Source organism: Solirhodobacter olei, assembly GCF_004010155.1.
GTDB lineage: Bacteria > Pseudomonadota > Alphaproteobacteria > Rhodobacterales > Rhodobacteraceae > Solirhodobacter > Solirhodobacter olei.
In genome coordinates this window covers 55,860-97,673 of sequence record NZ_RRYH01000028.1, presented here as the reverse complement: position 1 = coordinate 97,673, position 41,814 = coordinate 55,860, and the positions used below count along the sequence as shown (strand labels likewise).

Here is a 41,814-nt window from a genome sequence, read left to right as displayed (position 1 = left end):
TTTACGCCGCCACATGGCCGGTTTTGTCGCCGCCGTTGACACGAGGCGAGAGCCAACGCCGAGACGGCGTGAGAGGGGAACGTCCGACGCATTACATGCCACCGCCGATCTTGAGGACTTTGTTGGGGAACATCTGAATGAAGGGCGGCGCTCCGCTATCGTCGAACCCCGCGACGAGGATCTTCAGCGCGCCTGAGAAGTCTGCCTGCACCGCCACCGGCACGGCGAGCTTCCAATCTGCATTGGTGGCGATGATGACGCGGTAACCCGCCTTCTTCGCCCACTCGCGGACAACGGTGGTGAGATACTGACCGCCGCGCGCGCGCCATACCGGCAGGGACGGCGCGGCAGGCTTCGCATTGGGCGTCTGCATGGTCGGGGCCTTGGCACCGCCAGCGTCGGGCACGATATGAAGGGCAGCGCGGGTCGCGGCGCCAATGGTCCCGCCTGCTACCTTACCTGAGCAGGGGATCCTGAGTTGGCTGCCGACGATCAGAATATGCGAGCCGTGGAGCTGGGGGTTGGCGGCGACGATTCGCGGCCAGGCTGTTCCATCGCCCATGTACCGACGAGCCAATCCATAGGCATCGTCCCCCGGGCGCACCGTGACGGAGCGCAGAGTGCATTTAGACCTGTTCGGACTCGCGGCGGGCGGCGCCTCGTGGAGTACGGCTGTCTGGATGGCCGGTGCCTTGGAGTGGGCCGCAACCAACTCAGCGAAGCGCTTCTTTTGCCCGACCGACCGCAGATTGGTCACCATCTCCGCCTTGATGATCGCAGCAGCATCCGGGCAGCTGATTAGCTTTGCAGCGAAGGCATGTTTTGCCATGGCTACGCCGATTAGAACTGTGGCGATGCCGATCGGGCGGCGTATTGCGCCAAACATGAAGGCCTCTCCCTGGTGGACGAGGCCGTCATGACAGTGAGTTATCCGATTGGCAATACTATTGTGCTATGCACACCATACATTACTATATTGCGCGAATACTGGTCGTCGATTGCGAGGCCCATGACCTTGACTGCTTCGGTGACGGATGCCGGGTTAGAAGCAGCTGTTTCACCCACTCGCGAGTCACCCCATACAATCAGCGGATCTCATCAACTTTGTAGCTTTCTAGGGATGTGCGGCCCTACCGGCTCGGCCTCAGCATCTGGTGGATCGGGTGGACGATGAATCCTTCCGGCCCTGAATGTCCGACTCCGCAGATGTGATCGTAGGGCGCAAGGCCGCTGCAGGTCTTGGACCTCAGCGCGGAGTCTTGGGCGATCTCAAGCCCGGAGAGAGTGGCATTGGCCAGCGCAAAGATCTGGAACAAGGCATTGGCCAGATACCCCGGCGTACAAGTTCAGGCTTGCCGTGCAGGACGAGTAGGCTCAGAAGGTTGTCCGCCGTCAGCTGTTAGGCCGGCCTCAGACATCGGCAGAAGAAGCTCGTAGGCATCAACGCCAAGTGCGATTGCGAGCTTTGCCAACGTGTCTAACCCTACTGAGACGCGCGCGTTCTCGATGGCACTTACTCGGCTGTTAGTCGTTTCCATGCGTTCCGCGACGGCAGATTGGGAAAGACCAATGGACTCGCGATGGCGCTTGGCGTGGTATGCGACTCTGCGGCGGTACTTTTCGACAACGTCCATGTCTGTCCTAGAGCGGGGGATGGGGCATCCGCGTAACGGCGAGCGCCGGGGATTGGTTCCGATGGCACAGTATTGCAACGCCAACTACTGCCGGCGCAACCGATTAACGGGCTGCGTCTGGCACACCGACGACCACTGCAAGACCGGCAAATGTTGACTCATCCTAAGGCGATAGCGCTGTTGGACTTCGGCCTGCCGGCACCCCTTCCCTTGGCTCGTCGGGCGAAGGCTTCGATCTCAACCCTGCCGAAGGCTGAACGGCGGTTCCCAACAGAGTTGTGGATCTGTATTTCAGCGATCTGCGCGCGCCAGATGCGGCGCAGAAACCGGCCCGCCTCTCGCGGGCGCATCTGCTCAAAACTCAAGCGATGCGGGGACGAGCCTTGCCCGCCCCCACCAAACATTCAGGCTCCGCCGGCGGCAGCCATACGTTGGTTGGTGTAGGCTGTAAGCATCGAGGCCATGTCCTGCTCGGTCACAGGAAGGCGCAGGCCGTTGGCGCCAGTTTCGACCGAATGGGCAAGGATCGTGACACAGAGCCTTGTGCGCGAAACCGACTTCAGTGGCACGAAGGTAATCTTGCGAGGCTTCAGTTGAGGCGTCAGCCAGGTTGCGTGGATGACGCCGATCGGCAACCCCTCCTTGGAAAAGAGGACGCGGCCGACGAAGGCGTCGCTGTTGCCAAAGATGCCGCAGATCTGGTTACGTGCGGCGAGATATTGGCCGCGCGTGGGTTCGGTCACCCCTTGGAGCGCGTTCCCGCCTGGCGAATTGATGCCGCCTGTCGTGCCACCGCCAGCTTGGCCACCGCCCGTCTGGCCGCCGCCCGCCTGGCCGCCGCCCACCTGGCCGCCGGTCGAACCGCCGACGTTTTCACTGCTTCCGCCGACGGAGACGCCCGCGCTAATCCCGCCGGACCCGAGCGAAGCCCCGACGCTCACACCGCCCGTGCCGCCGACGCTGGCCCCTACACTTGCGCCACTGCCTCCGCCAAGGCTGGCGCTGGCGCTCACGCCACCGCTTCCGCCAACGCTGGCTCCGACGCTCGCGCCACTGCCTCCGCCGACGCTGGCCCCGGCGCTTACGCCACTGCTGCCGCCGACACTGGCCCCGACGCTCGCACCCGAACCGCCGCCGATGCTCGCGCCAGCGTTAACGCCGCCGCTTCCCCCGACAGAGGCGCCGACCCCCAGACCACCTGAGCCGTTACCACCAATCGACGCCGAAATACCCCCCACCGACAAGCTAAGGGCAGTGGCCGCCGTCGTTGCTACCAGAAGGAATGCCCCGGAGAGGAGGACCCGACCCGACAGCTTGCGGAGGCGGGCAAACGGGTGCGTGTCATATTCGATTCCGGCAAATTCGGGCACTTCCCTGTAGCTATTCAAATCAGATCTCATCTTAATTTCTCCACAACATCTTGCAGGTTCGAGAACAACCTTCCGGGTTGTTATGATTGACACAATCACACCCGTAGGGCGATATTGTTTTTGAATTGCGGCGTTTATGTGGCAGCTTGCGGAGAATCCAGGATCCATGGCTGTATTGAAATAGCGTGTCTGGGAGTCGCGAGGTCAAAGAACCTTAGTCAGGAATCCCGTACCGGAGACTTTTTTCATTCTTTCAGGCTGATGGGGCAAGGCCGTCCATCTTTTTGGCACCTCATACTTTCGTATGAATCGCACCTGAGCCCAATTCAAAGCGCTATTCGCTCCGGGAATAGTCAACCTAGTCGAGGCGGGCACGCGCTGTTCATCGGGCAAGACCCGGAGCGTCAAGCCACTAGCCTCGATGAGCGTCACCTCGGCGAGGCAACCGTCAATCGTCGGTAATTTGGCTGTGTCGAGGTGGGTTGGGGGCGTGCAAATAAGGCGTTGGAGACTTTCAATGATGAACTTCGGGAAAAAACAGGTTTCGGTGGTGTCGGTCGCGGCCGTTGCGCTGGCGGTCGGCGGGTCGTGGCAGGGTGCACCCCTTCCGGCCCGTGCCGCGACACTGAACCTTGGCGGGCTTGCCAGCGTGTCGGTCGGTACCAGTGGCGGCGGGCTGAGCGTTGGCGCGAGCACGCTGGGCACAACCGCGTCGGTCGGTGTCGGCACCGGCGGCAATGTCGCGAGCGTTAGCATCGGGCCGTCGGGCACCAGTGGTGGTGGCAACAACGGTGGTGGCAACAACGGCGGTGGCAACAACGGCGGTGGCAACAACGGTGGCGGCAACAACGGCGGTGGCAACAACGGCGGTGGCAACAACGGTGGCGGCAACAACGGTGGGGGCAGTAACGGCGGCGGCAGCAACGGCTCTGGCGGTGGCAACGGCGCTGGCGGTGGCAACGGTTCGAACGGATCCAATGGCTCGAACGGCGGCAATGGGTCCAATGGTTCGAACGGCTTCACGAGTTCGGTGAGCGATACCAGTGGCCATGGAGATGGCAACGGTTATCTCGTGCCTGGCGCGGACGGGATGCTCGCCTCCGCCAACTCCATGATTGCGCCGCAGCAATTCTATCCGGTTCCCACTGGCGGCGCGCACGGCACGCTAGCCTGCAACGACGGCCGCGGCACTGGGCCGGCTTTCATCAACTACACCGTACTTGATGCAGAGGCACACCCGCTCGGCGTGGTGCAGGAGGCGCAGGTCTCCCAGACCGGTGCACTCAAGATGATCCGCTTCCTTGCCCTGCCGCGGGACACGCCGCACTACAATTTCTGTGTGGCGATGAAAAACGACGGCGCCTTCCGCGTGGTCGGCGGCGCGGTACAGGTGCCGCTCAACGGCGCTCGGGTCCGCGCGATCATCCAACAGGCGCAGAACCGGTAAGGCGGCCCCACTCTCCCGGGCGGGTCGGATTTTGCCGGCCCGTCCGGCCCGCCTATCGACCTTGCGCCAGAGCGCGGCCCGGCCTTGCATCCTTCCCCACCTGCCCGGCCGCGCTCTCCCCAAACTTCGGCAAACCTCAGGAGAACATTATGACTTTCAAAACCCAGCTTATGTGCGCCGCGGCGCTGACTCTGTTGGCAGGAGGCTCGAGCGCTGCAACGCTGAACCTCGGCATTGCGTCTGTTTCGCTTGGCAAGAGCTCCGGCGGAGGCGTGTCCGTCGGCGCCCAGGTCGGCAAGTCCGGCAGCGTGGCCAACGTCGGCGCGACAGTCGGTGATACCAGCGGCGCGGGCTTGGCCCATGCCTCGGTCTCAGCACTCGGCGGCACCGTGAGCGGAAATGTCGGCGCGGTCACGGGAAATGGGCCGGTGGATGTCGGGCATCTCGTCGGCGGCAATGTCACAGTGGGCAAGCCCGGCAACCTCACGAACAGCCTGAGCGGCATCACGGATGTCGCCGGCAATCTCGGCAACGGCGGCGGACTTTCCGGCGTTACCGGCGGCCTGTCGGGGATCACCGGCGGGCTCTCGGGCGTGACCGGGGGTGGTGGCAACCCCCTCAGCGGTCTGACCGGCGGCCTGGGCCCCATCGGCTCGCCAATCGATATTTCCTCCGCGGTGACCAAGATCACTGCCCCGGTTACTTCCGCAGCCGGCGGCGGTGTCCTTTCCGGATTGAGTGGCGGCCTCTAATAACACCAAAAAGCCGCCGGGGTTCCGGCCCGGTGCAGGACCCCCAACGCCATTCCACGCCTCGGGCCGGAACTTACCGCCTGGGCCGGCCCTCCCCCAAGGGCCGGCCCATTTTCATCTGTTTAGCTGTCGGGGACAGGGTATGGCTGCTCAGGCCGGATCCTGCGAGAGCGCTGCCAGCAGATCCTCGATCACGCCTGTGACAAGCAGCTGCCGACTTGTCAGCCCGGACTTCCGGAAGATCGACGAGACATGCGACTTGATGGTGGATTCCGATGAGCGCCGGATCTCGGCGATCTCCCCATTGCTGAACCCCTTTACGACGAGCAGCGCCACGCTGCGCTCGCTGGGCGTCAGGCCCCAGGCCTGGAACTGGCGCTCCACATGGCTCTGGAATTCACCAGCAACGGCAGAGATCTGATCCTCGATCCGGCGCGAGCGGCGTACCGTCAACGCCAGCATGATGATGCTGCAGAGAACGCCGCACAGCAGGCCCAAGCTCGCCAGGATCTGCAGGATCTCGTAGGCTTCCCAGGGGATGAACGGCACCCGGATCAGGAAGACGTCAGCGACAAGACTGAAGACGAAGAAAAGCCCGCTGGCTGCCTGGATCACCAGGACCAGAACCAGAAGTACGACATAGGGCCACCGCAGTCCAAGTACCCGCATCCGTGAGCGCCCCCCGAAGCGCTAATACTACTTACCCGCGTCGGTCGCCGAATTCGACGGCGCGGCAGATGGCAGAGGAATGAAGGTCTGCGAGTCAGGCTTGGACTTCGGCAATGGCTGCAGGCGGCGCACAATCGCGTCGCGCAGAATATCGCCAGTGGCCGGGCTTACGACGATCTCGCGTAGCACATATTCGTTCTTAGCCCGAATGCGCACTCGATTGAGCCAGGTCGTATTCACGCTGACGATCGTATAGCCCTGCTTCTTCAACGCTCCGATGACCGGCTGCGCAAGGGTGATCGCCTCATTGCCCGGCGCAGCACACGCTGCGGGGGAATATGCCCCCACGACGCAGGCCGACAGAAGAAGAGCCCGGAGCACCTTCATTACAAATCTGCGTTGCATATCCTCCGCCTCAAGCGTTGCTCAACAATCCTCAGGGATCGTAGGCGGAGTCTCTTGGAATACCGTTAGGAAATATGCAACATTCGCTTGTTATTTTTCTTGGCCGCCATGAATACCGCAACCATGCTCTCCGGCGTGCTCGGCGTCCGCAGCGAGGCATCCGAGATCGCGAAGCGTTCCTGGCTCAGGTCATCCTCCACGAAATACCGCGAGCCTGCGACCACAACGGCGAACGGGTTGCGGCGACGGAAGTTCATCAGAAGGTCGATGGTCTGGCCCATGATGCGGCGGTTGTCGACTTGCACCGTCACGAATTGCTTGCGTGTGGCATCGATGGGGATCTGCGACAGGCCACGCGGCACGTTGACATCGAAGGACAGGTTGGCTGCAATGGCTTGGATGACGCCTGCGCAGCCGAGGATCTGACCGTCGACATCCCCGAGGATGTGCAGGTCGCAGCCGATGATCTCCTCCGGGATAGCCGGCAGGTCCGACCAGAGCCGCGACTTCTCCGGCCGAGGCGCATTTGCCGGATCCCGGCGGGAACGGAAGACCGGAGTATCCTTGTGCTTCCAGGAATGGGTGGGGATGGCGTAGTCAGTGGCACCATCTACACCGCTGTATTCCATGCGGTCCATAAGGTTCATTATTTCTCTCCTGCCCACCCCAAACGCACATACCTCAGGCCGGAATGACCTCAGAAGTTACGTCTAACCGGGGTTGTGCCGGATTGCGGATGACCGCGCCATCCGACGGGAGGGCTAAAAGAGAAGGATCATACTAAGGTGCGAAGGGGTTCTTCCGCTTACTCTTGGCAGCTTGGTGGGTGTGAGTTGGTACGTTTGGACCAAACCCGTCGTCCTAGCCACACTTTCCGGGCGGTCGGTTGCGCGGAGTCATTGCTATTTGCACACTCAGAATGACACCCCTGCATTGTGGTCCACAACTCATGTGCGAAATTGCATGCCGGTCACCGCAGTGTCCTGATCGGTCGCCAGAACCCGCAGCCCCTGGAGGATACGACGGCTCGCCTCCTGACCAGAGCTTGTCTTGTAAGCCAATAGAACATCGACATAATCGCCACGCGTCAGCAGCCCAGCCACGGCGCTCTGTGGCGTCACGGCGATGGAGATGCCGCGCATGCCGCGCGCCAGAAGCGCCGCATCGACGCTTGGCGCGGCCTGAAGATCATGCGGATCAAAGATCGCCCCCTGCGCCAACGGATACCTTACCACGCGGCCGGTGATGCCACCGAAATGTACAGCGTCGGACGGTATGGCGTCCGGAGGCACCCCCGCTTTCGGGCGCCGGGCCGAGGCGATATCCGCCGCCCTGACCACGTCTCCGGGCTTGAGGCCCCGGGCCGCCACCAGCACGGACACGGTTTGCGCGGGCGACACCGCAACACTCTCGGCCGCCGACGCCGGAACCGGTGCGGGGCCGCTACGAACATAGACCCAGGCCACTCCGGCCGCTCCGATCCCCGAGAGCGCCAGAACGCCGATCGTGCGGATCGTCACTGCACTGCACAGTTGCCAGTGCTGTCGAGTGCGGTGCAAACGTTAGCGAACTTGGTTTGCACGACCACCCCGAGGTTGCCGACGATCACCACCAGAACCGCGGCAATCAGGGCAGCAAACAGACCATATTCGATGGCAGTCGCGCCGTCCTCGTTGCGGGAAAAGACCGAAAGAGATTTTGCAATGTAGTGGATAGACTTACGGACCATGCTCTTACCTCACGTAGACCCCTACACGGGTCTCATTTCAGAAATTGCCGCCCATTCTAGGCGCCATTTCTAGCTAGGGTTGACTTTGATGCAGTGACAACTCCGTCTCGCAAAACATAGATCCAAAATGCAACCTTTGGGATATAACTGTCGCATGCATGCAACAGCGCGAGCGAGAAAATTTAGGAAGTTGTAAAATATAAGTTTTTGCGGAAGCCATTTCACGGGAAAAGAGGCATTATTCAGGGGATTTGACGGCGAAATGGGTCGAATCAACTAAAGGAAGAGTAAGGGGAAGCGCGGATCGGCTCCGCCCACGCCGCCCTTGCACCATCAAACCCCACTCTGCTTGCCCGCGCCCCACCCCAGCCATCCCTCCACGACAATTGGCCCGCTAGAGACAGAGACTGCACCCTGGTCAGCGTCGATCCAGTCTTTCGCGAAACCCAATGCCCTCGAATTCGCGCTCTTGACGGCGAGTGCACGAGGCGCTGACCAAACTTCGCCGCGTCGTGTCGCCAGAAGCCTTCACCTCGATCGACATCCGCGCCCGAGGGACCCCGAACTGCCAGTGCAAGCGGCATCCTCCTTTGGGACGATATGGACCAGATGGCGATGGCATGACGGCGAAGTGCCGTGTCTCTCTTTCGCTCGAGCTAAGGCATTGACGGCAAGGATGCATGGCTGGGGGTGTCGGGCGGTACAAGCAACCCAATCCAATGCCTACGCGCGTTGGCATCATTCATGAAGATCGGTTGGCGGGCATGTGGCTGACTCCAGAGGTCATTTCGTTTTCGGGCTCGCTCCTTGCCTGCTGGTTGCTGGTGCGCACCGGGCAGTTGCATGGCCATCTGACACACGACCTCACCGATGGCGCGCAGAAGATCCATGAAGGGGCAGTGCCTCGCATTGGCGGAATTGGGCTTGCTAGCGGCCTGATCCTCGGCGGTGCCACGCTTGGTCACGGCGCCGCGCTTTGGTGGATATTCGCGCTTGGCGCTCTACCGGCCTTCGCTGCAGGCCTGTGGGAGGACTTGACCAAGACTGTCCCGGTTCGTGTGCGCCTAACCGCCACCATCGCCGCGGGCGTCCTCTTCGCCGAGGTGACGGGCTATTCTCTGCATCACCTCGATCTTTGGCCGATCGACAGCATTATAGGCCTACCCGTGGTCGCAATCGGCTTCACCGGTCTTGCGATCGGCGGCGTCGCGAATGCGATGAACATTATCGACGGTTGCAATGGTCTGGCGGGCGGAACTGGATTGATCCTACTCGCGGCAATGGGCTGTATTTCTGCGGTTGAGCATGACTATGCGCTCGTGTCCCTGATCCTTCTGACGATGGCAGGGGTCATGGGCTTCTTGCTGATCAATTTTCCCCACGGTCGCATCTTCCTTGGCGATGCGGGGGCGTACGCGCTGGGATTTCTGGTTGCGGCTTTTGCCATCGCACTGCCTGCCCGGCACGCGGATGTCTCCCCCGCAATCGGACTGCTGGTCGTCATCTATCCTGTGAGCGAAACGCTCTATTCCGTTGTGCGCCGGCTATCGAAGGCTCGGACGGCAGTCAGCCAGCCCGACCGACTGCATCTCCACAGCCTAACCTTTGAGGCGCTTAAGGGTCGCATCGATAACCCTGTGTTTCGGAATTCGCTGTCGAGCGTCTTCATCTGGGCTCTTCCGCTCCTCTCAGCCCTCATGTCGTTCGCGCTTGCCTGGTCAAGCGTGACGGTTGTGCTGCTTGCGGCAGCTGCCAATGTTCTTCTCTACCGCCTTGCATATGCACAGGTTCTCCGACTGACACATCATCCTAGAGCACCGCGGGGAAAGGCGTTCAACGCCGCTCTGATGCCGGCACCGATGCCGAGTCTGGAGATCGTGGCCGCCGAAGATTCCTACTCGGGTCGGCGTACCAACGCCAAGCGCGACCGGCACCCGTCACGTCCCAACGTCCGGTATGTCCCTCTGGCGCTAAGCAAAGCTTCCCTATGGCTGGGCCAATTGCGATGACGATACGCCTGTTCCGCTGTGGCCAGTGTGGTCATATGATGCGCTACGGCAAGCTCCGATGCGGGTATTGCCGTCATGTGTCCCCCATGCTGAACTGGGCCGGTGTCGCTCTGGGGGTTGTTATGGCCGTCGCCTTGGTAATCTGGCACTGATCGGCTCCTGTTGGCACTTCCGAAGGACGCACGAGGTCACCTCGTTCACAGCCCGATGGTTCGAGCCGAATGTGCGAGGTCACATCAGCCTCGCCCGAAGGAAACGTGGTTAGGCTCACACAAAGTCGGCCGGCCCCGGGATCGGCGCCGGCATCGTGATGCTTCAACCCAGGCACCGCTCGGGCGATATGGGCGATACCCTGGTAAACGCCTCGCGCCAGCGCCAGGCGCGCGACCCCATACTTTGGTTTGATTTCCGAGCTGTCGTGCCGTGGTCTGATAGCTTGACGCCACGAGACCTGAAATCTGTCTACCTGGTTGAACCGCCGGCGAAAATGCTGGTGGCGGAAGGGAGCCTTGGCGGTCGCCCGGGCTCTAGGGAGTATTGATGATGAATGCACGTGTCCACGCGAAGCCATATGCCGACAAAGCCACTCCCGTTCGGCAGTCGCGCCGCGCGACAAACCGCCAGACGTACCCCCAGCGATTTGCAATCCCCGCTTCCATACACGACCATCCGATGGTCAAGCGCTTCGCCACCGAGGTTCCGGCAGCTTTCCATAACTGCGATGTTCATGTTCTCGGCGATTCAGAGGGGGACTTTCTCACCTGCTCGGACGTGTTCATGGCGCACGCTGGCGACGTATTTTTCGATGAGTGCTTCGAGCGGGGGCTCGGGGCGATAAGACCGGATCGACGGGTTCAGGTGGTCATTCTCCACATGGGTGACTGCGTCACTCAGCACTGGGTCATTGATCTGTTGAAGGACTTCCGTAGGCGGAACCCCTCCGCAGTCGTGATTGTCGGATCCCGCGACGTCGCGAATGATGATCTGACATGTGAATGGGTCGAACTCTGCGACGTATTCATGCGGGTTCCGAAGTCGCCAATCGACATGATCGCCGCATACCGGGCCGCAAGCCTCCACTGAACCTCGAAGACCTTGTCGACCGGCCGTGACTGAAATGAACACGAATCCGATACGTGGCACGCGCGACCCGTTACGAGGGCCGCGCCCAAATCGCCTATTCAACCGAGGATCGCTCAACGATCCACGTAATCTCTTGCCGAAGCCGCATCACGTTGTGGGTGGCCGAACATCCTTTGCCAAGGGCAAGTTGGAAAACCGTCTGCACGGCATGATCGGGCGCTTCATGGCGACCTTCAATCGTGGGCTGAGCAAAGTTGGGTCGATGCCCACAAGCGGTGCATCAGCCCAGGTCTTCGGCTTGAGGACGTCGACGTACCAAAGCCGCCGCAGATGCAACAATAAGAAAGACCTTTCGATGCCCCATCCCACCGACATCCACATTGGCAAGCGCATCCGCCAACGACGTTGGGAGATCGGCATGACGCAACAGCAATTGGCCGAAAAGGTTGGGGTCCGGTTCCAGCAAATCCAGAAATACGAGACGGGTACGAACCGCGTTAGCGCCTCCCGCCTCTGGGACATGGCCAATGCAATGGAGGTCCCGGTGGACCTCTTCTTTGCGGGTCAGGAGGAGGCCGAGGCGGCTAATGCCTTGGTCCAGGGCGATGTTCTGACGGACAGGGAGGCCCTCGAGTTGTTGCGCTCCTACTATTCCATCCCAGAGCAGCAACGCCGACGGCTCTTCGAGCTGGCCCGTGTTTTATCTGACACCTCCGCCCAATAGAACTGTCCGATGGACGGGCCTCGATCAAATGTGTCGGCGAGACGCAGCCACCGCCAAACCCAATCGGCGCGACGTATAGGACCTACAATGCGGGCCCCTCGGATCCTCCATGTCGATGACGACACCGATATCCTCGAGGTCGCGAACCTCGCGCTCGAACTGGTCGGCGGCCTCACCGTCGCACAGAGCGCCAGCGGAGCGGAAGCCCTGAGGCAAGCCCCAGGCTTCCTCCCTGACGTGTTCTTGCTTGATTACATGATGCCAGGGATGACGGGTGCAGAGTTGCTGGCGGAACTTAGGAAGATCCCTCTGTTCAAGGCAACGCCGGCTATCTTTCTCACTGCCGTGGACGACGGCGAGGTTATCCAGCGGCTGCGCGAGGCCGGAGCAGTGGAGATAATACCAAAACCATTTGATGCGATGACTCTTGCCAGCCAAGTTACCGCAATCTGGAAGGACGTGGCCCAGCTCGCGTCTTAGGACGCCAGTCAGCAGGCGTCGCCCGATGCCCCGACCCTGCTTTTTCCCATCAATGTAAGAGTATTTGATCTCTGTACGCCCCTCGTAGGCGTCATGCTTTGACGGGCCGACGCCGATCAGGTCGACAATCGTGCTGGCCCGGAGCGGTTCTTTGGAGAGTCTTCGCTGGGGCAGCCCATCTGCAGTCGTCATTGTTGGATCCCATGACATGGGAAACAACGATTTGACATCTGAGTGAGTTGAACTCCGTACCATGTTCATGCGCGTGCCGACATCGCCCACATGGTCACCGCTCACCGGTTCACAAGCTCCCTTTAACCCTCTTGGACCGACTACGGCATTAGTTATTAGCGATTCTCAGCAAAGATGATCGCGGCACCGGATGCACGCGTCGCGGCAGCCCGGATCTTCGAGGCCGCAAGGGGATAAGCCGACCTCCGCGACCACCGATCATTTGCGACAACGACGACGGCCGCGGGCGCGGCAGCGATGGTCTCGGCCCACGGCAGCGCGAGGTAGCTCTCATAGCAGATCAGGAAGCCGAGGCGCAGCGTCCTGCCCGGCGCCAGCGCGACCGGCTTCACCCCGCTGTTCCAGAAGTCAGGCACGGCTCCGGAGCGCTTCCAAGGCATCCAATCGACGCCAAGGATCGGCACGCGCTGGCGGTATACGACCTTGGGGGCGGAGCGGTCGGGCCGGACGAGCAGGATCTCCTGGCCGGTCTTTGTGCTGTCCCCGATCAGAAAGCTGACCCCGACCAGGTCAGCGACACCGCGGAAGTATTCAGCCGCTCGCGTCCGGTCGTTCTCGATGGTGCTCTCCGGGAGCGCGACGGCAAGGAGATCTCTCCCTTGCACTTGGCCGACCTTTCTGGCGATGCCCCCCCAATCCGTCGCCGGCAGTACCGAGCGGGAGGTGAATGCAGTGGCGAGGCCGAGGATAGGCACCCTCTTCGCCGACGTCGACACCCCGAAGACCAGCGCCACCCAGCAGAGGGTGTAGAGACAAATCCCTACGACAGCTGTTCTCCGGATCGACAGCAGCGCGATGATCCCCGCCCCGAGGGTCACGGCCGCCGCGCCATGGACCGGCGACACCTCCCAGACTGCGAAAATCGGATGACCCCAAAAGACGGGGCTCGCCGTCAGCACCACCATGGCAAGAACCGGCGGCAGAAGGGCCATGACGAGCGCCTGAAGCATCGTCACGAGCGCGAGGCAGACAACCACCGACTCCAGGCCGAAGCCATATCCAGTCAAGAGACCGACGAGCTGCAGGCCCATGGTGGCGCAAAAGCAGAGTCCAATCCCGAGCCTGTGTTTCCGACGGGGCGTATAGGCAAGCGCGATCGGCAGGAGGAGAAGGCCGGTCAGGGGTAGGCCCGGGAGGAACGCACTTGCGCCTGCACCAGCGGACACTGCCCCCGCGCAGAGGACCGGGTTCAGGGGGATCCATCCCCCTGCCCTTGCATGCGGAGCGTTAGCGGAAGCGCTCAACAAGAGCGACCCATTCCTTCCGTCGAAACCAGAACGCCTTCGTGATGACCATGGGTCGAAGCCCTCTAAAGAAGATGAGCCAGCCATCCAGCGGTAGGGCGCGTAGATCGTCCGGGGGTATCAAGGCCACCTTATGGGGCGAGACCGAGTCCGATTTGCTGGTGCCTTGGCTCGAAATCCCGAAGCCGCGCGCGGAGGTGGAGCGGCTGTTGCTGGCGACCTCGGCGGTGTAGTTGCCGATCAGTCTCGACAGCTCTTCCAGGTTCCTGCCCGCTTCGACGCCGCTGTAGAGGCGCGCGGCGACACCATCCGTCCAACTGTCGGCGCCGCCCGGGCCATAGGCCTCCCGAAGCTGCCCCTCCGATTGGTAGATCAGCGCCAGTCGAACGCCCTTCTTTCGCTGTTCGCGGAGGATTGTCTCGAAGACCTTCATGCGGCCGAGTGCTGCCGCTTCATCCACGATCACCAGCCGCTCGCCCATAGCCCCCTTCGACGCGCAGAAGGAAATCGCGCCAAAAATGATCCGCATCAGGCCTGGGTACCGGGTCATGTCCCTGGTGGACATTGTGATGAACACATCGGTGTCTGGATGCAGGATCTCCGGCTCACCCTCCGGCTCGACCGTGGCGACGGCTAGGTAGTCGGGGTATTTGGTCCAATCGAGCGCCTGGCGCACAGTGTTCGAAAAGCTGGTGTAGAAGCGGCTATCCACGCTCTCGTAGCTGCCGAGGCTGAGATTGGTCCTGGTCCCCTCTTGATAGTTCTGAGCGATCCTCGAAACCGCGTCTTTGAAGTTCTCCTGCGACTTCGCGATGATCTTGATGACCTCGACAAGCGGCTTTTCGGCGCGCGCGTTGACGAAGTGTTCGAGGAGGGCCGCGATGACATTGATGCCTTCTTGCTTGAAATACCCCCCAACATCGGACTCGTTCATTTTGTGCTCGTCCACGATCATCTCAGCGAGATCCACGTAGACGGTGGGGTCTTCCCGCAGCCAGGGTTCGAGCAGCTTCAGCACGTCGAACCCGTGCCCGACCTTGATCTCGCGGATCTTCTTGCCCCTGGCCGCCCGGGGCCCACGGACAATATTGAGCGCGGCGCCTTCAGGGTCGCCCGTGATGGCCGATACATCGGAGTCGAGAAGTGTCGGGATTACAATGGCGCTCGTCTTCCCCATGCCGGATCCGGCGTAGACCAACATATGCCCGGATTGGAATTTTCCGGACATTCGGATCAACTCACCCTTGCCGCCCATGCCCCAGGTTTTCGGGTTTTCGGGATTGAAGATCTTCGAATTTTTGCGGGGATCACTATCCTCGCCAATCGGGTAGCCGTCCCGGCGACCCATTTCGACCGAATCCTTGATGTCATTCCAAACCGCCAGGCGGGCATTACCGAAGACCCCGCTCTTCGAGCGGTATTTCTCGGCGCCCGTCCCTCCGCTCAGCTCGCGTTGCCAGTTCTCGAAGAGCCGTGCGGTCCAGCCGAGGCCTCCGACCGCGATCAGGAAGCTCACGGCGCTGAGCGCGAAGAGGGACCATCCGAAGGGCGTGAGCGCATTCTCGCCGTGCAGGAAGAGGCTCCAGGCAGCCTCCATGCTCCACGGGCTGCCCGGCGGCACCAGAGGAAAGCCGCTCGATCCCCCCGGGCCGATCAGGAAGGTGGTTCCGAGCATCGAGAGCGACACCGATGGGACCAGACGCCACATCCCCGGCTCGAAGGCCGGCCGGAGTGCGACGGTTCCGAGAAAGATCAGGCCAATGCCCGCTCCGAGCGCGCCCCAGAGGGCGCCTCCCATGGAGATGCCGTAGCGCGCATCGAGGGCCGCTCCGATGCCCCATCCGCACATCGCAACCGCGCCTGTGCCAAGACCCGCCGAGCCCGCGAGAACGATCTTCAGACGATCCGCAACTTCACTCACCGGGCGTCTCCTTCGTCAGCCAATCCGCCAACAACTCCCGGTTCCCTGCGCGGACGTTCGGGTCCCTATGGAGATCGAGGAAGTCAGAGAGTTTCGAGCGCATCCTTGCTAGGAACACCGGATCGTACTCGAACTCGGAGATCAGAAAGCTGCCGAGGAGGATCTTACGGCGGGCATCGCGCGCGCGTTCTTCCCGCGTTTGTCGTGTTCTGGCCATGCGGATCCTGTCGTTGAGTTTGCCGAGCTTGTTGAGGGAGACCTTTGGCGGGCGGGCCGGGTCGCGCGGCTGGCGCAGCATCGCGGCACTCAGCGCCTCGACCAGAGCCGCATTCGGCACGACCGCCTCGAAGAAGTTGAGCTGGGCGGCGATCCGGATCAGCCGCTCCTCGCCCGCGCGGCGCAACCCGGCCGCCTCGGCCTCTAGCGCCAGGATGGCGGGGGATGTGCGCCGCCCCTTCAATTGACCGCGAAGGGATCGTTGGTGAAGACGACAACCTTGCTGGCCGCGAGACGGCCACCGGCGATCTGCCGTGCCCCGAAGGCGTGGGGCGCGCCCACCTGCCAAAGCCGGGCGAAGGGCTCCGGCGTGGCATGGGGCTCAGGTTGACTGTCCTCGACGCGCACCGATTTGCCCGAGGCCCGGATCGCCGCCTGCACAACCTTCGGCTTGTCGCCATGGGCGAGCACGTTGCGAAAGATCGAGGGCGTGGTCAGAGCGTGATTGCCGGCGATGCCGTCATAGGCTGACAGGCCTTCATCGGCGCCGCCCAGGAGCGGCAGAGAGGCCCAGACCCTTGCGAGCGACGAGCCGAGCGCGTCGGTGGGGGCGGCATTCGGGGTCCAGCCCGCATCGGTCAGGAGGCGGAGCGCCATGCTATCCTGCAGGGTCGCGTCGAAGTCCTCCTTGCCCGTCAGCCCCATCTCCCGAACGAGCTTGCGAAGCGTTGAGGGGATGATCTGATAGCGCCCCGCGGCGGCCGAGCGCGAGGTCCTTGTCACGCGCGCCTGCCACGCCAGTACTGAGTTGATCGTCATCGTCGAGAGCGGCGCGGGCGGCGGTGACGAGACCCCACGATAGAAGTCGTCGTAGCCGCCGGGAGCTTCGAGGGCGCCAATGAAGCGCATGAGGCCGCGCGCTTTCGCGCTCGGGACCGACTGCGGCGCGGCAAGGGCGGCTTGAGCCATGAAGCCCGCCGTCAATCCGAGAGCCAGGCCCCTCCGGATCGTCCCGCGCCTCAGCATAGGCGGAGCCCACCATTGCGGTCGATCTCGTAGGTCGGCGCGATCCAGTTGCCGGGCGGATGCCGATCGATCCGGATCACCCGGCCGTAGATATCGAGATGGACGAAGACGCGCTCGCCCTTGGTCCGCAGGTCTTCGATGGTGGCGAGGTGATCGTCCGTAAAGGGGATCGTCATTGACCTCTCCACGGCTTCAGAACGATGTCCTTGGCCAAGAGGACGTTGAAGCGATAGCCGGCTCGAATGATCAGCGTCGGTGCCACGCTGGCATTCTGGTTGTTGAAAACCCCGGCGGCCGAGGTTGCGGCATTGCCGGCGGCGAGGCCCGCAGCCCCGCTCACGAGGTTGCCGAGGGCCGAGGTGGTGGAGGCGGAGCCGGAGATCCCGCTCTGCAGGCGCGCCTCGAAGGCCTGTTGCCCGGCGCCGACGATGGAAAAGAGGAAGTTCGCCCCGAGGATCCGGAGGAAGTTCCCCTGTCGAATATCGTGGAACCCGCTCTGGCCCGAAGCATCGGTGCCCATCTGGTCCTCGAGGAGTAGCGTCGAGCCGTCCGGGAAAATCAGGTGAGACCAGAGCACCACCGCGCGGTCCTGCCCGTATTTGACGTTTGCGCTGTAGGTCCCGAAGAGCCGGCTCCCGGTCGGGATCAGCAGCGTCCCGCCCGTCTTGCTGTCGTAGACATTCTCGCTCACCTGGGCGGTGACATTCCCCGGCAGGTTGCTGTTGATTGGGGTGAGCAGGACGGCCGGGATCACAGAGCCCTTCTTGATCTCATCGGGCGAGCGCGGCGCGATCCGGCCATAGCGGAGATAGCCCACATCGGGACCGGCCGATTGCTGGACGGCGGCCATGTCCTGTCCCTCGGCGTGAGGATGTGCCGTTCCCGCGGCCCTCGCCTCGCGCGACGGGGCGGCGACATTGGCGGCCGGGGTCGTCGCGGGGGCTTCGGTCCTGGTCCGCGCGGTATCGCCATTGCCGGCGGTCGCGAGCGACGGGCGATAGTTCCCCTTCCTGAGCGGCGAGTCATAGGCGAGGACCCGTTTCTGTTCGGTCTTCGCGGCCTCACTCAGCTCCTCCGCTAGGCGCTGTTTCTCCATGTCCCGCGCGTGTTGCGCGTAGATATCTGGCTTGGCATTCGCGGAGACGCTGGTGCTCATCGATCCCGACTTGGTGGCGGTGGGCATTGTGGTCTGGCCCTGATCCGCCACCATGCCATGGCCGCTGCTATCTCCCATCAGCGAGCTGGACGAGGCAGTCGGCCCGCCGCTTTTCGGCTGGGCAGCCGGCGCGGCCGAGGCGGCCGCCTGCGTATCCGGGCTGCTGTGGAAGAGCGCGAACATCAAGAGCCCGAAGACGGCGAGCGAGCCGAGGAACGCGACCATGGCGACATGCTTGCGGGTCACACATGCACCTCTTCGATATCGATATCCTGGATGAAGAGGCCGAGCGGGTTGCTCTGCAGCGCAGCCGCGCTGTGGACCGGCGACAGGGTGACGATCATCGTGGCGACGTAGTTGTGCCGGCCGAGCAGCCGGGCGTCCTGCCGCCCGTAGGTCGTCTCCGTCCATTCGACGCGCCAGCTCGACCCGCCGATGTGGTTGACGCTCGACACATCGACGGAGACGGTCTTGGTCTTCGCCTCCTCAATCGGCGAGTGCCCGGCGGTGTGGAAGTATTCCGCGATCATCTGGAAGGCCGGCGCATCCCGATGCAGATGGGCCGCCGCCTCATTCGCTTGCCGCCGCAGCACGGCGAGGTCGGGCGTGATCGTGCGCAGGTTCACCACGAAGTCGGCGAGCTCGCGGCGAATGACCGCGGGTGGCCAGCCGCTCACCACCTTCGGGGAGGGCGCGACCACCGTGTGTCCGATCTTATCGACAGCCACGACATAGGGAACGAAGCGGCTGTTGACGCTCGCCCAGGCTCCGAAGCCAAGGCCCATCGCGCCTATCAGGAGCGAGCCCCCTGAAAGCGCCACGAGCAACCGGACGGTCTTTTGCTGGCCGAGGAACCGATCGTCCCATTCCTTCCGCGCGCGCAAATATTCCTCGCTCACGATCCCTCTCCCTTACCTGCATTGGCTTTTGCGTTCGCGGCCAGCGCCGCGATGTTGCTTTGGGCCTTCGACGGGGCCGAGGTCATCGCGCCGAAGCCGGCGGCGGCCGTCCGGGCCACGCCGCCGGCGGTCCTGGTGGCTGCGACGCCGATCGCGCCTCCGGCAAGTCCGCCCGCGAAAGCGCCGACACTGCTCATCCCCGAACGGGACCCAGGACCCGACATGACGATGTGCTCCAGCGCGGGCGGCACCAAGATGATGATGATCGCACCGACCACGAGGACGGCCGTTGTGAGCAAGGCCTTCATCATGATCGGGCCAGCCAGGCAGGTTACGCAGTCGCTCCCTCCAATGACCTTTTGCAACACGGTCATCGTGGCTGTGCCGACCAGAAGGACACCGAAGAGCTTCAACGCCTTGCCGATTGCCGCAAAGAGGAAGTTGCGGGCAAGTACCCGCGTCTCACCCCAGGGCGCGAAGCCAAGTGCAATGATCCCACCGGCAAAGAGGATGTGGATCTCGACATAGGCCAGCACCATGAACGCCGCCACGATCGCCCCGATCACGGTGTTGACGAGAATGATCATGATTGCTGCCAGAGTATTTCCCAACGTAGCCGCCTTGTAGAATTCGAGCCCCGAGGAGACGGCGATGTGCAGCACCGAACCCGGATCGATCGGTCCGGTGGTGTCGCCGGTCGAGACCGAGAAGAGGCGAGACGCGAAGTCGGTGACGAAGGTATCCATGCCGCCATATTGCGGGAGCGCGTCGGTCAGCCAGACAAAGGCGCCGATGATGAGCATCCGGGAGATGACCGCATAAAGCATCTCGCCGAGATCTCCGCCGGTCACGACGATGCGCCCGATGGTCCAGACAAGCTCGATCAGTGCCAGAAGCGCCATGAGGTTGCGGGCATAGGAGGCGAGGTTTGCTCCGACGCCTGCGACCGCCTCTTGGTAGAGGGTCGGGATGTTCATGAACGTGCCCGGGGTCGTCAGGCTGCCCGCCGCCTCGGCCGGTGCGGCGCTCAGAAGAATGGCCGCCGCGAGACCAAGGGCCAGGACCGGGAGGCTTGAACGACGGCCTCGCATCACTTGCTGCCCCCATCGCCCATGATGGCCTTCTTCAGGTCCCAGTGACCGAAGTCCGGCGGGGGCGTGTTCTTGATGTTCTCGTCCTGCACCTCGCCCGCGTTCTCCTGCGCGAGCCAGCGCGCCTGGAAGACCGAGGTCTGTTCGTTCTGCGCGGCCGTCAGCGCCCGAAGCGAGGCGAGCTGCCGGGCGGTCGAGGCGGCGAGTTCATTGCCGACCTGAATGGCCTGCACCTGGCCCTGCACCGACTGGCCCTGGGTCTGGATGGTGTTGATCAGCGAGCTTTCCGTGCCGACGTCCTGCATCGTGGCCTTGTTGGCCGAGAGCACGCCGGTCAGCGCGTGTTGGCTGTCCTGCACCCATTGATCGTAGCGCTGGCTGTAGTTCGCCTGCGAGAGCGGGCTCGACTGATAGAGCGGATCGCTGACGAGGTTGCTCTTTAGGAGCGTGTCGAGCTGTGCCCCCTGCGCGGCGAGAGTATTGGCGCTCTGGATGACGCCACGGAGTTTCGAGAGGCTGCCGGTCACATCGCCCCAGACCGTCTTCGGCAGGTTGGCCGTGTTCTGCAGCATGTTCTTGTAGGCCTTGAGCTGGCCCGCAACGAGGTTGATCTGTTGCGTGAGCTGCTTGGCCTCAAGCGCGATCTGCTTTGTTGAGCTTCCGGCGAGATCGACCAGTTCGGCGTTGTTCGCGAGCTGCGTCGGCTCCGTCGCAACGAGGGGATTGGGGGCGCCCTCCGCCTGCCCTGCCAGCGCAAGGCAGGCGACGGCGATCAGCGCGGCGGTTCCCTGCGCGGTCCGTCCTGGTTCAGCCATGTGTCGTAACCCTCCTGTCGATGAAGTTCCGCCACCACTGGCCGTCTCCTGAGCGGGCCATCTCAAGCGCCAGCGCGCTATCCTCGGCATCCGTCGCCCCGAGGAGCGCGAGCGCGCGCGGCTGAATCGCGAAGTCCACGATCCGCCGGCCTTCCGGCTTGATGACGTAGTAGTCGCGCTTCTCCTGCATCCCGGCCACGAGATCGATTTGGGCCTCCGCGAGACCGAGGGCCTGGTAGAAGGCCAGGGACTCGCGCGACTTCGCGGCCGGGTCGGGCAGGAAGATCCGCGTGCGGCAGCTCTGCAGGAGCGCCCCGGACAGCTCGGAATTGACCGCATCGCCGATGAACTGCGTGGCGATCACGACACTGGCGTTGCGCTTGCGCAGCTCCCGCAGCCATTGCTTGATCCGGGCGCGGAACACGTCATGGCCGAGGTAGGACCAGGCCTCATCGAGCATGATCAGCGTCGGCCGACCGTCGAGGCGCTTGTCAATCATGCGGAAGAGGTAGTCGATGGTCAGAAGCCCGATGGCCTCGTTGACCTCGAAGAGCTTTTCCGTCTCGAAGACCGTGAAGCCCGCAAGCCGGATCGAGTCCTCAGTGGCATTCAGGAGCCCGTCATAGGCCCCGCCCGTGAGGTAGGGCGCCAGCGCGCCTTTGACGTCATCGTCCTGGACCATCGTGGCGAAGGTCGCCATGCCGTCGCCTTCGACCCCGCCGAAGATCGCGAGCGCGCTTGTGATCTCGCGCCGCCGCGCCGGGGTCAGCTCCACCCCGCCCAGCCGGACTAGGGTCTGCATCCATTCCTCCGCCCAGGACCGGCCGAGCGTGCCGATCGCGCGCATGGGCGCGAGCCCTGCCCCCTCTTCGCCGAGGAGGTGATGCTCGCCACCGACCGCAAGGCAGAGCGCCTGCATCGAGCGGCCCTTGTCGAAAGCAAAGACCTGCGCGCCACTGTATTTGAGGAAGTTCGAGGCGATCAGTCCAAGCAGGACCGACTTCCCCGCCCCTGTCGGCCCGAAGATCAGCGTATGCCCAACATCCTTGGAATGGAGGTTGAAGAAGTACGGCTCGCCCGTCCGGCTCCGAGCGCGCAGCAGCGCCGGGCTCCCCGCAGGGAACTTGTTGCAGGGGTTCTGCGGCTCGCCTGCCCAGACGCTCCCGATCGGGATCAGGTCTGCGAAGTTCTTGGCCGAGAGGACTCCGCGGCGGACATTCTCCTTCCGATGCCCGGGCAGCACCGAGAGGAAGGCTTCGAAGGCGTTGTAAGTCTCCAGCCGCGCGCCGTAGCCCAGCTCGCCAAGCGCCTCGATCACGGCATTGGCGCGCCGCCGCACCGCCGTTTCCTCGTCGCCAATATCGCCGAAGATCGCGAGCGTGGTGTTGAAGAAGCCGTAGCGCAGATCGCCGCTGTCCACGTCGGAGAGCGCTTCTTGCGCCTCGGCCTCCATGGAAGCGGTGAAGCTTGAGACAACACCCGCGCCGTTGCGGCTGAGCTGGCCCTGCAGGCTGGTCTTGCCCTGCCCCCAGGCCCGCACCCGCTTGCCGATCTCGTTGCGCGCGCTGTTGCCCGAGAGCGGCATGAAGCGCGTCGTCCATTGATACTCGAAGGCGAGCTGTTCCAGCATCGCGAGCATTTCTGGGGAGCTTTCCGAAGGGTAGCCGTCGATCGCGATGAAGGCCGCAGGCCGCCCGCTCACCATCGGCAAGAGCCGCGGCGTCTCATGCTCCCATTCCGGCGCGAGGATCACATCGAGATAGACCGGAATCTGCGGCACGCTCACGCGCCGGAACCGCCCCGAGATCCCCGAGGAGAGCCGGCCCACGAGTTCATCGAACTGGACGCGGCTGCCGTGGTGGTCGATCTCGGCCTCGATCAGCCCCATGCGCTTTAGCCGGTAGAGGCTGCCGAAGCGCCCCTCGACGGACCAGCAGCGTTCCTTGAAGGCATCGATCGCCTCTTCCACGCTCGCAGGCCCCGCCGGGGGCTGCCACTGGTAGACGAGGGTCAGGGCATTGGCGTAGTTCTCATCGCCGCGCTGCCGGAAGTAGTCTGCGCGCTCGCGTTCGAGATCCTGCAGGACAGGCACGGGGAAGTCGCGCTCATTGGTCGCGTAGGTCCTAAGCGGGCGTCGGGCGAGGTCGATCCAGAAGGCCTCCCCCGTCTTGAACTCGGCGATGGAGCGGGCGAAGGCGGTTGTCCGGCCATCAATCACATCGAGCGCCAGCGACTCCGTGTCCGTCCCGCGCAGGTGCCATCCGGCCAGGAGCGAGCCATCCTTGCAAAGGACCACGCCCTCGGCGACGAGGCCGTACCAGTTCAGTTCTTCGGCGAAGGTCTTCTTACTTGTCGTCAATGTTGCGCACCGCCCTGTAGATATCGGCCCGCCGGAAGAGCCAGCGAGGAACGACCTGGAAGAACATCGGCTCGCGTTCGGCGAGCACGCGCAGCGCCGACCAGCCCGCGAGAAAGCCCGCAATGGCAACGAGGATCAGCCAGATGGGTCCGAGCATCACCGCCGCGAAGGTGAGCGTCAGGCAGAGCATCACCAGAACGATGCCCGGCACCCGCTCCACGCCGGCCCAGAGGACCGGCGCATGGAGGCTCCGTTTGATCGGCGTGCCCATCATTCGACCGGCGTCTTGATGACCGAGGCGGGCGAGAGCGCATAGACGCCGCCATCGCCGGGGCGATAGGCCCGCGTCACCTTCAGGCTGGGGAGCGTTGCCGTCGCAACGAACCCCTCCCCGCCGTCGAGCACGTAGGTATCGACCGTGAAGGCGTTCTGACCCGAGCCATCCGCGACAACCGCGTAGCCTGCGAGCCGGAGGTAGTGGATCGCATATTGCCCGCAGGGGCCGAGGTCCTTGGGGACATGAAGGATCGTTCCATCCACCCGGGCCTGCCGGTAAATCTGGCGCGAGAGATCGTAGCCCACCGCGCATTCCTGCGTCTTCGTGAGCTTGGCCGCCTCCTGGCCGGGAGCATCGGTGGTAGGGGCATTGGCGCAGCCGCCAAGTGCCGTCAGGCAGGCTGCAGCGAGGATCAGCGCGGCGGGGCGAAGCGAGAGCTGCATCTCAGTGCCCTCCCTGCGTGAAGCGGATCGTCTCGGTCTGGCCGCCCACCCCGACAGTCAGCTCGCCCGAGGTGACCACCTTGTCGATGATGTAGCGTTGGCCGGCGATCCGGTAGTTGACGATCGCTCCCTTTCCCCTGCCCTGCCCGGCCAGTTCCAGAAAGACCGGCATATCGCCCGCGTAGCCGGGTGGCAGGTCGATGTAGGTCTTGTGGCCATCGTTGAAGATGCGCGCCGGCCGGAAGGCGGCGTGGCCCTTGATGGTGTAGTTGAAGTCGAGATTGGCGGCCGGGATCTCGTAGCCCTGGACCACGAGGCTATGGGCGGTCCTGGCCGCCGCGCGCACCTCGGCCGCCTGCCGCATCGCCACGACGCGCGCCTTGTTCTCCGCCTCGATATCGCCGGGGTATTTGAACGACAGAAGCGGCGTATAGCCCCGGAAACTCGGCACCAGCTCGATGCTGTAGGCCCGGCGATCGGTGACGAGAAAGAGGCTCGTCCGCTGGGCCGTGGTGTCGGGCTTGGCCACGATATAGACGGTCTGAAGCCCGCCCACATCGCCCGCCCGCACCTGGACGCTCCACCGCACGCTGTCGCCCACGGTCGGAGCTTCTGTCAGCCGCTCGCCCGGCTGGAGGCGGATCGCGCAGATATTGAGCGGCTTGCACTGCAGGACCGGTTGCGTCTCGCCATACATCATCGCCACGGCGCCGGCCGGCCCATGGGCCACCGCACCGTCGCCGCCCCGCCATTGCGCCGCCAGCTTGTCAACTTGCCGTTCCGTCTTCAGGCTCGACGCGGAGGCAGAGAAGGGCCCGCCGAGGCAAGCCACGGCAAGAGCCACACAGAGGCTGGGCCGAAGCAACATCGCTATCTCCTATCCTACTGTAGGGTGGCGCCGGTCAGGCCGAAGAGTGTGGCAAGGACACCCGTGGCCCCGCTCAGAAGGGCGATGCCGATGACAATGGTCATGAGCATCTTCGCCGCCGCTCCCAGCTCGCCGCCGTAGATCCAGCGCACGCCGAGCAGGACGACGCCGAGGAATGCAAAGCCGAAGGAGACCGGGCCCTTGATGCTGTTGACGAGCGTCTGGATCGGGCTGTCCCAAGGCATGCCCGTGCCGGTGGTCGAGGCCATGGCGGGCAGTGCCGTCGTCACCCAGGCGGCCGCATAGCGGCCCGGCCCGGCGACCCGCTCATGCCACGGCTTGCGTGTGGAAAGTCCCATTTCCGTATCCTTTCACTTGAATGATTGATCGGACCCGCCGTCCCTCCCGAGCGCGCTCGAGGTAGACGACCAGATCCACTGCGCTCCCGATGACTTGCGGGAGCGGTTGTGCGGAGGCTTCGCGCACGAGCAGGTCGAGCCGGATCAGAGCATCCTCGGCCCCACTGGCGTGAAGAGACGTGACCCCGCCCGGATGCCCGGTGTTCCAGGCCTTCAGTAGAGCGAGCGCAGCCCCGTCCCGGACCTCGCCAACGACGATGCGATCCGGGCGAAGGCGCAGTGTGCTGGCCAGAAGCCGGGTGGCGTCGGCCGCCACGGTCGAGCGTAGGAAGACAGCGTTCTCATGCGTAACCTTCAGCTCCGGGGTGTCTTCGATCACCACCAGCCGATCCGCGGGCGCAAGATTGCCCAGCTCCCTCAGGAGACTGTTCAGGAGCGTGGTCTTGCCGCTGCTTGTGCCCCCGGCCACGACAATGTTCTGCCGATCTTCGAGCGCACCCCTTAGAGCATCCGCCTGCGCCTCGGTCATGGTCCCATCCGCGACATAGGTGTCGAGCGCGCGCACCTGAGCGCCGTGAAACCGGATCGAGAACGCCGCCGTGTCCACCGCCGGCGGCATCAGTCCCTCGAAGCGGTATCCAAGCTCCGGCACCTTGGCCGAGACGATCGGGGTGGCTGCCGTAACGGGCGTGCCCGCGCTGGTTGCGCAGGTCCGGACAATCTGTTCGCGCGCGCGCGCGCCGAGGTCACCCACCCGAACCGGCGGCGCCCCTGCCCTCTCCGCGAAGATCCGGCCATCCGAGTTTGCGGACAGCTCGATCATAGCCGGATCGTCAAGCAGGCTCGCCAGCGGCCCTAAAGACTGGCGCAGGATCCCGAGCAGCTCAGACATGGCAAGCTAGGGATTCTTGCCTCGGGCATTTGACACAACGCCGCCCTTCCGACGCTGTGCTGCTGCTATGATTATTTCGTGCTGAAAACCGAACGAGACAGTGCCGCGTTGGAGTTCGCGTTGAGCCTCTAACCGCAGCCGCGATGGTTCCAGCTCGGGTCTTTTGACCAATCGCCCTGCGGTTTGCGGCTGTATCCAGACAGTGACATGTATTTTCTGTCCTACGTGTTAGAAGTGGAGCATTTCCGCCTTCACACAAATGCAACCTGTCACCGCGATGCCCTGCCCCGTCCACCTGATCCTCTTCCGTCCCGCCTCGCCCCCCGAAGGCGCGGCACTGGGCCTCATGGCAGGAACTTCACTTAAAGGCAAACATAATGTTCAGTCGGCACCAAATTCAATCGAGCATGATCACTGTTCGTCAAGTCAGAATGGCTAAGGCGCTACTCGGGATCCAAAACCCGGAACTTCAAAATCTGACGGGACTACATAGAAACACGCTCTCTCGCTTGGAGCGTGGTGCGATATCGACGCGGACCTTGAGGGTCCTTCGCAGATTCTTCGAAGGGAAGGGCATCGTCTTCATCGAAGATGAACTTGGCCGTCTCGGCGTGATCTACAAACCTCAGCCGGACGAACTCATGCTAGCTGCGCAGGAGGACTAGGCTCAAAGCGCTGTCTCTTTCGGCGCAAAGCCTTGGCCTCTGGCGGCTCATGGATTTTCGATCAGGCTCTGTGAGTAGTTGGTCGTTGGGTGGTGTCGCGGTTGGACGCCAACGGTGGGGGATAACAAGCTATCGAAATGCAGCCAAAGGTACCAACGACGGTTAAGGTCGGGATCCCTTCGCGCGTCGCCAGCAGCTGATCTCGATCTAACCGCCGACAAGTCCCTCCCGTGGTCCGCCTTTTAGGGCGCGGACCCGCAGAACTGCTCGCGGCACTCTGCTACAATGGCGCACGGAAGAAGCAGGAGCCGCCTTGATGGAAACCTCCAACCGATCCTTCGTTCCACCATCCATGTCCGGAGGCATCGCCACAAGAGCGGCCCAGGCCAAGGGCGCGCTCGGCAAGGAACAAAACCTGGACAACGAGCCCGGTCCCGGTGCCGCTATCGGCCGCACGCTCATTGCCATCCTGGTGGCGAGCTTTGTTATTGGGATGGCGTGGACCTACTCGGTTCTGTTCGGGGGTTTCAACTATTCGGCAGTTGGTGTTGATGAGGCCCAGATTGTCGGCGCAATCAACTTGGCGTTTTCTTCGAAAAACGCCTACCGCAAAGGCAATCTCGTGTCCGTCGTGAAGGCTTACAGTCAGCTCCGCAGGCGAGACTTCACTCCGGACGGGAAGGCAATATACTCACCCTTCCGCACCCGCATAACCGTGACCGGGTCTGGCAAAGCGACATATGCTGTCGACTGGCACAGCTTGCCATTCGGCGCTTGCCGCTACCTGCTGAATTCATTCGACGGTCCGCGCGGCCTGCAACCCACGGCCATTGCGGTGAATAGCGCCTCCGTCTCCCTGTCATTGACTTCGGAGGTCGTTGGGAAGGCCTGTAACAGACTCACCGGCAACAACGTAGAGCTGGTGTTCTGATCGCGCGTTCTCCCGCGACCAGTAGGATCGAAGGCATCGCTAAACATCCGATGTGCCATCATGGAAGGGGATCAAACGCTGCATTGGGAGGCCAACCAAGTACTGGCGCGGGGAGAGCAACCAAAGACGCTGACAGAGCATGGAGCGCGACATGGCAAAGAAAACAAGGACGCCGAACAGCGGGACACTTCCGGTTTCGCGCCGGGACCTGTTGGCGCTCGGTGCCTCAACCGCCGGGCTGGTCTCGCTCTCGTCTCTGGGTTCGCTGATCGGCGTGCGCCGCGCGATGGCAGCCGAAGCGACAATCAACCTCTGCTCGTGGGGCGGGGCCTATCAGTCAAGCCAGATCAACGCCTACGAGAAGCCCTATAGGCGGAAGACCGGCTTCAACTTCAGAAATATCGAGAAATCGAGTAACGGCCCGGCGCTCATCACCGCACAGGAGCAGAGCGGCAACGCCAGTTGGGTTAGCTGGGATATCGTCGACATGCTGCAGGCGGATGCCAACCGGCTCTACAGCCAGAGGCTGCTGCAGGAAATCGTCTGGGACAAGGACCTCGACCGGGCGCCCGACGGGACGCCCGCCTGGGACGACTTCACCAAAGGCTCGCTCAGCGGCGGCGACGACAAGTCCGGCGGCTTCGTCTCGACAATCTCGTACAACACGATGTTCTGCTACAACAAAATTGCCTTCCCGAACGGCGGCCCGCGGTCTGTCCAGGACGTCTTTGACGTGGCCAAGTTTGCCGGCAAGCGCGGCCTGCAAAAGATCCCGGCCGGCAACCTGGAATGGGCGCTCTACGCCGATGGCGTGGCCAAGGATAAGATTTACGACGTACTGGCGACCCCGGCCGGCGTGGACCGCGCGTTCAAGAAGCTCGACGCGTTGAAGCCGCATGCGATGTGGTGGAGCGAAGGATCCCAGCCGCAGGAGATGCTGGCCCAGGGCGAGGTAACCATTGCCTCGGCCTATAATGGCCGGATATTCGACGCGATCGTCGCGAATGGCGACCCGCTTGGCTTCATCTGGGATGGCGGGCTTTACGAGTGGGATGGTTGGGTGGTTCCCGCGATCCTGCCGAAGGACCGGAAGAAGCGTGCGATGGAGTTCCTTCGGTTCTCGACCTCCACCAAGAGCCTTGCTGAACAGGCGCGCTACATCGCCTACTCGCCGGCTCGGAAATCGTCATTCGCGCAGATGGCGGACATCACCTATTACAAAAATACCAAGATCAAGATGATGCCGTACCTGCCAACATCTCCGGATCATCTGAAGCTGTCGATCGCGAAAAGCGCATCGTTCTGGTCCGCGCATGGGCCTGCACTGATTGGGCGCTTTCAGACATGGCTCGCTAGCTGACGCGAGGCGCCGATACACGCGAGGACCTGCGAACTATGGAGGGATAGCACCGGCAGCCGGTCAAAACCGCCGCCTGACCAACGTCTAGCCCGAGAGGCTCACTCCACACTGCTGCCATATATCAATTCCATCCGCCATCCTGCCGGATTTTTGGTACTGAAAGCTCCGGGTTTCGCGGCAGGGAAGAAAAGTGAGACTAGTCACTTGGTCTACCAAGAAAATTTGAGTTCTCATCTTCTGGGACGCGCACGATCTGATGCCAGCAGGGAACGGAAATTGCCAAACTTTTCCTTCCGTGATCGCGATTGATGTGACAGCGTTGCGTGGCAATTGGCAGCGTTGTTGCTGCGTTGCTTTGAAAGATTCGGGTCCCCTGTGCAGGACGATAAGGTTCCTCCGGAAAGCGAGAGAGACGAACCAGAAAACGAAGAGGCGCTACACAATCCGTTACCAGCTGACCGAAGCCTCAGTCGTCTCCTCTTCGTCTCGCTTCTTGCGCCGGTTGTTGGCGCAGGGGCGGGCTTGGTTGACGCGATCTTCCGGATCGCCCTCGACAAGGCCGACGTCTTCCGCAGCGAGATGATAGCCCGCGGGCACGACGCCCATGCACTAGGCTTCATCGCGCTCCTGCTGGGAAGCGCCGCTGCCGCTGCCTTGGGCGCTTGGCTTGTGCATCGTTTTTCGCCCCATGCCTCCGGCAGCGGCATTCCCCAGATTGAGGCCGCGCTTAATGGCGAGTTGCCGCCGACGCCGCCGCGTCTGCTGCCGGTCAAGTTCATCGGCGGTCTCTCCGCCATCGGCGGCGGGCTTGCGCTCGGCCGCGAAGGCCCAAGCGTGCAGATGGGAGCCGTCGTCGCCCACCTCGTCGGCCAACTCTTCCGACACTCGACGGAAGAACTGCGTTTTCTGCTCGCTGCGGGCGCCGGGGCCGGCCTCGCCGTCGCCTTCAACGCCCCGATTGCCGGGGCCGTCTTCGTGCTCGAGGAACTCGTGCGCAGGTTCGAGCCGCGCATGACGATCGTGGCGCTGGCGACCTCTTCGACGGCGATCCTCGTCTCCCGCCTGTTTCTCGGCGACGCGCCCGACTTCCAGGTCGTGATCCTGTCGCATACTGCCTCCGCCACGGGCCCACTCCCTTACGCAGAAGACGCCACATGGTTTCTCTACATCATCTTTGGGGCAGTCACGGGGGTTGTAGCGAGTTGCTACACCCGCATCGTTCTTGGCGCACAGACCTTCACGGCGAAGTTCAAGCGCGTCCCGGTGGTGGTGAAGGCCGGCATTATCGGCGCGTTCGTCGGGACCGTCGGCTGGTTCACGCCCAATCTGGTCGGCGGCGGCAATAACATCAGCCAGACGTTGCTGGCCGGCGGCGTCGTCTACAGCGCCATCCCACTGGCCTTCGTAATCCGGTTCCTGCTCGGTCCCATCTCCTATGCCGCGCGCACGCCCGGCGGGCTCTTTGCACCGCTTCTTGTCCTTGGCGCCCAACTCGGCCTGCTCTTCGGCGCGGCCGCCGCAGTGCTGTTCCCGCATCTCGGCATCGAGCCAGAAGCCTTCGCCGTCGTGGGCATGGCCGCACTGTTCACCGGGATCGTGCAGGCCCCGGTGACAGGGATCATTCTGGTTACGGAAATGACGGCCGCCTTTACCACACTGCTGCCGATGCTGGCGGCCTGCTTCACGTCGATGCTCGTCGTTCACCTGCTGCGCACGGAACCGATATATGACTCGCTGCTCGAAAGGGTTGTGAAAGAGGCGCACGCAACCTCGACGGACGCCAAAGAGGTCTGAGCGCGACGATTTCCGGACCTTAACCCGGATGGCTACCCTTCAACCCTTCGCACCAGGGTGAACCACAGAGTGGGATGCAGCCCACGGCAGCTATAGGAGCATGCAGCCCCCGCTAAATGGCCGAGATAGGAACGCCTTGCCGTCGTCAGGGATGGGATGACGAGCGGCGGTTCTGTCGCAAAGCTCCTCGTGATCGGCCAGCTATCCGCAAAATAGCTATTCAAAGCTGTGTTTCCTAAAGGCCGGCCTGCTCTGCGGGCAGCGCGGGGATTTGCCGACGCGCGGCCCCACGGGGCCTGCGCAGACCAAGCAAGAACGACCCGGCGCGTGGTGTGAAAGCGGCAGATTCCGAAAACTTCTTGCAGCGTGAGAAGCCCACACGCGTTGCTCCCAAAGAGCGCATAATCACGCTACAACATCGCGCTGTCTGGTCAATCGACTGAGACGGGGAAGCCGTCTAAGACCGCAGTACAATCTCTTGAAGCCCGGCGAATGCAGCCTACCGTCGTCGACTTGCCCTGCCGGACGTATCCGACTTGCACGATACGCATCTTTCACGATGAAACAAACTGGTCATGCATTTCGATGGCTTCGGAGCCATCTGCGGAGTGACAGGCTCCAAAGGCCGTCCTGCCGAAGCCTACCTCAGTAGCGGACGTCCTGTCCCAATGTTAGGGGATTTTCGGCTCGCGGCGCCCGCTACGTTTGGAGGGCGATGATGCCCCTCGTTGCCTAACGTTAGTTTAGGGCCGCGCGCTAGTCTCTGCGGCTAGCTGGCCCCCCTTAACGTTAAGCGCGAGCCTCGGGGCGCAGACGGCGGCGCGGCCCTATCGGCGCCTAGGCTATTTCGCAGGCATCGGCATGTGGTCGCAGGAAACGTCGGGGTTATCGTCGGCGAACGTCCCCCGCCGGTTAGTCTTCCATGCCCAGACATGGATCTCGTAAAATGGCTTCAAGCCGTAGCTGTTCGGCGCGCCATTGAAGTTCATCAGGTGTCCACCGATGGAGGCCGGGCCTTTGAACGTGATGTATTCGACGGCAATCAGTTTCAGCGATCCGTCGGGCTGGGGCTCATACATCACTGCCTGCGGGTGGGCTATGTCGAGCGCCTTGTCCTTGAGGTGCATGCCGCTGACGTAGTGAATGCCCATGCCTCCACCCGCCGGGGCGCTGTCACAGGGGATCGGCGAATAACCCTCCTTCACCGCTACCGCGACATCCTGGAAGCGGGCATTCGCCGCCCTCACCGCGTCGGCGAATGGGTTTTTGGTATCGGCCCGACCCGCTGTCGTTGTGCCGGCCAACGTTACGGCGATTGTCGCGACCTTCAATAATTCACACTTGCCCATTGCACTCCTCCTCTTGCGGCAGTTGACGCTGAACTTGGTGTCCCACCCGCTCGACAAGATTGTGTTTTCGCCCCTGACTAGCCTGCTGTCGTCGGGTCGATGATGCCGGAGACCGGCGTAATCTTCGTCGCGGGGAAGCCGCTGATCTCGGCATGGCGCCGGATCGCATCCTCGTCCTCGGCGAGATAAATGCAGAAGGTTTTATCTCCGGCGACGTAGGAATGCTCCCATTGCACTTGCGGTGCCAATTCGGAAAGAGCCGCATTGGAGGTCTTCGCAGCCCCGGCGAGTTCCTCGTCACTCAAGGCTCCAACTCCTACGATGTCGCGTTCTATGACGTAGCGTTTCATTGCGCCTTTCCTTTCCATTTTTGCCAGGCAGAGCTTTTCATCGCTTTGCCGAAACGTCAGGTCAGTTATTCTGCAGGGGACACAAGTTTTTCTATGGTTCCCGCCATGAAGCTTTCGCACCTCAATGGCTTGCGCGCACTCGAGGCGATCCTGCGCACGGGTACGTTCACCGCGGCGGCTGAAGAGCTTGGTGTGACCGTGGCGGCCGTTGGACACCAGATCAGGGGGCTGGAGGACTACTTTGGCCTCAAGTTGTTCGATCGGCTTCCAGCCGGCGCGAAGCCCACCGAACAAGCCCTATCGGTCGCCGCCGGCCTGACGGTCGGCTTTGCCCATCTGGACGATGCGCTCGCCAACCTAGCCAAGGGCCGCGATACAGGCAGGCTCAGCATCGCGACATCGCACTTCATGCTTGATGATTGGCTTGCCGAGCGCATGCCAGGCTTCCACCGTAAGTATCCGGGCGTCGAGGTCAGCTACGACATCACAGATGCTTATGTCGATCTCTTCAACAGCGACGTGGATATGGCCATTCGCTTCTCTCCGGAACCGGGTCCCGAGTACGAGTACGAAGTCCTTTTAATGGATTGTTTTCTGCCCGTTTGCACACCCGATTTCGCTTCACGACATGATGTGCATCCCGAGATGAAGGATTTGACTGGTGTACCGCTCTATCGTGTCCACGACATGACTACCGATCCTGCTTGGGTCGGATGGCCGGAGTTGCTGGCGCGACATTCGATCACGAAAAAGGACAAAGCTCCGGTTCAGCATGTTGCTGGCTACCGGGTTGCACTGGCAGGAGAAGGCCTCGTGCTTTGCGGATTGTCTGAGACATTCAACGACTTAAGGGACGGTCGGCTGGTGGCACCATTGGGGCCGGATTTTATCGTCCAATACTCCTACGGCTTTCGGCTGGTATGGCCCGCGGGACGAACAATGAGCCGCCCAATGCGCAATTTCCTGCGCTGGATCCTTCTAGAGCGCGACAGGTTCCTTGGAGAGGCTTCCAATCTGCTCGGTGTGGAGCTCACCTGAGTTCGATTAGAACCCAATGAACATTCGCCCCAAACGACCGTAGGATGAGTTTGTCCTGGGAAACGGGTAGCCTGGCCATCACATGATCTTTCCATCAAGTCAGCCCTGACCCGTGACCACGCCCCATCAGCGCATGAGCAGCACCGGAACGCGCACGGTACGGATAAGGGTGGTCGTGGTGCTACCAACGATCAACGTCCGGAGCGGCGAATGGCCATATGCGCCCATCACGAGGATCGCACCGGGGGTGGCTGCGACGACGTCGGAAACCACCGCCTCCGGCCGGCCGGCGTCGAGCGTGGTCGCGACGTCGCGCCCGGCGAGCGCTGCCATGGCCTGAGCGACCAGCGCCCGGTGGCGCGCATCTTCTCCACCGGCAACCACGACATGCACCCGCATTCCGGCGAAGAGCGGCGAGTTCGCGCAGCGTTCGAGGGCGCGGTTCGCGGCGGGGCTGCCGTCGTAGGCGAGTACCGCGACCTTCGGCGTCGCGCCGGCGCGTGAGGCGATCAGGATCGGCTTGGCACTCGCCCGTACGACGCGCTCGATCTTCGAGCCGATATGGTCTGCGGCGAATTCGTGACTGGCACCGCGCTTGCCGATCACCACTAGGCGGGCGTCGGCCTCGCGCTCTAGGATCGTCTCGACGATCCCGCCATGGCGGTGGAGGGGGCGCACATCCTTGACGCCCGCCGTGCGAAGCCGCTCTGCGCTCGCGGCAAGCAGCACGCGGCCCCGTTCGACTTGCAGCCGGGCATCCGCTTCGTCGAGCCGGGTAAGCTCCTCCAGGAGAGTCGACTTGACGCCGAGCCCGATCGCGCCCGACAGGTCATGCCGCTCGGCGACGGCATCCTTCCGTTGGACGACGTGGAGAAGTTCGACCGGGCGCTCCAGCCGCGCGGCGGCCCAGGCGGCAAGATCGCAGACGCTGGCGGCATAGCCGGAGGCATCGATCGCGGCGAGAATGGTCTCCATGGTCTCTCTCCCTCAATGCGCCGCAAGAAGCTTGTCGGCATCGGGCTTGTCGTGAACTCCGAACCGCTCGACCATCGAGGCGCTCGCGTCGTTGAGCCCGACGATCTCGACCGCGGTCCCTTCGCGCCGGAAGCGCATCACGGTCTTGTCGAGCACGCCGACGCCGGTAATGTCCCAGAAATGCGCGGCGCTAAGGTCGATCACCACCCGGTCCACCACTTCCTTGAAATCAAACGCCTCCGCGAAGCGCTCCGCCGAGGCAAAGAAGATCTCCCCAGCAATGCGATAGGTGCGGACGCGCTGGTCAGCTGACAGCGCAGCGTCGACCGTGAACATGCCACGCACCTTGCCCGCGAAGAACAGCCCCGAGAGCACGACACCCGCGAGCACGCCGGCCGCGAGGTTCGCGGTCCAGACAACGATGACGACGGTGGCGAGCATCACTAGGGAAGATTGCCACGGATGGTGCCGTACGTCCCTAATGGAGCGCCAGGAAAAGGTGCCGATGGAGACCATGATCATCACCGCCACGAGGCTCGGCATCGGGATGACCGCTACCAGCGGGTTGAGTACGACGAGCAGGAACAGAAGAAACACGCCAGCAATGAGTGTCGACAGTCGCGTCTTGCCGCCCGACTTCACGTTGATCACGGACTGACCGATCATCGCGCAGCCGCCCATCGCACCGAGAAAACCGGTAAGGAAGTTGGCGATGCCCTGTCCGCGCATCTCGCGCGCCTTGTTGGACGGGGTATCTGTGAAGTCGTCGACGATCTGCGCGGTCAGCATGGATTCGAGCAAGCCCACGGCGGCCATTGTCAGCGAATAGGGCGCAATGATCTTCAGCGTCGCCAGCGTCCACGGCACCTGCGGCAGCGCGATGGAGGGCAGGGAGGTCGGCAGTTTGCCCATCTCGCCCACGGTGTTCACGTCGATATGGCCGTAAACAGTGACCAGGGTCAGGATGACGATTGCAACCAGCGGTGAAGGGATCGCCTTTGTCAGCCGTGGAAATATGTAGATGATCGCCAGCCCCGCGGCGACAAGCACATAGGTCACTGGCGCGACATGGGTCAGTTGGGGAAGCTGCGCCATGAAGATCAGGATCGCCAGCGCATTGACGAAACCGGTGACCACGGATCTCGAGACGTAGTTCATCAGGAGGTCGAGCCGCAGCAAACCGGCGATGACCTGAAACACGCCCATCAGGATGGTTGCCGCGAACAGGTATTCGACGCCGTAGTCTTTCACCAGGGGGGTGATGACGACGGCAACCGAGGCGGTGGCGGCAGAGATCATCCCCTGCCGACCGCCCGTGAAGGCAATGATGACGGCAATCGAGAAGGAGGCGTAGAGGCCAACCCTTGGATCGACCCCTGCGATAACGGAGAAGCCGATCGCCTCGGGGATGAGGGCTAGGGCAACGACGATGCCGGCGAGCACATCGGCGCGCGGGTTGGAAAACCAGTCGCGCTTGATCGCGGCGGGATTGATCATGGCGTTGTTCAGTCTTCGACGAGCACCACCCGCATCGCGTCCGGCAGCGCTTGGCGCGGGTCGCGAATGGCGAGGTGATGGTGGGTTGTCCCGGGGATAGGCGCCGGGCCGAGCCACCCGGGTAAGCCGGGTCCGGTGAAATCACGGAGGCCCTTAGCCCGGATGCCGCAGTGCTGCAAGTGCAGAACATGGCTTGGAGATTGCAGCGATCAGAGCTTCGCGGAACCCATTTCGGCCGAACTGTACGGATGTCACGGAAAGGATGGGGGACGTCGGGGCCGGCTCTAGGCTGCAAACGAAGGATATCAGCAAAACCGTCCGAAGGTGTCCCGTCGCGATTTGTCGCCCCTGTTGCCGCCTACTCCATCATGTCCAGCTCCTCCTGGATGCTGTCGAGCATCTCCGCCCTCCGCCGCACCGCGTCGGCGTTCTGACTCGCGTAGGTGATCGTTATCAGCCTGAGGAGGGTCAGCATCGTCGCGTGGGTCGGCACAATGCCGTAATTGGCAACGTGACAGGGCAGGACGGCATCAGAATAGCGCTCTGCCTGGCCGCGGTAGGCATGATCCGTCAGGGTGACGATCCGCATCCGCGAGGTGCGTGCAGAACTCAGAATGGAGCGCAGGATCTTGGGGCGAGGTTCGAGTGTCAGCAGCATCAGCACATCGCGCGGGCCGGTCATGGCGAGATCGGAAGACCAGTCCTCTCCGATGCCCGAGAAATAGTGCACGTCGTGACGAACCCGGCTGAAGATGGCACGGCCAAGCCTCGCGACACCATCCTCGGCACCAAAACCAAGGAACCAGACCCGTGGCGCCTCCTCGACCATCTGCACCACCTCCTGAAGGACGTCGGACCGCAGCTCCTCGAAACTGCGGGTGATGTTGCGCAACTCAAGCTCCAGATGGTCGGAGATCGCTCGGCCGAGAATCACACGCTCGGCCCCGTCCTCCGCGGGGCGGTATGGCTGGGTCCGATTGCGTTCATCGCGGGCCTGAAGTCGCACTTCCTCGAAATCAGCGTATCCCAAAGTGCGGAAAAAACGGGCACAGGTGGCTTTTGAGACGCCAGCCATCGCGGCCAGTTCGGTCGCCGTGTGGGTCTCGATAATCCCCTGATTGTTCAAAATAACTTCGGCGATCTTGCGCTCGCTTACGGTCAGGCGGGCCATTTTTTCCTGAATCAGGAGGACCAGTCTCGACGCCATTTTCGTCCCGTCCTCTCAGATTCCGCTTGACCTATGAAACTCATGTTTCATCGTTATGAAACAAAGAAACGGCCGGGATGGAACCATGTCAACCTCAAGAGTGATGCGCGAGAAAATCTGGGCGAAGCTGAAGGACGTGGCCAGACCCGATACGCGCTTTCACACCAATTTCGCCGAAGTGATCCCGGATTTCCAAGGCTCCGAGCTTGCGACCGAGCGGGTCGTGGCCGAGCCGGCCTACCGCGACACGCGCTTCGCCTTCATCACACCGGACAACTGCCTGGTCGATCTCCGCCGCCGGCTGATTGCCGAGAAGAAGCCCTTCGTGATGTCCACCTATGGCATTTACCGCGGCTTCCTGCTGATGGAACCCGGCATGGTGCCGGAGGGCGCTGAGCTCTACGCCGCCTGGCTTGACGGCATGGAGCATTTCGGCCGCCCGATCACGCTGACCGAGATCGCCGAGCGTGGAAGGTTCGACCTACTTGTCACCGGCGCCTCGGCGGTGTCCCTGAACGGGGTGCGCTTCGGCAAGGGCCACGGGTTCTTCGACCTTGAATGGGGAATGTTCACCGATCTCGGGCTCGTGGACGAAACGACGCCCGTGATTGCCGTGACCCATGATTGCCAGGTCGTGCAGGAGAACCTGCAGCCCTCGGAAACGGACATCCTCGTCGACATGATCGCGACGCCCGGAGAGATGCACCGCATCTCGCGGCGGGCCAAGCGGCCGCGCGGGGTGAAATGGCCGCTGCTGGAGCCGCGCCAGATCGCAGACACTCCGCCCCTTCAAGAACTTCAGAGAATTCAGGGACTCGCCTGAACCACAAACAACAGGAGAGAAGACATGCTTCGACTAAACCGCCGCCGCTTCCTGGGCAGTTCCGCCGCCGGTCTCGTTGCCTCCGCCCTGCCGATGCGCAGCTTCGCCGCTGGCAGCTCGCCTCTCAGGATGCAGGCTTCCTGGATCAACGATGGCGAATTCATGGGCTATTTCGTCGCCATCGATAAGGGCTACTACAAGGCCGAGGGTCTGGACCTCACCTATCTGCCCGGCGGGCCGGACGTGATCCCGGAATCAACGATTATCGCCGGTCATGCCGACCTGACGCTTACGACGCCGGATACGACGATCAAGGCGATTGCCGAACAGGGCGCGCCGTTCAAGATCATTGGCACAGAATATCAGAAGAACCCGCTGGGCGTGATCTCTCTGGCGTCGAAGCCGATCAGAACGCCGGCCGATCTTGTGGGCAAGACGCTGGCGGTGCCGCCGGTCAATGTGATCTCAGTCGACGCGATGTTGAAGCTCAACCACGTCGATCCGTCAAAGGTGAAGATCGTTCCCTACGCCTACGACCCGACGCCTCTGATCAAGGGCGAGGTCGACGCGACGCTCGATTTCGTCACGGATGTGCCCTACACGATCGAGCAGCAGGGCGTGAAAGTGGTCTCCTTCCTGCTCTATGATTATGGCTTTACCATCTACAACGATACTGTCGTGGTGACCGAGGATGTGCTGAAGTCGAAGCGCAAGGAACTGGTGGCCTGGCTCAGGGCCAGCCGGAAGGGCTGGAACGACAATTTCGCCGATCCGAAGGCATGGCCGCCGAAGTTCAAGGATACCTGGTTCAAGGGCTCTGGCCGCACCGTCGGCAACGAGGTCTTCCTGAACGAGGCGCAGAAGCCCCTGATCGAGACGCCGAAGGGCATCTTCTCGATGACGGAAGAAGGGATCGATGCGAACCTCAAGGCACTTGCCGACGTGGGGATCAAGGGAACCCGGAAGATGTTCGATACCACGCTCCTCGAGGAAATCTGATGGCGGCAGAGGGCCTGTCGCTGGCGGGGATAGGAAAGACCTTCCGCGGCCGCGGCCGGACGGTCGAGGCTCTGAGAGAGGTTTCGCTCACCTGCCCGGCCGGCTCCTTCACGGCACTGATCGGGCCGTCCGGGTGCGGCAAGTCCACCGTGATGAGGATCGCGCTTGGGCTTGAGGCTCCGGACACGGGAACAGCCCGCATCGCTGGCATGGCGCCAGCGGAGGCGGCCCGGTCAGGGCTGACCGGCGTCGCCTTCCAGGACGCTGCTCTCCTTCCCTGGCGGAGCGTGATGCGAAACGTAGAGGCGCCGCTCGAAGTGCTTGGGCGCAAGCGCGACGCCCACACCGCACGGGTGCGTGCGCTGATCGATCTAGTCGGGCTCACCGGCTACGAGAACTCGCTGCCGGGAGAACTCTCAGGCGGCATGCGCCAGCGCGTCGCCATTGCGCGCGCGCTGGTGACAGAGCCGCAGGTCCTGTTCATGGATGAGCCCTTCGGGGCGCTCGATCAGATCTTGCGCCGGCAGATGAACGTCGAGTTGCAGCGAGTCTGGGCCGAGACGGGCTCGACCGCCCTCCTCGTCACTCACGGGATCGATGAAGCGGTGTTTCTCGCCGACCGGGTGCTGGTCATGCAGGCGAACCCGGGCCGTATCGTCGAGGCGATCGAGGTGCCTTTCGCGCGCCCCCGCGCACCCAGCCTATGGTCCGATCCGGCGTTCCATGCCCTTTGTGACCGGATCGCCGAGGCTCTGACGGGCGGGGCAGTCGATGCCTGAGGGGGTCATGGCGGCGCTGCCAGGAGAACGGGCGAGCGCGGGGCGGATCCCGCCGGGGCTCCGCAATTTGGTCATCCTCCTCCTGCTGTGGGAGGTCGTGGGCCACTTCGGCCTCGTCGCTCAGGGTGCGTTGCCCTCGCCGACAGCGATCCTCGAGCGGCTCTGGATCGATCGGGCGGACTATCCCAGGCATATCGAGGCGACGCTGATCGGCTCCAGCCTGGGCTTCCTGTTCGGCAATCTCATCGGCGTTGGCGCGGGGATCGTCTTCGCGCTGTCACCGCGGATGCTGCGGCTGTTCCGGGGCGTGAATGTCGCCATCTTCTCGCTGCCGGCGATCGCCATAGCGCCGATACTGACGCTGACGCTTACCGGCATGGAACCGCGGGTGGTCCTGGCCACGCTCGGGGTCTATTTCGTCACGATGACGGCAACGGTCGTCGGCATAAGCCAGGCCGACAGCCGGGCGACAGACATGGTGCGCGCCTATGGCGGTGGGCGGGTCAAAGTTCTGACCATGGTGCAGCTTCGCGGTGCGCTCCCCTCTATCCTCTCGGGGTTCCGGATCGCAGCGCCAAACGCCGTTCTGGGAGCGATCCTTGCCGAATTCGGCGGCGGGGGAGACCGCTGGGGGCTCGGGGTCTACCTTCTGGGCTCGCTAGGTCAGGGGATGCCAACGCGGCTCTGGGGCATCGGCCTCGTCGCCACAGCGATCGCCGGGCTGAGCTATCTTGCCTTCGCTTTGATCGCCCGCCGCTTCGTCGGCGCGACACGTGCAGTGACGCTGAATGCCGCCGTGCCGGGCGGAGACGCGACGGATGAGCCGCTCGCGTCGCGGCTCTTGTTCGCGGCAGGGTCGCTGGCGCTACCATTCTGCTTCTGGTGGCTCTTCATCTGGGGGACAGGAGCACCCTGGCTGATTGCCAAGACGCCGCTCGGGGTGGCTGACTACCTGTTCTTCTCCCCAGCCTCAGCGAGCGCCCAAGCGCGACTTCTGCATGCACTTGGCCAGACGCTGCCGGTGACCGGGATCGGCATGCTTGTCGGCCTGGCCTTTGCCTTCCTGCTTGCCATCTCCTCCCGCCTTTTCCCGGAGGCGGTGCGGGCCTTCATGCCGGTGGCACTTGTCACTCAGACGATGCCGCTCGTCGCGTTGACGCCTCTTCTCGTCCTGATCCTGGGCCGGGGCACCTCGCTTACACTGTGGGTCACGATCTCTGTCACCTTCTTCCCGGCCTTCGTGACGCTGGCACAGGGCCTTGCACTCGTTCCCCGCTCGGCCGTGGAACTTCCGCGGGCCTACGGGGCGGGCGTCTGGCGCGAGATGCGGATGGTGACAATCCCGGCCTCGCTTCCCTATCTCTTCGCCGCGACCCGCCTCACGGTGCCACGCGCGCTCCTCGGGGTGATGATCGCAGAGTGGCTCGCGACCGGCACCGGGCTCGGCAACCTTCTGAACCAGTCGCGGGGTTATCTTGACTACGGGATGATCTGGACTGTGGCCGCCGTCGCGGTGCTGGTGTCTGCGGCTTGCTATCAGATCGTCGTGCTGGCAGAGCGCAGGGTCTTGCGGCGGCTGGGGATGCGGACGGCGGAATAACTGATGTTCAGGCAAGGCGGTCGCGCTCTGGTTCTTATCACCGCCGAACATGCCCAACCTCGCCGAACGCAAGGCGAAGCTTGCGGCCGGATTCTGTGCCCTGTGTATGAGTGATCCGGTCAATGCTTCATCGAAAGGAAGCATGCATGACGATCTCCAAGGAACTTCGGGATGAACTGCTGAAGGGCGTTGAGCGCCCCGAGGGGATCGGCGACACGGAAGTCAGCGCGCCGCCCGCCTCGGCCAAGCGGTGCCCAACCTGACGGGTAGCCTCGGCGATGGGCCGCCGTCAGTCGACATGCGCCAGACACAGTTCGATCTCAGAGT

Annotated in this window: 42 protein-coding genes and 1 other annotated feature; of the genes, 14 read left to right on the top strand and 28 right to left on the bottom strand. The window is 62.9% G+C overall.

Annotation, left to right across the window (positions count from 1 at the left end; genetic code table 11):
- Positions 1 to 91: 91 nt before the first annotated feature.
- The 3 genes from EIP85_RS17845 to EIP85_RS23070 all read right to left on the bottom strand — a co-directional run bounded on the left by EIP85_RS17845 (position 92) and on the right by EIP85_RS23070 (position 3,034).
- Positions 92 to 886, bottom strand: a complete 795-nt coding sequence (locus EIP85_RS17845) for a TcpQ domain-containing protein (RefSeq protein WP_127903568.1) — start codon at positions 884 to 886, stop codon at positions 92 to 94.
- A 460-nt stretch (positions 887 to 1,346) separates the two neighbouring features.
- Complete coding sequence (locus EIP85_RS23490; protein WP_127903567.1) at positions 1,347 to 1,634, bottom strand: helix-turn-helix domain-containing protein; 288 nt, start codon at positions 1,632 to 1,634, stop codon at positions 1,347 to 1,349.
- Positions 1,635 to 2,038: 404 nt separating this feature from the next.
- Positions 2,039 to 3,034, bottom strand: coding sequence for a hypothetical protein (locus EIP85_RS23070; RefSeq protein ID WP_206615573.1), 996 nt, complete (start codon positions 3,032 to 3,034; stop codon positions 2,039 to 2,041).
- 487 nt (positions 3,035 to 3,521) lie between these two features.
- Here EIP85_RS23070 and EIP85_RS17830 point away from each other — a divergent pair, with 487 nt between their 5' ends.
- Positions 3,522 to 4,451 carry a hypothetical protein gene (locus tag EIP85_RS17830; RefSeq protein ID WP_127903566.1) on the top strand — a complete coding sequence of 310 codons (930 nt, stop codon included), beginning with the start codon at positions 3,522 to 3,524 and terminating at the stop codon, positions 4,449 to 4,451.
- 149 nt (positions 4,452 to 4,600) lie between these two features.
- Positions 4,601 to 5,203 carry a hypothetical protein gene (locus EIP85_RS17825; RefSeq protein WP_127903565.1) on the top strand — a complete coding sequence of 201 codons (603 nt, stop codon included), beginning with the start codon at positions 4,601 to 4,603 and terminating at the stop codon, positions 5,201 to 5,203.
- A gap of 150 nt (positions 5,204 to 5,353) precedes the next feature.
- Here EIP85_RS17825 and EIP85_RS17820 read toward each other — a convergent pair whose 3' ends face one another.
- The 5 genes from EIP85_RS17820 to EIP85_RS17800 all read right to left on the bottom strand — a co-directional run bounded on the left by EIP85_RS17820 (position 5,354) and on the right by EIP85_RS17800 (position 8,006).
- A complete protein-coding gene (locus tag EIP85_RS17820; RefSeq protein ID WP_127903564.1) occupies positions 5,354 to 5,872 on the bottom strand; it encodes a helix-turn-helix transcriptional regulator in 519 nt (172 codons plus the stop codon).
- 27 nt (positions 5,873 to 5,899) lie between these two features.
- Positions 5,900 to 6,259, bottom strand: coding sequence for a hypothetical protein (locus tag EIP85_RS17815; RefSeq protein ID WP_127903563.1), 360 nt, complete (start codon positions 6,257 to 6,259; stop codon positions 5,900 to 5,902).
- A gap of 83 nt (positions 6,260 to 6,342) precedes the next feature.
- Positions 6,343 to 6,924, bottom strand: a complete 582-nt coding sequence (locus EIP85_RS17810; RefSeq protein ID WP_127903562.1) for a hypothetical protein — start codon at positions 6,922 to 6,924, stop codon at positions 6,343 to 6,345.
- Between the two features lie 300 nt (positions 6,925 to 7,224).
- Positions 7,225 to 7,797, bottom strand: coding sequence for a Flp pilus assembly protein CpaB (cpaB, locus tag EIP85_RS17805; protein WP_164871788.1), 573 nt, complete (start codon positions 7,795 to 7,797; stop codon positions 7,225 to 7,227).
- Complete coding sequence (locus EIP85_RS17800; protein ID WP_206615507.1) at positions 7,794 to 8,006, bottom strand: Flp family type IVb pilin; 213 nt, start codon at positions 8,004 to 8,006, stop codon at positions 7,794 to 7,796. The genes cpaB and EIP85_RS17800 overlap by 4 nt, the downstream gene beginning before the upstream one ends.
- Before the next feature lie 719 nt (positions 8,007 to 8,725).
- Between EIP85_RS17800 and EIP85_RS17795 the strand changes: the two genes are divergently transcribed.
- The 4 genes from EIP85_RS17795 to EIP85_RS17780 all read left to right on the top strand — a co-directional run bounded on the left by EIP85_RS17795 (position 8,726) and on the right by EIP85_RS17780 (position 12,302).
- Positions 8,726 to 10,015, top strand: coding sequence for an MraY family glycosyltransferase (locus tag EIP85_RS17795; RefSeq protein WP_164871787.1), 1,290 nt, complete (start codon positions 8,726 to 8,728; stop codon positions 10,013 to 10,015).
- Positions 10,016 to 10,687: 672 nt separating this feature from the next.
- Positions 10,688 to 11,098, top strand: coding sequence for a hypothetical protein (locus EIP85_RS17790; protein WP_127903559.1), 411 nt, complete (start codon positions 10,688 to 10,690; stop codon positions 11,096 to 11,098).
- Between the two features lie 355 nt (positions 11,099 to 11,453).
- On the top strand, positions 11,454 to 11,822 hold the full coding sequence (locus tag EIP85_RS17785; protein WP_127903574.1) for a helix-turn-helix domain-containing protein: 369 nt from the start codon (positions 11,454 to 11,456) through the stop codon (positions 11,820 to 11,822).
- A gap of 9 nt (positions 11,823 to 11,831) precedes the next feature.
- Positions 11,832 to 12,302 carry a response regulator gene (locus EIP85_RS17780; protein ID WP_338325355.1) on the top strand — a complete coding sequence of 157 codons (471 nt, stop codon included), beginning with the start codon at positions 11,832 to 11,834 and terminating at the stop codon, positions 12,300 to 12,302.
- A 347-nt stretch (positions 12,303 to 12,649) separates the two neighbouring features.
- Here the strand turns inward: EIP85_RS17780 and EIP85_RS17775 are convergent, their stop codons facing one another.
- The 15 genes from EIP85_RS17775 to trbB form a co-directional block, all read right to left on the bottom strand.
- Positions 12,650 to 13,585 (bottom strand): carbon-nitrogen hydrolase family protein, encoded by a 936-nt coding sequence (locus EIP85_RS17775; RefSeq protein WP_127903557.1) that lies wholly within the window; start codon positions 13,583 to 13,585, stop codon positions 12,650 to 12,652.
- 196 nt (positions 13,586 to 13,781) lie between these two features.
- Positions 13,782 to 15,719, bottom strand: coding sequence for a type IV secretory system conjugative DNA transfer family protein (locus EIP85_RS17770; protein ID WP_127903556.1), 1,938 nt, complete (start codon positions 15,717 to 15,719; stop codon positions 13,782 to 13,784).
- Positions 15,712 to 16,122 carry a hypothetical protein gene (locus EIP85_RS17765; RefSeq protein ID WP_127903555.1) on the bottom strand — a complete coding sequence of 137 codons (411 nt, stop codon included), beginning with the start codon at positions 16,120 to 16,122 and terminating at the stop codon, positions 15,712 to 15,714. The genes EIP85_RS17770 and EIP85_RS17765 overlap by 8 nt, the downstream gene beginning before the upstream one ends.
- A gap of 53 nt (positions 16,123 to 16,175) precedes the next feature.
- Positions 16,176 to 16,904: a lysozyme family protein gene (locus EIP85_RS17760; protein WP_127903554.1), complete on the bottom strand. Its 729-nt coding sequence runs from the start codon at positions 16,902 to 16,904 to the stop codon at positions 16,176 to 16,178.
- A 50-nt stretch (positions 16,905 to 16,954) separates the two neighbouring features.
- Positions 16,955 to 17,137 (bottom strand): hypothetical protein, encoded by a 183-nt coding sequence (locus tag EIP85_RS17755; protein ID WP_127903553.1) that lies wholly within the window; start codon positions 17,135 to 17,137, stop codon positions 16,955 to 16,957.
- Entirely contained in the window at positions 17,134 to 18,363 is a 1,230-nt protein-coding gene (locus EIP85_RS17750; protein ID WP_127903552.1) for a TrbI/VirB10 family protein, read from the bottom strand. The genes EIP85_RS17755 and EIP85_RS17750 overlap by 4 nt, the downstream gene beginning before the upstream one ends.
- Positions 18,360 to 19,016 carry a VirB8 family type IV secretion system protein gene (locus tag EIP85_RS17745; RefSeq protein ID WP_164871786.1) on the bottom strand — a complete coding sequence of 219 codons (657 nt, stop codon included), beginning with the start codon at positions 19,014 to 19,016 and terminating at the stop codon, positions 18,360 to 18,362. Before EIP85_RS17745 ends, EIP85_RS17750 begins: the two co-directional genes overlap by 4 nt.
- Positions 19,013 to 20,107: a type IV secretion system protein gene (locus tag EIP85_RS17740; RefSeq protein WP_127903550.1), complete on the bottom strand. Its 1,095-nt coding sequence runs from the start codon at positions 20,105 to 20,107 to the stop codon at positions 19,013 to 19,015. The genes EIP85_RS17745 and EIP85_RS17740 overlap by 4 nt, the downstream gene beginning before the upstream one ends.
- On the bottom strand, positions 20,107 to 20,922 hold the full coding sequence (gene trbJ, locus EIP85_RS17735; RefSeq protein WP_164871785.1) for a P-type conjugative transfer protein TrbJ: 816 nt from the start codon (positions 20,920 to 20,922) through the stop codon (positions 20,107 to 20,109). The genes EIP85_RS17740 and trbJ overlap by 1 nt, the downstream gene beginning before the upstream one ends.
- Entirely contained in the window at positions 20,915 to 23,281 is a 2,367-nt protein-coding gene (locus EIP85_RS17730) for a TraG/VirB4 family ATPase (protein WP_127903548.1), read from the bottom strand. Before EIP85_RS17730 ends, trbJ begins: the two co-directional genes overlap by 8 nt.
- On the bottom strand, positions 23,268 to 23,555 hold the full coding sequence (locus EIP85_RS22875) for a VirB3 family type IV secretion system protein (protein ID WP_164871784.1): 288 nt from the start codon (positions 23,553 to 23,555) through the stop codon (positions 23,268 to 23,270). Before EIP85_RS22875 ends, EIP85_RS17730 begins: the two co-directional genes overlap by 14 nt.
- Entirely contained in the window at positions 23,552 to 24,001 is a 450-nt protein-coding gene (locus EIP85_RS22870; protein WP_164871783.1) for a hypothetical protein, read from the bottom strand. Before EIP85_RS22870 ends, EIP85_RS22875 begins: the two co-directional genes overlap by 4 nt.
- 1 nt (position 24,002) lies before the next feature.
- A complete protein-coding gene (locus EIP85_RS17720) occupies positions 24,003 to 24,869 on the bottom strand; it encodes a TrbG/VirB9 family P-type conjugative transfer protein (protein WP_127903546.1) in 867 nt (288 codons plus the stop codon).
- A 14-nt stretch (positions 24,870 to 24,883) separates the two neighbouring features.
- A complete protein-coding gene (locus tag EIP85_RS17715; protein ID WP_127903545.1) occupies positions 24,884 to 25,228 on the bottom strand; it encodes a TrbC/VirB2 family type IV secretion system protein in 345 nt (114 codons plus the stop codon).
- Positions 25,197 to 26,120, bottom strand: a complete 924-nt coding sequence (trbB, locus tag EIP85_RS17710; RefSeq protein ID WP_127903544.1) for a P-type conjugative transfer ATPase TrbB — start codon at positions 26,118 to 26,120, stop codon at positions 25,197 to 25,199. Before trbB ends, EIP85_RS17715 begins: the two co-directional genes overlap by 32 nt.
- A gap of 981 nt (positions 26,121 to 27,101) precedes the next feature.
- Between trbB and EIP85_RS17705 the strand changes: the two genes are divergently transcribed.
- From EIP85_RS17705 to clcA, 3 genes are all read left to right on the top strand, one after another.
- Complete coding sequence (locus tag EIP85_RS17705) at positions 27,102 to 27,716, top strand: hypothetical protein (protein ID WP_127903543.1); 615 nt, start codon at positions 27,102 to 27,104, stop codon at positions 27,714 to 27,716.
- Between the two features lie 151 nt (positions 27,717 to 27,867).
- Positions 27,868 to 29,076 carry an extracellular solute-binding protein gene (locus tag EIP85_RS17700; protein ID WP_164871782.1) on the top strand — a complete coding sequence of 403 codons (1,209 nt, stop codon included), beginning with the start codon at positions 27,868 to 27,870 and terminating at the stop codon, positions 29,074 to 29,076.
- 375 nt (positions 29,077 to 29,451) lie between these two features.
- A complete protein-coding gene (clcA, locus tag EIP85_RS17695; RefSeq protein ID WP_127903541.1) occupies positions 29,452 to 30,870 on the top strand; it encodes a H(+)/Cl(-) exchange transporter ClcA in 1,419 nt (472 codons plus the stop codon).
- A gap of 842 nt (positions 30,871 to 31,712) precedes the next feature.
- Here the strand turns inward: clcA and EIP85_RS17690 are convergent.
- On the bottom strand, positions 31,713 to 32,219 hold the full coding sequence (locus EIP85_RS17690; RefSeq protein WP_127903540.1) for a hypothetical protein: 507 nt from the start codon (positions 32,217 to 32,219) through the stop codon (positions 31,713 to 31,715).
- Between the two features lie 77 nt (positions 32,220 to 32,296).
- Positions 32,297 to 32,569: a DUF4242 domain-containing protein gene (locus EIP85_RS17685; protein ID WP_127903539.1), complete on the bottom strand. Its 273-nt coding sequence runs from the start codon at positions 32,567 to 32,569 to the stop codon at positions 32,297 to 32,299.
- Positions 32,570 to 32,674: 105 nt separating this feature from the next.
- On the opposite strand from EIP85_RS17685, the gene EIP85_RS17680 reads away from it, so the two are divergent.
- A complete protein-coding gene (locus EIP85_RS17680) occupies positions 32,675 to 33,607 on the top strand; it encodes a LysR substrate-binding domain-containing protein (protein ID WP_164871781.1) in 933 nt (310 codons plus the stop codon).
- Positions 33,608 to 33,733: 126 nt separating this feature from the next.
- Here the strand turns inward: EIP85_RS17680 and EIP85_RS17675 are convergent, their stop codons facing one another.
- The 3 genes from EIP85_RS17675 to EIP85_RS17665 all read right to left on the bottom strand — a co-directional run bounded on the left by EIP85_RS17675 (position 33,734) and on the right by EIP85_RS17665 (position 37,286).
- On the bottom strand, positions 33,734 to 34,582 hold the full coding sequence (locus tag EIP85_RS17675; protein ID WP_127903537.1) for a universal stress protein: 849 nt from the start codon (positions 34,580 to 34,582) through the stop codon (positions 33,734 to 33,736).
- Between the two features lie 12 nt (positions 34,583 to 34,594).
- The gene (locus EIP85_RS17670) at positions 34,595 to 36,079 is read right to left on the bottom strand and encodes a SulP family inorganic anion transporter (RefSeq protein ID WP_127903536.1); all 1,485 of its coding nucleotides are present in this window, start codon (positions 36,077 to 36,079) and stop codon (positions 34,595 to 34,597) included.
- Positions 36,080 to 36,162: 83 nt separating this feature from the next.
- Positions 36,163 to 36,216: a sequence feature (sul1 is cis-regulatory element that is thought to sense ions involved in sulfur or methionine metabolism; They are found in Alphaproteobacteria), on the bottom strand.
- Between the two features lie 221 nt (positions 36,217 to 36,437).
- On the bottom strand, positions 36,438 to 37,286 hold the full coding sequence (locus tag EIP85_RS17665; protein ID WP_127903535.1) for a MurR/RpiR family transcriptional regulator: 849 nt from the start codon (positions 37,284 to 37,286) through the stop codon (positions 36,438 to 36,440).
- Positions 37,287 to 37,371: 85 nt separating this feature from the next.
- Between EIP85_RS17665 and EIP85_RS17660 the strand changes: the two genes are divergently transcribed.
- Genes EIP85_RS17660 through EIP85_RS17645 form a run of 4 tightly spaced genes read left to right on the top strand, consistent with a single transcriptional unit; the run spans position 37,372 to position 41,487 of the window.
- Complete coding sequence (locus tag EIP85_RS17660) at positions 37,372 to 38,109, top strand: 5-formyltetrahydrofolate cyclo-ligase (protein WP_127903534.1); 738 nt, start codon at positions 37,372 to 37,374, stop codon at positions 38,107 to 38,109.
- Between the two features lie 24 nt (positions 38,110 to 38,133).
- Positions 38,134 to 39,108 (top strand): ABC transporter substrate-binding protein, encoded by a 975-nt coding sequence (locus EIP85_RS17655; protein WP_206615572.1) that lies wholly within the window; start codon positions 38,134 to 38,136, stop codon positions 39,106 to 39,108.
- Positions 39,108 to 39,887: an ABC transporter ATP-binding protein gene (locus EIP85_RS17650; protein WP_127903533.1), complete on the top strand. Its 780-nt coding sequence runs from the start codon at positions 39,108 to 39,110 to the stop codon at positions 39,885 to 39,887. Before EIP85_RS17655 ends, EIP85_RS17650 begins: the two co-directional genes overlap by 1 nt.
- Positions 39,880 to 41,487 (top strand): ABC transporter permease, encoded by a 1,608-nt coding sequence (locus EIP85_RS17645; protein ID WP_241560080.1) that lies wholly within the window; start codon positions 39,880 to 39,882, stop codon positions 41,485 to 41,487. The genes EIP85_RS17650 and EIP85_RS17645 overlap by 8 nt, the downstream gene beginning before the upstream one ends.
- Positions 41,488 to 41,814 lie beyond the last annotated feature (327 nt).

Coding starts and splice junctions, on each gene's coding strand:
- EIP85_RS17810 (WP_127903562.1), bottom strand. CDS start 6,924: ATGAACCTTATGGACCGCATGGAATACAGCGGTGTAGATGGTGCCACT.
- EIP85_RS17675 (WP_127903537.1), bottom strand. CDS start 34,582: ATGGAGACCATTCTCGCCGCGATCGATGCCTCCGGCTATGCCGCCAGC.
- EIP85_RS17720 (WP_127903546.1), bottom strand. CDS start 24,869: ATGTTGCTTCGGCCCAGCCTCTGTGTGGCTCTTGCCGTGGCTTGCCTC.
- EIP85_RS17665 (WP_127903535.1), bottom strand. CDS start 37,286: ATGGCGTCGAGACTGGTCCTCCTGATTCAGGAAAAAATGGCCCGCCTG.
- EIP85_RS17705 (WP_127903543.1), top strand. CDS start 27,102: ATGGAAACCTCCAACCGATCCTTCGTTCCACCATCCATGTCCGGAGGC.
- EIP85_RS17780 (WP_338325355.1), top strand. CDS start 11,832: ATGGACGGGCCTCGATCAAATGTGTCGGCGAGACGCAGCCACCGCCAA.
- EIP85_RS17755 (WP_127903553.1), bottom strand. CDS start 17,137: ATGACGATCCCCTTTACGGACGATCACCTCGCCACCATCGAAGACCTG.
- EIP85_RS17760 (WP_127903554.1), bottom strand. CDS start 16,904: ATGGCTCAAGCCGCCCTTGCCGCGCCGCAGTCGGTCCCGAGCGCGAAA.
- EIP85_RS17740 (WP_127903550.1), bottom strand. CDS start 20,107: ATGCGAGGCCGTCGTTCAAGCCTCCCGGTCCTGGCCCTTGGTCTCGCG.
- EIP85_RS22870 (WP_164871783.1), bottom strand. CDS start 24,001: ATGCAGCTCTCGCTTCGCCCCGCCGCGCTGATCCTCGCTGCAGCCTGC.
- EIP85_RS17815 (WP_127903563.1), bottom strand. CDS start 6,259: ATGAAGGTGCTCCGGGCTCTTCTTCTGTCGGCCTGCGTCGTGGGGGCA.
- trbJ (WP_164871785.1), bottom strand. CDS start 20,922: ATGGCTGAACCAGGACGGACCGCGCAGGGAACCGCCGCGCTGATCGCC.
- EIP85_RS17715 (WP_127903545.1), bottom strand. CDS start 25,228: ATGGGACTTTCCACACGCAAGCCGTGGCATGAGCGGGTCGCCGGGCCG.
- EIP85_RS17845 (WP_127903568.1), bottom strand. CDS start 886: ATGTTTGGCGCAATACGCCGCCCGATCGGCATCGCCACAGTTCTAATC.
- EIP85_RS17680 (WP_164871781.1), top strand. CDS start 32,675: ATGAAGCTTTCGCACCTCAATGGCTTGCGCGCACTCGAGGCGATCCTG.
- EIP85_RS17775 (WP_127903557.1), bottom strand. CDS start 13,585: ATGGGCCTGCAGCTCGTCGGTCTCTTGACTGGATATGGCTTCGGCCTG.
- EIP85_RS17830 (WP_127903566.1), top strand. CDS start 3,522: ATGATGAACTTCGGGAAAAAACAGGTTTCGGTGGTGTCGGTCGCGGCC.
- EIP85_RS17655 (WP_206615572.1), top strand. CDS start 38,134: ATGCTTCGACTAAACCGCCGCCGCTTCCTGGGCAGTTCCGCCGCCGGT.
- EIP85_RS17785 (WP_127903574.1), top strand. CDS start 11,454: ATGCCCCATCCCACCGACATCCACATTGGCAAGCGCATCCGCCAACGA.
- EIP85_RS17670 (WP_127903536.1), bottom strand. CDS start 36,079: ATGATCAATCCCGCCGCGATCAAGCGCGACTGGTTTTCCAACCCGCGC.
- EIP85_RS17660 (WP_127903534.1), top strand. CDS start 37,372: ATGTCAACCTCAAGAGTGATGCGCGAGAAAATCTGGGCGAAGCTGAAG.
- EIP85_RS23070 (WP_206615573.1), bottom strand. CDS start 3,034: ATGAGATCTGATTTGAATAGCTACAGGGAAGTGCCCGAATTTGCCGGA.
- EIP85_RS22875 (WP_164871784.1), bottom strand. CDS start 23,555: ATGATGGGCACGCCGATCAAACGGAGCCTCCATGCGCCGGTCCTCTGG.
- EIP85_RS17795 (WP_164871787.1), top strand. CDS start 8,726: ATGCCTACGCGCGTTGGCATCATTCATGAAGATCGGTTGGCGGGCATG.
- EIP85_RS17825 (WP_127903565.1), top strand. CDS start 4,601: ATGACTTTCAAAACCCAGCTTATGTGCGCCGCGGCGCTGACTCTGTTG.
- EIP85_RS17685 (WP_127903539.1), bottom strand. CDS start 32,569: ATGAAACGCTACGTCATAGAACGCGACATCGTAGGAGTTGGAGCCTTG.
- EIP85_RS17820 (WP_127903564.1), bottom strand. CDS start 5,872: ATGCGGGTACTTGGACTGCGGTGGCCCTATGTCGTACTTCTGGTTCTG.
- EIP85_RS17700 (WP_164871782.1), top strand. CDS start 27,868: ATGGCAAAGAAAACAAGGACGCCGAACAGCGGGACACTTCCGGTTTCG.
- trbB (WP_127903544.1), bottom strand. CDS start 26,120: ATGTCTGAGCTGCTCGGGATCCTGCGCCAGTCTTTAGGGCCGCTGGCG.
- EIP85_RS23490 (WP_127903567.1), bottom strand. CDS start 1,634: ATGGACGTTGTCGAAAAGTACCGCCGCAGAGTCGCATACCACGCCAAG.
- EIP85_RS17790 (WP_127903559.1), top strand. CDS start 10,688: ATGGTCAAGCGCTTCGCCACCGAGGTTCCGGCAGCTTTCCATAACTGC.
- EIP85_RS17650 (WP_127903533.1), top strand. CDS start 39,108: ATGGCGGCAGAGGGCCTGTCGCTGGCGGGGATAGGAAAGACCTTCCGC.
- EIP85_RS17690 (WP_127903540.1), bottom strand. CDS start 32,219: ATGGGCAAGTGTGAATTATTGAAGGTCGCGACAATCGCCGTAACGTTG.
- EIP85_RS17800 (WP_206615507.1), bottom strand. CDS start 8,006: ATGGTCCGTAAGTCTATCCACTACATTGCAAAATCTCTTTCGGTCTTT.
- EIP85_RS17645 (WP_241560080.1), top strand. CDS start 39,880: ATGCCTGAGGGGGTCATGGCGGCGCTGCCAGGAGAACGGGCGAGCGCG.